This is a genomic window from Pseudoalteromonas sp. CO348, from assembly GCF_004208845.1.
GTDB lineage: Bacteria > Pseudomonadota > Gammaproteobacteria > Enterobacterales > Alteromonadaceae > Pseudoalteromonas > Pseudoalteromonas maricaloris.
In genome coordinates this window covers 1-57,671 of record NZ_SGPI01000034.1, presented here as the reverse complement: position 1 = coordinate 57,671, position 57,671 = coordinate 1, and the positions used below count along the sequence as shown (strand labels likewise).

The following is a 57,671-nucleotide window of genomic DNA, read 5'->3' as shown; positions in this document are numbered from 1 at the left end:
GTACCACTGTCTTTATAAAAACTTGCGCGAATTTGTTCTGCATAATCGCCAAGTCCCGGCCAGTTGCCATTAGTCACCGATACCGGATAGCCATCATCCGTTTTATCTAACACAGTATCGTAACGCCAGTAGCGTGCATCTTCAGAGAAAAAGTAGCTTTTAGTATTGTGCCACTGATGCGCCGCACTGAGTTTCAGCTCAGTAACTCGATAACCAACATGCACACCCTGTTGCTCAAAGCTATAGTTATTGATGCCAGATACGGGCTGCGGATCTTGCCACTGGGCAACACCTGCAGGCAAAGTTTCAATCAGTTGATTATTTCGATAAACACGTGTTTGCGCATTCGCACCATTTAGCCACGTAAATAGTTTATTGGCATAATTGAGTTTACGAATTCCTAAGTCACCGTACATCGGCGTACTTTCAAAACCCGCTTGCACATTTGTTTCAATACCCATGTAAGATAAAATGGTCGGTACAATCGCTGTTTGTGCTGGATAGCCATATAAACCAGAGAAGTCGGTATTAGCAGGATTAACATCTTTTGAGCTAAATTCTTTATTCAACACTTTGTTGGTGGCGATAAAGATGGTTTTTTCCGGCTCAGTTTGCTCACCATGATGACAACCAACAACCGGTGTACGGCCATGATCGGTCGTGACCATCACCAACCAGTTCTCACCGTTTTGCTCTCTTGCTTCAACCGCGTCGAGCAATTTACCCAGTCGCTTGTCCGCATCTTCTACCGATTTATTGTAGGCTGAACCAAAGCATAAGCTGTGGCCCACAGCGTCCGGTTCGTCTAAATGTAAAAAGACAAAATCTGGTGAGCCGTTATTTAATGTTGCCAGCGCTTTATTTAAATTATCATCATCGCTGCCTCCCTCCGATCTTCTGTCCATCAAGGCGACATCGTCACTGAAGAATTGCGTATGAATAGGTCCCCAAGTACTAAAACTTGAGATATCGGCGTCAGCATCATGTTCTGCGATGTAACGATAAAGGCTGGGATAGGCTTTGTTTGCTAGGCCTGAATCGTTGCTCGGCACATGATGCTTATTCACCCAAACCCCAGTTAAAATTGTCGCCCAACCTGGGCCACTTTTGGTTTTTTGCTGTGTTTGTGTTTTTGCGATCCCGCCAGTGTAAGCTTGAGTTAGATACAGACGATCAAAGTTCGGTGTATTATTGGCACCAATTTTTTCGTATTGCAGGCCATCGATACCAATAAGCAATACTTTGTTTTCAAGTGCATCAACACTTGCGGTAAATGAAAGTGCAAGTAATGCACTGCTAAGCACGGGTAATTTCATTATCTTTCCTTTAAATGTGAATTTCTGGACTAGTCCAAGGAAAATAATAAATACCAAACATGAATAATCGTTTACAAAAAAATTACATGGAAAAATATTTTATCGCGGATTTTGCTAACTAACCTGAGGTTTGGATAAGGAATGTTCCAACTCATTGTTGCTAAAGCACAACTTAGTTTTCTCCTTATCTAGCCAGAGAGTTTTAGGGAAAACAAGGCGAATTTACGCACCAATAGCTGGCTATTGGAAGTGAATTCAACGCAGTTAGCGCTAAAACTGGCTGCTAGAAAGGCATTAATTATCCGCAGCTCAGGTTAACTAGGTTTCGCTTCCAAACTTTCGCTTAGCTGCTCCAAGCTCTTACCTTTGGTTTCTTCCACAAACAAAAATACCAGCGCAAACGAAAGCAATGAAAACAGGCTGTACAATAAGAAGGTGGTGCTTGCTCCTAAATATTCAAGCTCCCACGGAAACACTAGTTGTACAGTAAAGCTGGCGGCATTATTAATCACACCGACAACGGAAATCGCAACGGCTCGAATTGCATTTGGAAATATCTCCGAAAACATTACCCACATGACTGGCCCCAGCGACATCGCAAACGACGCAACAAAAAGAGAAATCCCAAGCAAAACCAGTTTTGCTGGCATATTAATGCTGTGTGCGAAAATCACCGACTTGTATTGTCGGTACTCATCTGCAGTTAAACGCTGCTTTATCGCGTTATTAAATGCAACATCGGAGGTGAAAGTCTGGCCTAATATTGGCGCTAATGCATGCGCAGGAAAATCGGCTACTTCTGTCTTAATTTCAGCAATATGCGCTGTATTTAGCTGATAACTTGCTTGCTTAAAGCCCCAGCTACACAGCGCCATACTAAAGCAAATGCCCGTTAATCCAATAAGCAACAATGGCCGTCGTCCGAGTTTATCTATGGTCAATAGCGCAACGATGGTAAAAACCACATTGATAAGACCAATCCAAATCGCTTGCATAAATGCAGCATCAGTACCAATACCACTTTGTTCAAAAATGGTCGGGGCATAAAAAAACACCACATTAATCCCGGTGACTTGCTGCGCGATGGCAAGCACAACCCCTACCATCAAAGGGACACGAAGTCGCTTACTAAACAAACTGCCCATTTTGCGCGCGAGCGACAAACTACTCAGTTGCAGTTTAGGTAACGCCGCTTGAATAGCATCAAGTTGCTGTTGTGCATTGTTGCTACCAAACAATCGCGTTAATGTGCGTTTAGCCTCTTGCTGCTGATCCTTCATCAATAACCACCGAGGACTTCGCGGCAATAACAGTAACAACAAAATCCACGCCAGTGCTGGCAGCACCTCAACACCAAGCATCCAACGCCATGTTTGACTATCTATTTGCCAACCAGACACCCACATTGCTTCGCTATGACTGAGCTGAAGTAAGAAATAGTTAGTGAAATAGGAGATAAATAGGCCAACGACTATATTGAGCTGATTAACCGATACCAAACGCCCGCGCTGATCCGCTAAGCTGATCTCAGCAATATACATAGGCGCCACCATCAAGGAACAAAATGCCATTCCACCAATGAAACGCGCAATCACCAACGCTTCAAACGAAGTCGCAAAAGCCGAGCCAATCGCGGAGACAAAATACAAACACGCGGTCATCAGCAATGTTTGCTTACGGCCAATGGCATCGGCCACCGGTCCTGCGATAAGTGTTGCGACCACCCCACCTAAGGTAGGCGCACTCACGACTATCCCTTGCTGCCATGGGGTGAGCTTAAAGGCCTCACTGATAAAGCCAATTGCACCCGAAATCACCGACGCATCAAAGCCAAAAATAAACCCGCCTAACGATACAATTAAGGTGTACTTCAATGCATTAGATATCGACAGGCTGGTCATCGCTTATTACTCTGTTTTTACGGCGATAGAATCGCGCAAGATTAAGCTTGGTGGGTAGAGATTTTCGACATCGGGTTGGTGCTTCTCTTTATACACATGCTTAAGTACCCAACGCGCGGCCGCATTGCCCATTTTACGAATAGGGTTATCTATGGTGGTGAGTTTTGGGTAAAGGTATTTGGTAAATAACACATCGTCAAAGCCTACAACGGAAAGCGCTGATGGGACATCAAGTCCAGCTTCTCTGGCCGCAGTCATCGCACCTGATGCCATCTCATCGTTTGCGCAAACCAAGGCACTAAAGCGCTGCCCTGTTTGCATTAAATGATTAAATCCCGCGATGCCATCGGTTTCATGATAACCGCCTTCAAATGAGAGCTTAGGATCAAATGACACATTGTATTCAGCTAAGGCTTTTTGATGACCAGCCAAACGCGCTTTGGCGTCAAGCTTAAATAACGGTCCACTGATATACGCGATATCTCGATGTCCGCGCTGCAATAGCGCCTCAGTCGCTAAGTATCCACCCAGTTCGTTGTCAGTATAAAAGCAGCGCTCTGCCAACTCTGGAATGTGGCGGTTCACTAGCACCAGTTCTACATCTCGTCCCGCAAGCTCAATGAGATATTCATCACTGACTGCTTCTGCATGCACAATTAAGGCATCGCAGCGCCTATCCAATAAAAAATCGATGGCTTGTTGTTCCTTTTCTTCATCACTGTGGCCCGCAGCAATAATGGCATGTTTACCCGCCGTTCTTAGCGTACTCTCTATGGTGCTCATCATGTCACCAAAGAAAGAGCCGTGTAGCTCAGATACCATAAGCCCCACACTGTTACTGCGGTTAGAAGCCAAAGATTGCGCGATGGCGTTAGGTTTATAACCTAACTCTGACATTGCCGCGAGCACCTTCTCTTTGGTTTTGTCACTCACCTTTGCATTGCCATTCATCACCCGTGACACCGTGGCTAATGATACCCCTGCAGCTTTTGAGACTTCGTAAATCGTTGCCATATCTATTACTTTTATTCCATCAGTTGTATCTGCGCACTATACCAATTTTGGCTAAAAATGCGCATAGTTTTAGACACTTGATTTACGCTCAAACAGCATCGTTTGGTAGGCTTTTGCACTCGCCTTTAAGGTTCTTTGCTGCGTATGATAATCAACGTGCACAATACCAAAGCGTTGCGTATACCCCTCTGCCCATTCGAAATTATCCATTAAACTCCATGCAAAGTAGCCACGAATATCAACGCCCAACTCCATAGCTTGATTAACCGCAAGCAGATGAGATTGGAAGTACGCCAGCCTTTGCACGTCTAATACTTCGCCATTTTCCATTTTGTCGTCAAAGGCTGCACCATTTTCTGTGATAAAAAGTGGTGGCAACTGGTACTCAGCATGTAACTCCCGAAGCAATGCACAAAATGAGTCTGGCACGACTTCCCAGCCCATTGTAGTGAGCGTTTCGGCACTAGGCTCAACTTGTTCATACCATCCATTACCATCAGATTGATAAATATTTCGGGTGTAATAGTTCACGCCAAGATAATCAATGGGGGCAGCAATAATCTCTAAATCTCCAGCTAGCATATCTGGTTGTACGTCTTTGGGGAGCTGGGCAAGTAAATCTGGGTACTGCCCTTCAAGAATTGGCTTGATATACCAGTGATTACAGTAATCATCCGCGATTTTTGCCGCTTCCACGTCACAATGCGCTGTAGACACAGGATCCGCATTGGCAAAATTCAACACGACTCCATGGAGGCTATTTGGGCAGTGCGCTCTTAACACTTGCATCGCTAAACCATGAGCAAGAAGCAGGTGATGAGCAGCTTGTCTTCCCGCCGCTTGGGAGCGCAAGCCTGGTGCATGAATACCTAATTCATACCCCAAATGTGCACTACAAAATGGTTCATTTAACGTGGTGTACGCATACACTTTATCGCCTAGCGCTTTACATACCACCTCGGTATACCGTGCAAATGCCACAGCCGTTTCTCGATTCAGCCATCCGCCCTTATCCTCAAGCGCTTGTGGTAAGTCCCAGTGATATAGCGTGACAAACACTTTTAAGCCTTTAGCAACCAACGCATCGACCAATTGTTGGTAAAATGAAAGTCCTGCATCGTTAACCGTGCCATCATCATTCATTACTCGTGGCCAAGAAATAGAAAGGCGATAGGCGTCAACCCCCAAACTGGTTATAAGTTCAACATCTTGCTGCCACCTAGATATATGCTCACAGGCAATATCACCATTACTACTATCCTTTATCGCGCCATCATGTTCACAAAACCTATCCCAAATTGACTCACAACGCCCACGCCGCTCACCTTCGATTTGAAATGACGAAGTCGCAACGCCGAAAATATAGTCTGCCTTCAACATGGCCGAGTGTGTTGGCAGGATAATTTTATTCATGGTTAATCGTTCCAAGTTATGTGTTCACGCCAAGGTACGAGCGTGTTGTGTTAGTCACAGTGCAAGGCAAAAACATTTTTTATTTGAATTCGTGTTCGCTTTCTGCAATCATCATTAAAAATGTAAGCGCTTTCATTTTTATAAATGTAAGCGCTTTACCAAAAAAAATCAACTAGGAGTTTGTCGTGAGCGTACCGTCTCAACCACAGGTTTCAGCAGCAATCGCCACGGGCCATACTGGTCAGTACCGATTTGCTTTGGGGGCCCTCACCTCACTATTTTTTATGTGGGGTTTCATTACTTGCTTGAATGATATTTTAATTCCGTACCTCAAAGGCGCGTTTGAGCTTAATTACACTCAAGCGATGCTCATCCAATTTTGCTTTTTTAGTGCCTATTTTGTTGTTTCGGTGCCAGCTGGCAAATTGGTTGGAAAAATCGGCTATCAAAAAGGCATTGTAACTGGATTACTTACCGCAGGCGTTGGTTGTGTGCTTTTTTACCCAGCGGCTGAAAGTGGTATCTACGGCGTGTTTTTATTCGCGCTATTTGTACTAGCGGCAGGGATCACAGTACTACAAGTTGCTGCTAACCCGTTTGTTAGTGTACTTGGCTCTCCCGAAACTGCCCCTGCACGACTCACCATGACCCAAGCCTTTAACTCTCTTGGTACGACTGTCGCCCCATTTTTTGGCGCCATGCTCATCTTCAGTGAGGGAAGCACAGTTGAGGTGGGCAATGCCAGCGCAACCCAACTGCCTTACTTAATGTTGGCAGCCATGCTCGCGTCATTGGCTTTGATCTTTGCCTTTATCAAACTTCCCCAGCTAAGTAGTACTACTGAGGAAGTCACCACAGGTGAAATCAAAGCATGGCAGCATAAACATTTGGTGCTTGGTGCAATCGGTATTTTCGTTTATGTTGGGGCGGAAGTGGCGATCGGCTCAACACTCGTTAGCTTCTTACATCAACCGGACATTGGCAACATGACCGAAGCCCAAGCCGCAAAGCTCATCGCATATTATTGGGGTGGAGCCATGGTCGGACGCTTTATTGGCGCGTTAGTCATGCAGAAAATATCGGGTCGAACCGTGCTTGCTTTTAATGCAGCCTGTGCATTTGCATTAGTACTTATCGCAGTATTTAGCAGCGGTCAGCTCGCCCTTTGGAGCATTTTGGCGGTCGGGCTTTGTAACTCCGTGATGTTCCCGACTATCTTTAGCTTATCGTTGAATGGGCTTGGAAAACAAACGGCACAAGGCTCAGGTATTCTCTGTCTTGCTATTGTCGGCGGTGCAGTTATCCCGCTATTTCAAGGGATGCTAGCAGACGGAATCAATCTGCAGCTATCATTCTTACTGCCTGCTTTATGCTATATCTACATCGCCTACTTTGGATTAAAAGGCGCAACTCCTCAGCGTTTCAAGAGTAATTAAGACATGAAAACGAAAATAACCATGCTAAGTCTTGCAATGGCTATCGCAACCTTAACAGGATGTAGCGAAAGTCCAAATAAAACCAGTGTTGATACAGCTCGCCAAGTGGAAAACTGGCCAGCGCTGACGCCTGCTATCCAAACCGATAACAATCTAGAAGAAAGAATTCGGTCGATACTCGCTAAGATGACCCTGGAGCAAAAAATTGCGCAAATGATCCAGCCTGAGATTCGAAATATTACCGTCGCAGAAATGCGAGAGTACGGATTCGGCTCATACCTCAATGGCGGCGGTGCATTTCCTTACAACAACAAACATGCAACGCCTGCTGATTGGGTTAAACTTGCCGAAGCGCTTTATCAGGCATCGATTGACGATAGCCTAGATGGCAGCACTATTCCTACCATGTGGGGAACGGATGCGGTTCATGGCCACAATAATGTCATTGGCGCTACGCTATTTCCACATAACATTGGCCTTGGCGCGGCAAATAACCCAGATCTCATCGAGAAAATCGCCCACATTACCGCGAAAGAAGTATTAGCCACCGGGATTGATTGGATCTTTGCCCCAACGGTCGCCGTGGTACGTGATGATCGCTGGGGACGCACCTATGAAGGATACTCGGAGCATCCCGACATCGTAAAAGCGTATTCCAGCGCCATCGTTAAAGGCTTACAGGGCGACCCTAAAGCGGACTTTCTTGGTAAGAACCGCGTGATCAGCACGGTAAAGCATTTTGTCGGCGATGGTGGCACGGTTGCTGGCGACGACCAAGGCGACAACATCGCCTCTGAAAAAGCATTAATTGCACTTCACGCTCAAGGCTACGTAGGCGGACTTGAAGCCGGAGCACAATCGGTGATGGCGTCGTTTAACAGTTGGCATGGCGAAAAAGTGCATGGCAGTCATTATTTGCTTACCCAAGTGCTCAAAGAGCGAATGAATTTTGATGGTTTTGTGGTGAGCGATTGGAATGGTCACGGCCAAATAAAAGGTTGTACGAACGACAGCTGCGCAGAGGCCATTAATGCCGGCATTGATATTGTCATGGCGCCGAACGACTGGAAAGCCTTGTACAACAATACGCTAGCGCAAGCAAAAAGCGGCGCTATCGCGCAGTCTCGCATTGATGATGCAGTAAGTCGTATTTTAAGAGTTAAACTCCGTGCGGGACTTTTTGAAAAACCAAGTCCTGCAAATCGTCCATTGGCTGGCAACTCAGAAATCATTGGCGCAGAGTCGCACCGTAAAGTTGCGCGTCAAGCCGTACGTGAGTCACTGGTTTTACTCAAAAACAAAGATCAGCTATTACCACTTAAACCAAACCAACATATTTTGTTAGCAGGCGATGGTGCCGACAACATCGGCAAACAATCGGGCGGTTGGAGTATTACTTGGCAAGGTACCAACAACACCAATGCCGACTTCCCGGGCGGTACTTCTATTTATGATGGTATAAAGCAGCAAGCAGAAGCGGCTGGTGGCACCGTCACATTAAGTACTAGCGGTGATTTCGAAGATAAGCCTGACGTTGCTATTGTGGTATTTGGCGAAGATCCCTATGCAGAGGGCCACGGTGATAGAGCAACACTTGAATACAAGCCGTCTGATAAATCTGATCTCGCATTACTCAAACGTTTTAAACAAGCAGGAATTCCTACAGTGGCAGTGTTTATCAGTGGTCGCCCAATGTGGGTAAATCCTGAACTCAACGCATCCGATGCATTTGTGGCGGCATGGTTACCGGGGTCTGAAGGAATTGGGATCAGTGACGTATTACTTGCCGACAAAAACGGCCAAGTTAAGTATGATTTTACTGGCAAGCTTAGCTACTCTTGGCCAAAAACGCCGACACAAATCGTAAATTACCAAGATGAAAATTACGACCCGCTTTTACCTTATGGTTTTGGCTTACGTTATTCAGACCAAAATGTATTAGCAGATAATTTACCAGAGCAAATACAAACTCAGGCAAATCTCGCCAGCGGTGTAGACTTGCTGGTAAGATCAATCAATAAACCTTGGCAAGGCCATCTATATAGCAGTGCCGAAAATCAAGTGATAAATGCCAACACCCATACGCTTGGTGGTATTAGCTACCGCACAACGGACAGAGAAGTACAAGAAGATGCCATTCAGCTACTTTTTGACGGTAGTCGACGCAGCGGCTTTAGACTCGCTAGTGAAAGCTACTTTAGGGAAGACATTAGCCCAAGTATTCCAACCGACAGCGCCCTTACTTTTAAAGTACAAGTTGATGCAGCGCCAGATAAACCGGTTTGGGTAGCGATGAGCTGTGAAGGCGAAGCGGACGCAAACGGCTCATGCACCGCAAAAGTCGATATTGCTAAGCAACTTCAAGCTATGCCTTTAGCCAAATGGCAATCACTAAGCATTGACCTCAATTGCTTTACAGCCCAAGGCATGGACTTCACTAAAACCGTTGTCCCTTTCGAGCTTTCAACCGCTGGAATACTAGAGGTAACGCTATCTGAGATACAGATCTCTTCAGAAGCATCACCAACACTAAGCTGCAATTAGTCCCCTTAACACGATGTGGGCACGAGGCTGTGTTCACATCGTTTTTTAGTGTCTAATGAAGCAACTTTAATGTGGACTAGAATTTAAGAGATCTAAGGTAAGCCAATTGTCTGATGCGCTCGTTTATTCTTTTTACAGGGCACAAACAAGCGATTTAAAAAGTCACACCAAGAGCACACTTGCCCTCACCTGCTCAATTTAATACTCTACTTTATGAGCTAAATGAGCTAAATGAGCTAACACCAAGGAAGAGCCAGAGTGTCAAACATAGCCGAACAAGTGATTAGTACCTATCCACCTGCTGCACAAGCAAAAATCAGGGCACTGCGTAGCCTCGTTATGCAGGTTGCCAGTGAGCAAAACTTTGGCGCAGTGATTGAGGCAATAAAGTGGGGAGAGTTAAGCTTTAATGTTAAATCGGGTAGTCCTTTCCGTATGGCTTGGAAAGCCAAAACGCCTACTAACTATCACCTTTATTTTCACTGTCAAACGAAGCTAGTTGATACATTTAGAGTACTATTTTCCGACGAGTTACAGTTTGAAGGAAACCGAGCGATAGTCCTTAAACTGGAAGAAGACATGCCAGCCGCGCTACTCTACCGCTGTATCGCCATTGCAATGGACTATAAAAACCTCAAAAACTTACCTTTACTCGGACAATAACAACTAATCTGGGTAAACCTTGCCCGGAGCGAAAAACCCACCGTTACCAATTTTTACAACCGTGTACTTCTTACCTGAATAAAACGTGAAAAATTTACCCCATTAATACATGAAGATTAAAAACCAATTAAATTCAATAACTTAAACATTTAAATTTGTGGTTCGAGCCTTGCTTACTTAATGATAGATAATCAATGTAGATGCATTTCGCCATTCAGCATTGGAAACCACCAAAACCAACTAGCGCAAATAACAACATTAGGAGCATAAAACATGACACCACAACCCGAGCTGCAAGATAGTTTTATTGATTTCGTGAACAAGCAGCAATTTCCATGCATTTGTGGTGGTAATAGAGCCGAATTAGCGTTTAACCATGTTGAGGTTTTAGGTTTTGGCGATCTCACCTCAAGACACAACAACTTTAGTTTGATAACGAGCCTCTATTCTTTTGTCGAAAAGGTAGATTTTGACAGCATGAAAAGTGCCGCGTTTGTGGCGGTTTTTGAGCAGAGCCAACACTTAGATGACAGCGACTTTAATAAGTCTGTTTGGCGTAAACTGCAGGAATTGCAAAACCTAGTTTCGCAGAGCACTCCTAGAGGGCCGCATTCTCAATCGTCAGATTGCAGCAATAATTTTCATTTTAATTTGGATGGCGAGCCGCTTTATATCACTTGTTTAAGCCCTACAAGCGCATCGAGAAACAGAAAGTTTAAGTACCCAGCGATTGTTTTTAACTTAATGCCTCAGTTTGAGGTCCCACAGAGTTTCCATGTCGTCGAATCACACGTAGAAACCCACAGAATTTAATGCACATTGTACCAACGGAGAGGAACTAGATATGAGCAACATCATGGTAATCGATTTTATTATTTACGTCGTCATTGGCATATTAACAACTTTGGGTTGTTTTGGCTTAATGAGTGCTTCAAGCGCTTACTCAAATCTAAGTAGCCCAACCAGTCGCACTAAGGCGAGTAAGCCTGCTGCAGTGCGGAGCTAAGCAATGCCGAATTCAAGCTTTGCTCCCTTTAACTACTCGCGGTAAAAGGGAGTATGCTTACATTTTTAAGCCACTCAAACTACTTACCGGCAGCAACTAAACCGGCGCCAAACCCAAAAAACACGCCACCGCTCAATTTGTTCATCATCGTCATGCTCTTCGGTGACGACAATTTAGTCTTAGCAAGGCCAGAAAACACCGCATAAGAAATATGCACTATAAACACCAGCAGGCTAAAGGTAAAAACCAGCAACATAAATTGCGGCAAAAAGGCATTTTCCACATTGATAAATTGCGGAAAGATAGACATAAAGAAAATAACAGCCTTAGGGTTAGTGATCGAAACAAAAAAGCCTTCTAAAAAGCATTTTTTCATCGAACTGGCAGCAATAGACTTGCCTATTTTACTTTCACCCTTAGTTCGCCACATTTTGTAGCCTAAATAGAACAGATATGCAGCGCCAATAAATTTAACGACCGTAAATGCCAACACGGAACTGGCTAAGATCACACCTAAACTTGATGCCGATACCGCGGCGACAATCAAAATCCCGAGCGCGACACCACAAATACCAGCTAAAGACTTGGCAAAACCTCTTTGAATTGAGTTATTGATAGTCAGCATCACCGCAGGCCCTGGTAATAAAATTGTCGCCAAAGCGACACCTACAAACAGAAAATAAATATCCAAAACATCAACCCCGCAAACATGTTCTATTCACACTCACTGCATCATCACACTAAATCATGAATTTACAAAGTAATATGCGGTAAGTGGGAGCTGCGTACTGAGTTTATCAATGATATTCATATTCGAATTCAGCCTATTCATTATCTTATGCAAGATGCACTTGGATGAGCGCGACATAAAGTCGCCCCTACTGAAGTAAGTAGCTTAGAGCCAAAAAAATGCAGATTCATCGGTCTGCATTTTTATACCAGTTGTATTAAGTAAATGATCTATCTTGAAGCGGGGAAATAGCTTTAGTAGCAAGGCAAAAATTTTGCTATTTAGTTGTTCTAAATGAGAAATTTTTAACGAAGCTAATATGCTATTTCACCCTTCAAATTGATTAGAGAATTAATTCAATTGGTATTATGCCAATTTGCTTAATTAAGTGAAATTGGTATTTAGTGAACGGATACGCAAAGGATCACTCAAAAGTATACCTCACACCAACCGAGTATCTCGGGCCGTATTGACGAGCAAATAAGAATTGCTCTTCATAACGACCATATCCTTGCTCGGTTTCATTGTTTAAGTTAATACCTTCAAAGAACACCGTAAACTGCTCATCAATATCGTAATTCACACTAACGTCCCATTGACCGTAAGACTTGGCATATTGCGGTGGTGCATCTGCCGAGCCTTGCGCTTGACCTACCCCGATAAGATAAGCGTCACGCCATGCGTAGGTTAACTTCACCGATAACCCGTCTTTTTCGTAAAATGCTTGGAAGTTAGCTGAGTCACTTAATCCCGTCAGCGGTGCTTGCTGCACTAGACTTTCACTATCAAACTCAACATCGCCATCAACAAAAGTTGCGTTTACACCAAGGCCAAATCCCGTTTCACCAAATAAGTGCTGTACCGCCACTTCAAAACCATCAACCGATTTGCTATCGGTATTTTGTGGCTGGCTGATGTTCCATACCATCAAAGGATCGTCACTGCTTGGCTCAATTTTACCATCGGCATTACCGTGACCATTGGCGAGCATTTGCGCAAAAATAGCATCACTGGTTGCCTGCTCTCCACGGGCTTCAATGTCTGCAATCGCTTGTTTATACCTTGGACCATTGTAAATATCGTAAAGACCTTCAATGGTGGTTTGCGTGATTGTGGTTTGAATAAAGTTATCGACCTCTTTTTTGAAGTAACCAAGTGACGCGTAACTTCCTTCGTTGTAATAATATTCAAGTGAAAAATCTAGGTTGGTCGACTCAAACGGTAATAGATTTGTATTGCCTCGAGAGCCAGTTCTTGCTCCCGGTTTTGGGCTGCCTGACAAACTTCTGCCACCCGCAAGATTGCTAAGCGGCGCACGCGACATTGTTTTGCCCCAAGACGCTCGTGCAATTAAATCTTCGGTGATATCAAAACGCACATCGATCATCGGTAATAGAATGTCGTAATCCCCTTCCTGCGTTAAGAAATTGTCATCACCGCCCGCAGCGTATTGCATAATCCATTCAGATGGACTGTCCCAATTCACTTGCGTTTCCACACGCTGACGCACCACACTTGTCACATCCGTTTGTTCATAGCGCAGGCCTGCGTTGATCTGCACAAAGTAGTCAGAAAATTCAAACTCCCATTTGGATTGCAAGTAGATGCTGTCAGTGGTTTCATCAACTCTACTTTGGCTGTCTATGCCATCAAAATAGGCATCCGCCGAGTAGTAGTCAGCACCGATCACATCTTCTGTAAGATACGCAAGCTGCCTTGCAATAGCTTCATCAAAGTCATAGGTATAGTAATACCCCGGCTGTAAGTCACTGCCACCACCAGCGAATTGGTCTAGCAAATCGCCAGTTTCATGGCGCGTAAACATGCTATCTGGGAAAATTTCTTTAAACGAAGGATTAAAACCCGGTCCTCCTCGTAGACCACTCCACGCTTCATACCCCCCAGTTGACTGTTCAGTGCGAGCTGCACCAAACTGCACACTCACTAGGCCAATATCAAAACTGTCGTTAAACCAAGTGGTATCAAGTTGTAACTGTTCGACTGTCGCCTCTCCGGGAGAATGGATAAATTGGCTAAAGTTAGAATCAATTTCACTTGCCATGAGTTCATTCGTGCCATTTTTCCAAAGCACATTTGCATGTGGCACTTCGCCCTGCCGATAATCATAAATCTTAGTGAGCAACTGATCTGAGCCTAAGATGATTTGACCGTCACTACCCAAACCTTTATCTGCGCCATTATCGGTTTCGTTTTTCGAGTCGTGATAATCAAGCTCTACATGCCAATTATCGTTAATTTGCCAGTCCAGATTTAATCCAAGTGAACGCGCCTCGACTTCCGTCGTATTTCTATTTGCAGTGAAAGATGCATCATTACCGCCAATATCGGCATAAACCGCGGTGCCATTGGCATCTAACTCATAGGCATTTATATTACCGCCAAACTCATTCCAAATACCCCACCCCACCGTATTAGAGCCAGTTACGGCAAGGCTTGCCGTATAATCTAAGGTGGCAACAAAACCGTTAGTCGGTGCATATTGAAAGGTAACTTGACCGTTCGTTCTTTCTCGCTCTAGATCTTCAATGCCGTAGTTCATGTCTTTTGGAAAAAAGTAATTTCCGACTTTATTACCCTCGGCATCTTCAGCACGGTCATCAATGATTTTAGACGGGTCTAAATCAGGTAGATCAACATTGGCCTGCCAGCCTTGAATATTGGCTTGCTGCTTTTGAAAATCACGTTGCTGATGGGAGAAGGAAAATCCAAAACCAAAGGTTTCATCGGCAAAGGTATTACTATAAACCGCGGAAACCTCAGGTGTAACATCATCTCCCGCTTCGTTAGAGGTATCAACAATCGCCTTTGCTGTAGCGCTAAAGTGCTGCCCAGGGCGTTGTAGTGGTTTAGCCGTGACAATGTTGACCAAAGCCCCTAAACCGCCACTTGGTACATCAGCACGTCCGGTTTTGTATACCTCAAGCGCACTCACGCCTTCTGCGGCTAGGTTTTCCAAGTTATACGAGCGAGTATTACCTGTGCCCGGCATTTGGCGACCATTTAATGTCACCAAGTTAAAATCAGGCCCAAAACCACGTACGGTAATTTGGCTGCCTTCACCGTTGGCACGGCTGACCGAAACACCGGTGATCCGTTGTAAAGATTCGGCTAAGTTGGTATCTGGAAATTTCCCCATTTCCTCTGCCGAAATGGCATCCATAACCCCCGATGCGGAGCGCTTTAAATCCATTGAACGGATCAAACTTCCGCGGATCCCTTTCACTTCAATCACTTCGACTTTTTCTGCTGTTTGTTGCTCTTCTGCTTGAGCTATGCTGACCATTCCCGCATTCATCGCTATTGCTAGCGACAACTGAGCGGCAAGCTTACTTTTATTGAATTGTTTGTTATTCATGACTGCCCTGCGATTCTATTCTTGCTGCTGGATCACCGAGTTCAAAGCACTATTGGCGATCCACACTGGCTTATTGACTGATGATTTCAACATTGTCTATGCGGTAAACGGCGCCTTCGCCCATTCCCCAACTGGGGAATACCATCAAGACATCAATGGCACTAATATCGAGTCCTGCATCGTACAAAGCTTGAAGTGGAAACGTATACGTTTGCCATTTGCCAACTTCTGGAGCTTGACCTTCAGCGCTTTGATTCAGAGCAAGCTCTACCGCTGCACTGGCATCATTTGACTCAATTTTAAACAGCCATTGAGCGTCGATATTTGCAGGTGCTGAAGTCACTTTCATATCAAACTTAACTACGCCAGTTTCTAGTAAATGGGAAGCATCATAATAGACATCGTCATCCGCTAAGAACCCCATCACAGTTGGGGTTGCACCAATAACAAATTGCGCAACTTGACCATGGGCTGCATCTTCGTCCACTTCGATTGTGGGTGTAGAGCCACCACAGCAATCCCAAATTGACCACTGCTCAGCAGCTTGATCTTTGAATAAGCTTAGACCACCACTCGCCTTGTCACCGTCAGGATGAAAGATTTTTGCGTTATCAACACGATAAACCGCACCGCTACCTGAGCCCCAAGCTGGGAAAATCATCACCACATCAATTGCACTTGGATCAAGTCCTGCCTGAGCCAAAGCTTCAATTGAGAAAGTATAGGTTTGCCATTCACCGGCCTGTGGCGCTACACCCTCTTGTGATTCAGATAGTGGTAGCTCAACCGCACTCGCGGCATTGTCAGACTCAATTTTAAGTAGCCAAGGGGCATCAGGCGTTGACGGTAGGCTCATGACTTTCATCTCAAACTGTACTACGCCACCTGCTAAAATTGCAGTTGCATCAAACGGCTTTCCAGCTCCGCCCACTTCCGTTCGAGACGAAAACCCCATTACCGTTGGTGTGTCACCAATCGTAAATTCAGCAACAATACCATGCGTCGCATCGTCAGAGACTTCAGCTGGTGTCGAGCCACCACAACAATCCCAAAGCGGCCACTCAGCGTTAATGGCATTTTCAAATAAGGTCAACGAAGGTAAGTTTGTATCCTGTGCAATCTCAACCTTATCAACACGATAGATAGCACCATTTCCGGCACCCCATGCTGGGAAGATCATCACTACATCAATGGCTGACACATCAAGTCCTGCGTCAGCCAACTGCTGTAATGGGAAGGTATAAGTTTGCCACGAGCCTGCGGCTGGTGATTGTCCTTCAACGCTTGCAAAAAGATCGAGTTCAGCAGCGCTAGAAGCACCTTGGCTTTCAACTTTAAATTTCCATGCTGCGCTTGGGTCTGAAGGCATTTGTGTCACTTGCATATCGAACCGAATATAGCCCGCTTCTAGCATACTCGTTGCATCAAATGGCGAGGCTTTACCGCTTGGATCTGTGATAAATTCGGCACGGCTGGTAAAGCCATTTACGGTTGGCGTCTCACCGACCATAAACTCAACAACATTGCCACGGCTTTCGTCTGCAACCAATGCAGGCGTAGAGCCACCACAACAATCCCAAGCTGGCCAGTTAACGTTAAAATTATCATCAAAGATGGTTAGGTTTTTAGCGGTACCCGAAGAAGGTGGCGACGGAATAGGTGCTTCGCCTTCGACTAACGCATCCTCAAGGTCGTCGTAGCCTGGGCGCACCGTTTCACATCCTTTGCCCGTTTCAGGATTAGAGCCGCATTCATACACCCTGACATAGTCAACTACAAACGATTGTCCGTTCACAAAGGCGTCCGAGTCGATACCTTTATTATTAACGTTTTCTGGCCAATCACCGCCAACGGCAAGGTTTAAGATAAGATGAAACTGTTGATCAAAAGGCGCACTATCCCAATGAGTAACCAGCTCGCCAGAGCCTTGCTCGTAGTATTCAGCAAACCATCCACGGTGTTTTAAACCAACCGCTTCTTGCTTTGAGTTGTAACGAACCTCCGATTGACGTTGCGTGGCATAGAGATAACCATCAACGTACCAACGGATCTCACCCTCTTGCCACTCCACAGCATAGGTATGGAAGTCATCGGCTGGATTTACGCCATCAGGTATGGCGTATGCTTTACCGGTGTGAACATTATTAGGCCAATCACGGCCGTAATGCAGCGTGCCATGCACGTTAGATTCAACCGAGCCGTCTTCATTAGCGACCTTGAGGTTTACCGCTTCCATGATGTCTATTTCACCAGACTTGGGCCAGCCACCGTAAACCTCATCCGTAGGCAACATCCAAAACGCGGGCCAACTGCCTTGCCCGCTTGGTAGCTTGGCTCGCATTTCGAATCTGCCATACTTAAAGTCTGCTTTATATTTGGTGTTCAATCTTGCCGAGGTATACGGCAGTTGTGCGCCTGCTTGCGCAGGGGTAGCGACAATATTCAGCATGCCATCGGCAATAAACGCGTTCTGTTCACTGTCGGTGTAACACTGTTTTTCATTGTTGCCACCGCCGTCGCAATTTACCTCGTGCGTCCACTTAGATGTGTCTATCGCATCGCTATCAAATTCATCGCTCCACACTAGCGTCCAATCTGAAACCGGCGCTGTGGTATCAACGGATTTATAATTAGTTTCTGTCTCGGCGCTTCCGCCACATCCCGCTATGATAGCCACAGATATTGCGGTGCATAGCTTTGTTAATTTTCTTGCTGCAATTTTCATCAGTTACCCCGATGCAAAACGTCGTTGTCAAATGGTTGAATACTAAGAACTTTATTATTTAACCTGAGGCTTAGATAAGCCGTCGATTAACTCATCGTTTCTCAGAGCAGGTTATTTAGCTATACGCTGGAAGACTACTCAGCGCGTTCCTAGCAACAAATGTAAGCGCTTACAAATGGAGTTAAAAAAACACACGCAAAATGTAAGCGCTTTCACAAAAGTAAACTAAGTTAATTTATTCGTCAATATTAAATTGTCATAAGGTGAAAATCTGCATGCCATAAATACAGACTTAACAGATCAGTAGCATCTAATAAAACCGCAGCAGAAAAAGCTGTAAAGGGGCTTTACATGTTTACGCAATCGCTACATCAAGATAAATCATACGCTTTCGCTTGGTTGACAATACAGTTAAACTCACTGAGATTATCGAACCTGAGCTTCGGATAATTAATGCCTTTCTAGCAGCCAGTTTTAGCGCTAACTGCGTTGAATTCACTTCCAATAGCCAGCTATTGGTGCGTAAATTCGTCTTGTTATCCCCAAAACTCTCTGGCTAGACAAGGGAATAATTTTACGTGAGTTAAAAACAATGAATCAGCTCATTCCTTATCCAAACCTCAGGTTGAGAGCAAAAAATTAGGGGCACGTTATGAAATCATATTTCCTTTTAATTGCAGCGGCAGGTGTTATGAGTGGTTGCATGACCACCAACCCAAGCAGTGAGCAGCGCCTCTGTGAAACGACACTACACAATTACATAAAATATCGAGATTCGGGTTCAGCGCAAGAATATCAAAGTGTTTTTACACAGGATGCAACATTTAGTATCCCAGCACTCAATATCAATATTACTGGTGCTGAAGAAATAACAATAAGGCAGCAACAAGCCATAAAAACAACAAAGAGTATGCACATGATAACCAGTGCCGATATTCAACCTATCGAGGCAAATAAGTTTAGTGCTAAAAGCTACTTTGTTCTTTATCAGCAGCCAAAATCTCAATCCGATGCCCCAATCACCGTATTTAACGGTGTGTATGAAGACGAGCTTAAAGTAATCGATGGCCGATGTTTAATTAATCACCGCCTTGTTAACGTGATCAAAAAAGAGACTTGGCATTAGGCGTTATTAACCCGGTTATTGTTTATGGCATTGTGCAATTTTGTACAAGACTTTTTGAGTGAAGACAGATACGCTTTTCATCAATGGGGGAGAGAATTATGCAGCACTCAAAGTTTAGTTTTCACCGTGAACTCGGTGGCCTAGAAGTACTACACAACATTGATAAGCAGGAAGACTTTGGTAGACATAGCCACAGCGGCTATACGCTTGCCCTAGTAGATAGTGGTGCGCAGCGATTCTACCGCAGTGGCGGTGAACACTTAGCTAGTCAGCATAGTGTCATTTTGATTAATGCAGAGCAGGTGCACGACTGCAGAAAGGCGTCCAAAGATAAGTCTTCATACCGTTCACTCTACCCAACGCCTGAACTATTTAATCAGTTTCTTGGTGATGGCAAGGCAATGGCTCCTTTTTTCCATGATGCAGTGGTACACGACCGAGCGCTTGCGGCACTCATGAACACCACTTTTAACGTCTTAGAATGTGATACCAGCGTACTTGAAAAGCAGTCTCAACTTATTACTCTGCTATCTTATTTAAGCAATAAGCAAGGTAAAGTTACATTCGATACAAAAATCCCTTCGGTGAAGCAGCGAATTACCACAGCACGCCATTTTCTTTTGGATAATTTATTTGAAGATGTATCACTCGACTCCTTAGCGAACCTTGTCGGCATGAGTCCCTTTTACTTTATTCGCGTGTTTAAGGCCCACACTGGCCTCACTCCCCATGCCTTTCAAATACAACACCGGCTTAATCATGCCAAAGCATTATTGCGCAGTGGCAAAAGTGTTTCCCATGCAGCATTAAGCGTAGGCTTTTATGACCAAAGCCATTTCAACCGTCACTTTAAAAAGAATATGGGGATCACTCCCAGTCAATATAGCAAGGCTTGTTAATATGAAAGTCGCAGTATGCAAAGGCTTTTGGGATATGTTGCCATTAAATCTCGCCGTGCTTCCTTGGGGAATATTGTGTGGCTCCCTTGCCGTGCAAAATGGCTTTACGCCGCTCGAAGCACAGTTAATGTCGTTATTAGTTTTTGCAGGCTCAGCGCAGTTAGTGGCAATAGAGCTTATTGCCAAAGACACCGCGCTTATCACCTTGCTTGCGACTACCTTTATTATTAGCGCGAGACATTTACTCTATGGCCTTGCGATCCGCAACAAAATGATGGATAAGCCCCTTAAATGGCGTGGCCCCATTGCGTTTTTTCTCACTGACGAATTGTTTGCGTTTTCCCATCACCACCGCGCCTATCAAGGCAAACTTCGGCTCGTGTATGCGCTCATCGCAGGTGGTAGCTTTTATGTTGCATGGAATCTGTGGACGCTCATTGGTATCGTCGCAGGTCAGTTTTTACCTGACTTGACCAACCTTGGCTTAGACTTCGCGATTGCGGCAATATTTATTGCTTTAGTGGTCCCGAGTATTAACGCATTACCCGTGTTATGTGCCTGTTTAACGTCGGCAGTAACTATCTTAGTATTCAAACTGATCCATTTTGAATTTGGTTTAATCGCCTCAGCACTACTCGGGATGTCGGTGGGATATGTGCTACAAAGTAAAAAGGAGCGTGTATGATCACCACTATTTTAGCCATGGCTTGCGTCACGTTTGCAACTCGGTATTTATTTTTGGCAAAACAACTGCCTTTTACTATCGGCCCTAAATTACAGCGCTTTTTAAGTTTTAGCGCCCCTTGCGTACTGACCGCCATTTGGGTACCCATTGTATTTATTCAAGACAAGCAACTTGCCATCACGCCAAGCAATCCCTATTTGGTCGCCGCAACGGTTGCGGTAATACTGGCGTTTCGCTTTAAAAACCTCTATGTCACCACGTTTGGGAGCCTAGCTGTGTTTTACTTGCTGTACTAAATGCGAAATGGTTACAGCCGTTGGATTAAATCCCAAACACATAAGTGCCGTTTCATCGTGTGCTTTACTTACGCAAGCCAAAGCGCGCTGGTTTAGCGCTTCGAAGCGCCCCGTCACATGAGCTTCACGGCCAATCGCAGCAAGTGGAAATACCATATCGCCTTGCTCAACTTCGATATTTACGTCTAGGCCATTTGCTACTCGTAGCGTCATCCAGCAACCTAATTTTCTGCAAACATGAGTGACCACCCCTTTTACGGTCACAAGGTTTGTTGTGTAGTCATTGAGATTTGGCAATATGTGCTCTGCCTCGACTAACTTAGACATGTCTGCACCACCGGCAAATTCTAGCGGGCTAGAAAAGCTAAACCGAGAAAATACCGCCAAAGAGAGTGCTGTTAGTTTTATCGTATCCTTCATCATTGCGACTCCATAGCTTTTATCACTATTACCTCATCAATTGCTTACTCCTATAAAAAGTTATGGAGCATCAAGCATATAGCTATATAAAAGTACAATTCGCAACTAAAATCAACACAAAAGTTAATAAAAGGTAAATTTAGAAATTAAATGTTTTTGAAATTGACGCCACAAATGTAGAATCTGCATAGGAATCAATATCATTGCTTTCATAGCCCAATGAAAAAGACCAAGTGCTTATCGAGTAAGTTCCAGTTAGATGCCAGTGGGTATAGTCATCATCACCCGACTCCCATTCGTATTTATCACTATCAAAGCTCATTGAATGATCAACCCCGAGCGTCAGTGACCACCGCTCTGTGATTGGGATACTATGCGTGAGCATCACTATCCCGTGAGCAGCCCCAGTTCCAAAGTAATCCCATGCATACCAAAAGTCTAAGTTTGTCTGGCCATAATTAAACTTTGCATAGGCTTCTGCGTAGTTGTAATCAGCACTCACATCATCACCATGATAGGTATATTGAGTAAGGCCAACATCAAGTTTTAACTTTTCAATTAGCGTAAATTTGTAGCCACCATACAGATCTCCTTCTACATCCGTACCATCGCCAAAATCTACTTGAGACACCCAGCCTCCAGCATACCAACCACTTTTTCCAAACCAATCTAAACTGACTTGAAGCGCTTCGTCTTCCTTAGTTTGACTTACGCCATTAAATAAGTAATCGGAAGCCAATGTTACGGTAGAAGATGTCGCCGCATTGACAAATAGTGGAGTAAACAACAATGGCAGCAGCCAGTATTTTTTCATCTTTGAAATCACCCTTTAATTGCAGTCATTTCAAGCATAGACCGCCGTTTCCACCCTGTCACTGATACAGTTTTATCCGCTTGTTAACGTGCTTGGCATGATTATTTTCCGTTTTATAAGCGTTTGGCTGGCGGTAATAAAAAAGTACTCATTGATGCTAGAAGGCGAGTAAGCAGGTACATAAAGTGCGCTGTGAGTTATCAATAAATCACTCCGCTTGCAGGACAGCACCTAATGGTTCTGTTAGGATCCGTTTTTTGCCTGTAAAACCTTTGGAAAAGTCCTTGAAATTGTCATCTATGTTTCGCTTACTGGCGTTACCCACACTGCTATTTACACTGACAACCCATGCCGCATCTGTCTATGTACAAGCTGGGCCGGGGAGTTTTAATCATGCCGCACTTGACCTACTCGCCAGCCGCCAGTCGCAGGAGTATGAGCGTTTTTACTCGGGCACCCCGGAGCATACTTATGCCAATGCCGCGCAAACGCAGAGCTGGGCTTTCAGCGCGCTGGCCAACTCCACTATTGAAGGACAACTGGTCCCAGCCATTGTCAATGCGATGCGTAACTACAAGGTAACGGAGCTGAGTGCCGCTGTGCATATGCCCATCGAAATGTGTGTTTTTGGATTGAACAAGACAGCTAAAATTACGCATGCAGCATCCCACCCGGCAGCCCTGAACCAAATTGGTCATTGGCTCAATGCTCATCAGGTACAAACCAAGCCCGTACCCAAAGGCACCAACGAAGCGGCTCGCTTACTTGCAAATGGACAATTTGACCAAAACACCGTTGCCGTAGGTAGCTGCGCACTTAAAGTGGTTTACCCTGAGCTGACACTGCGCGAAGTAAGCGTTCAGGATAACGCGGACAACCATACGCTGTTTGGTCTGATGAAAATGGAAAAACGATCTCAGCCGATAAGCGAAGATGAAGCTCGCGCCGCGCTGGCACAGATCGTTGAAAAGGCGAATGCATTGGTCAAAACGCGAACAGACTCTGTAGAGGAGTTATTCTCACATATCAACCAACGCCTTGCTCAGATGCAGCCTGTAGCACTGTTTAAAGCACAACAACACAGGCCAATTGAAGACTTATCCCGTGAGGCCACTGTGCTCTCAAAAGCGCTAGAGCAAGCCCGCCAGCAATGTCTGGATAGTGCAAGCGTTGAGGCGTTTTTCCAAGCACAAATGGATGCTGCAAAGGCGATTCAATACAGATACCGGGCACAATGGCTAGCTGAAGGCGTACCAAACGAAGACGCCAATTTGGATCAGCTAAGAAGCACATTAAATCAGCTTGGTGCAGCCATTCTTGAAACTCTGACCCAGCATCTTGCCAAGCACGGTAACCTCACGGATGAACAGGCAGGCTTGTTTAATCAAATAATAAACACCGAACAGCTCTTTGCAAACGACAAAGCTAGGCTCTTTTCGGCACTGCAAAAGGTGCGTAGGGTGGATAACTGCACTATTACTGCTTCATAAACAAATTAGCGACTTGTTGCGATAGCAACAAGTCGAATTAGCTGATGTCTTGCCTGATTAGGACTACACCAACGACATCAGCCATAAGGCAATGGTTTTAAAAGAACCACTGCCTTGTTCTAGCAGCTTGACGGCTTTCCATTGCATTGATGGCCTGAACATCTGGGCCTGTTAAACTTTCATTTTGCTTTTCACTCTTTAATTTCAGTCACTTCACGCAAAGACCCGTTTTATTGATCTGCATCCATTTACATTCACCTTGGCAAAGATAATAATGAGAATGATTTTTAATTAAGTAGTAAAATATGAAAACCTCTCTTTCCATCACATTGCTTAGCGTCGGTACCTTTCTTTTTTCCCATGCCGCATCAGCAAATGAATGTGAGCTCAGCATCGAAGCCAACGACATGATGCAGTTTTCTAAAAAATCACTCAGTGCGCCATCTAGCTGTAAAGAGATTTCAGTCACGTTAAAGCATACGGGCAAACTGCCAGCCACCACCATGGGCCACAACTGGGTGTTGAGCAAAGCTGCAGATGTTCAAGCCGTTGCAACCGATGGTATGTCGGCAGGTGCAAATAATAGCTATGTAAAGCCAAACGACAGCCGCGTTTTAGCCGTATCAAAGGTGATTGGCGGTGGCGAGCAAACCACAGTGACCTTCTCTACTGAGCAGTTAAAGCAAGGCGACAGCTACAAGTTCTTCTGCTCCTTCCCGGGTCATTTCGCCATTATGCAAGGCACCTTTACACTTAGCTAGCCATTTTCGGAGCGGAGTTTATACTGAGCCTTTTCAAAAACCCGCTCTTACAGTTTTCCACTCGAGCTTTATCCCGCGATGAAGAAGCGGTTTTTTCAAGCACTCCGCCACCTCACTCCTGTTAGGCTATCTCTCTCACTGCAATTATTACTTTCCCCCTTGAACAACATACCTATAATCATTACAATCAATTGCAAACAATAATGATTATCACCATCATGAGCTTTTTCTCAATTATACCGTTTTGGTTTACCGCCGTGTTACTCTACTTAGCAAGTCCTAAGCAACGATTTTTGGCCTCTTCGATACATAAACCCACAGCATACAGTATGGCTTTAGTCCTTGTTTTGTCTGGGGTTATTATATTGACTCTGCAATACCCAATTATTTCTGCAATGTTAGCCAGTCTCGTTTTAATTATGTTTTCTTTGGTGTCGGTGACCCTAATAAGTGGATACTCAGTAAAGCGCCTCTATCTATGCTCAACACTGGTTTTTTTGCTATCTCTATTTTTTGGGGGAATAAGTTATGTGGCCTAAAACGTTAGTTGGATTTTTCTTAGGGCTATTACTGTCTATTTCTTTGGTGCTAAACCTAAATTTACTCCTGCCATTTTCAGAGTCCACAAAACTGATGATAGGCTTGGTGCTTGCATTTCCGATATGGGCGGGGATCTTAGTTTGGAGCTATGCATTTTCAAACGCTAAAGCCGCGTGCAAACCTTTGTTTGCTATCTTTATCCCCTCTTTGCTACTAAACACAGCATTACTGTTAATAAGATAAACAATGAAAAATCAAACACTAAAATCTTTGACCGAAGCACATGCATGGATTGGGATCATTATTTCAACGGTACTATTCATTGTGTTTATTGCGGGATCTCTGAGCCTATTCAGAGACAACATCACGGGCTGGGAGCGTGCCTCCTTAGCCGCCCAGTCTAACGAGCCACTTAGCGCCATTTCCTACGACAAGGCGATTACATCAATTGCGCAGCAATACGATGTCGATACACACCATGGCTTTTTTATGCGCGAGCCTACGCCACATAACCCTTTTATTGAAGTTTACTTTGCAACCCATTTAGACGAGCCGCACCCGCTCACGGGCGAAGATCATCAAGACCAGCACCTTCTGCTATCACCACAGACGGGAGAAGTCCTCGCTGATGCCGACAGATTTGAATTTGCCAGTTTTCTCTATGAGTTGCACTATGATTTAGGGCTTGGTCGCGCCGGACTCTATTTTGTTGGGATCATCACCCTATTTTTCTTCGTTGCTGTACTAAGCGGGATCATCATTCACTGGCGCAAAATAGCCAAAAACTTTTTCCAATATCGCGCCGAAGGTAAAAAAGACAAATGGTTAGATGCTCATAATCTAATTGGCACGATGGGCCTACCTTTTCACATAATGTATGCCTTCACGGGATTAGTATTTAATCTCGTTATCATTTATCAGATTTCATACGCCGTCTTACTTTACGGTGGCAATCAAACCGCCCTACTCCAAGCCGCTGGATTTAATGAACCAAATATCGAAGCACTGGAGCAATCACGACCAATGCGCGGCGTCGATCAACTAAGAGTAAAGGCACTAGATACGTTAGGGGATGTGTCGCTCACAACGGTGGAAATCATCCACTTTGGCGACAAAAACGCAGTAGTGAGTTTTACCGCGAAAAGTAACGATGCTTTTTCAAATTACAAAGAAGTACAATACACACTAAACGACCAATCACAAATTTATCTCACTGAAAACAACTACGACAACGCTGTTCGCGCAGGGCTCTCTACCATCGCGAGTCTTCACTTTGGAGATTTTGCTGGATATGGCATGCGACTGGCATTTTTGAGTCTTGGCCTTGCAACCGCCTATTTAATCGTTACCGGTAATTTGATGTGGATTGACAAGCGTGCCAAGCAGAAAAAGCAAAGTGCTAAAAGTCTATTATTTGTAAAACGATTAACATCAGGTGGCTTTATCGGTGTGCTATTGGCCATCGCCATTGGTTTCGCGATGACAACTTTTCTATCGACAAATCACATAGACAAACTAGAGACGGTTAAGTTTTCGATGTTTTCTGCCTTTATCTTTGCACTCATTAGCAGCCAATTCGCAAAGCACGTATTGTCGTTTAGCAAAGTATTATTAGGTTTAAGTGGCATTTGCTATTGCTTAAGCGCGGTCATGAATGCGGCGTCTTTTGTTAGCCAGTACAATACATTACCCACTCAAACGAGAGTTGACTTTGCTATTGTAACTGCACTTATGTGTTTAATGGCCTTGATTTGTTGGAAAGCAGTATCACAGATCAACGCGGCAGCACAAACTTCTGTGCCTGTTTCGCAAGATCAGCAGCCACAACAAACCATGAGTTAGCCAAACAGCGTGTAAGGTAATGAAAAAAGCGGGCTAACCCAGCCCGCTTTGTCTTACTCTCACAGGGAAACAATGTGAAATTAAAACTCTGTCTTAAATCTTAGGTAGTACTCACGACCCAAATATAAAGACGAATGAATGGGATCTGCGTTATTTCCATTACCCGTCGCAAAAGGCGGCGCTTCGTCCAATAGATTGTTAACGCCCAGCGTAATTTGAGTATCAACAGAATCTACATGGTAGGTTACTTGAGCATTATGTGTCAGCGTGCTATCAACGGTATTGGTAAAGTTAACGATTTGGTCGCCTTGTTTAACCGATACTTCTTCTAACATTGAATCGATGTAGTAACTTTGCCAACTTGCGCTAAAGTCGTCATGCTGCCAATTAAGTGCAAAGTTAACTCTGTGCTCAGGCACTGCCATCTGGCCATTAACGCGCTGTCCGGCTCTGTCTTTGGTTGCAAGGCCAGGTTCAATGACTTCATGTTTACTCACAAATGACCAGTTTAGTGCGGTACTCAAATCACCAAATGAAAACTGCCCGATTTCAAAACGAACTTCAGCGTCTACCCCTTGACGATTTAATGCATTGAGGTTTTCATTAAACACATCAACGCCGGTGATCACCCCCTGAAACTCACCAGATTGAACGCGATGAACAGAGTCGCAGTACAAACCATTATTCATACATTCACTCAATTTAGTCACCGCGCTAATGTTACCAATGGCATCTTTTAATTGGATGTCATAAAAATCTAAGGTGATTGAACCGTTAGTAAGCCAGCTCGGCTGATAAATTACCCCAAGTGTTTTGCTCGTCGCGGTTTCTGGTTCAAGTTCGGTGTTACCGCCAGTATTAGTTCTGATCTGTCCGATCGTTTCTCGGTAACTACCATCAGCGGGAACGCCTGTGCTAACACAGTTTTGGTTTGGATTTGCTACGGCACAAGGATCGTCGCCATTTTCAAAGCCAGGTAACCTTCCTTTATAAAGTTCCACCACATTAGGCGCTCTAAATGCTTGTGACCAAGTCCCTCTAAAACTCAACTGCTCATTCAACGCCCAAAATACGCCCACTTTTGAATTGGTGGTCGAGCCAAACGTATCAAAGTCTGAATATCGAGTCGCGAGATTTAACTCTAGGCTCTGCGCCCAATCGTGGTCTGATAATAGTGGCACGACAGCTTCTAGGTAGGCTTCATTGAGCGAATATTCGCCGCCTGTTGGTCTACCTAACCCATCCGTGACTAAAATATTAATAGAAACGGCATCTGTTTGATTGCGTGCCTCAACCTTTTGATTTTCGATGCCAAAAGACACACCGAGGTCGCCCGCAGGCAAACTCGCCACTACGCCACTTACATTCGCGCTGGCGATTTTAATCTGGTTATGGCCTTGTTGGATCCCTGGCCAATCACCAGAGAGATAATTTAGCATGTCCTCGGAAATCTCAGAGTCGGTACCGGGTTGACCAAAGATATTAAGCGGCACACAGCCCTCAATTAGCGTATCCGGTGTAGCACCACAGCGCAGCACGCCTTGATCATCAAAATGGGTAGGACCAACCGCATTTTTAGCCGCTGGCCAATTGAATATACCGGTTTTTAGTCGTTTGTTTGAGTTGCGACCAAAATTGTAGGCCAACTCCCAGCTCCAATCTGCATTAAAATCACCAGAGAGCGCCATCACAATACGGTATTGGCTGTTTTCTACATGGTTCATACGGCCATTGGTTTCTACCATTCTGCGACGCCAGTCATTGATGGCATAAGGATTACCATCTTTGTCTTTTGGACCAAATTGCTGGTTGTAGTAGTTATCAGGAGAGTAAGTAAAATCTAAATACCCACCCCAAACTGGAACTAATGGCTGAGGCGCACCATTGGTTGTGGATTTTCGATGTGAATAAAGCGCCTCGAAATTGAATACCACGTCATCCGAAAACTTCAAATTGCCAAGATCATACTCGCCAAACGCACTCATGCTATAGCGTTCAAAAGGCGTTTGCAGCAAGCTCGGCTCTTGGTAGTTGTATAAATCATTTTGCGCAAGTGACGCATCGGAGATAGTTTCACGCCACTCGCCGTATTCTGGGCCTCGGGTAACAAATATTTCCTTGCCGTTTTCATCCGTGACTTTTAGGTTACTCCATGGCATTGCGGAGCTACCGCCTTGGCCGTAACTGCCATCGGGATTAAGTGTTAAATCATAGCGGCTAAAGTCTCTGTCGCCAGCATACACTTCTTGTTTTTCATCGTAGCTGGCACTCACCATAAAGCGCCCTTTATCACCAACAATGCCTGTTACAAGTTCCAAAGAAGTTGTATCAGCATCGCCTTCAGCAGATTGGCCAATGGAGCCACTGACCTCAAAAATATCGCCCGTTTGGCGAGTAATAATGTTTACGACACCAGACACCGCATCAGAGCCGTAAATAGAAGAGGCACCGTCCAATAAAATTTCAACACGTTCAATAATCGCAGTAGGTATAGCACTTAGATCAACCGCAGCATCCGCGCCATTTCCCCCGTTTGGTAAGCGGCGGCCATTTAGCAAGACCAATGTGCGCTGTGCACCTAAACCGCGTAAGTCAAAGTTTGTCACGCCCGACGTATTTTCATTTTGAGAAGCATTAGGTGCACTGGCGGAAACCGTTAGATTTTGCAGCATATCACCAATATTTTTAAACCCGGTTTGCTCAATATCCGCCCTAGATATTGTGGTTACCGCACCAGGTTTGCTTAGGTTTGCCCGCGCGATACGCGACCCCGTCACCATGATCTTTTCAACAGGTTCCGACGCTGCTTCTTCAGCAAGCACAGGGGCCGTCCACACCATAGCGCCCGAACCACACAAGCTGGCGATTGCCAACGCCAAAGTCGTTTTTTGTTTTGTTATTGTCATAACGGTTTCCTTTGTAACGTTCCAAATTATAGTTAGACGCTGACGATAGAAAGTTTCTTATTATCACCACAGGGAATGAAATAGGTTATTTATTGCGCCTTTTTATACTGATAACACAATTAAAACGTTCCAACAAACAATTCTAGACGATTTTCGCAATATTTATTTACTTTTATTGAATATTCAAGCATCTAATAAAAAATCATGTAATCAGTCGGATTTGGCGTGATCACACCCCAGAAAGTCACAAATGTCACTACTATCTTGGTATTCAATATTGGACTTTAAGGCCACCGGAATCTGGTAAAAAGCACTTATCGGGACTACCTTTATCTGGTCTTTGCGATTTGATTTTTGTTCCTCTGAGCCTGTTTTGCTAGTGGCGTACAACTTGCCCGATGTACATATCAATCAAACTTCTGCAAAAACAAACTTAGAAGACAATAGACTTTAGCAATCTTCCGTCATCGAACAAACAAGGATCTCCCATGGATAAGAAGCAAAATACACCATCGATTTGTCCTTTTGCACATGGTGCAAATACGTCGTCAGAGCATAGCGAGCACCAGTGGTGGCCAAATAGCCTGAACCTAGACATATTGCATCAGCACGATACGAAGACCGATCCGATGGATGCCAATTTTGATTACAAAAGCGCATTTAACAGCCTCGATTACCCCGCCCTGAAAAAAGATCTCGAGCAGCTTATGACAGATTCGCAGCCATGGTGGCCCGCCGACTGGGGACACTATGGTGGGTTAATGATCAGAATGGCATGGCACGCTGCGGGCAGTTATCGTGTTGCGGATGGTCGCGGTGGTGCAAACACGGGTAATCAGCGCTTTGCTCCGCTAAACAGTTGGCCGGACAACGGAAACTTAGATAAAGCGCGGCGTTTACTTTGGCCGATTAAAAGAAAATATGGCAATCGTATTTCGTGGGCCGATTTAATCGTGCTGGCGGGCAATGTTGCTTATGAGTCAATGGGATTCAAAACCTTTGGCTTTGCCGGTGGCCGAGAAGATATCTGGCATCCAGAAAAAGACACCTATTGGGGCAGCGAAAAAGAGTGGCTGGCTCCCTCAAATAACCAAAACAGCCGTTATAGCGGCGAACGCGATTTAGAAAACCCGCTTGCCGCTGTGATGATGGGTCTTATCTACGTTAATCCTGAGGGCGTAGATGGTAATCCCGATCCGTTAAAAACAGCTGAAGATATGCGTGTTACCTTCGCTCGAATGGCAATGAACGATGAAGAAACGGTTGCGCTAACCGCTGGCGGACACACTGTGGGTAAAGCGCACGGAAATGGCAATGCCGATGAATTAGGCCCGGAGCCCGAAGGCGCGGACTTGCATGAACAAGGTTTTGGTTGGATGAATCACAGCTCACGTGGCATTGGCTCTGATGCGGTAACCAGTGGTATTGAAGGCGCTTGGACGACGAACCCAACTCAATGGGACAATGGCTACTTCTACTTGCTGTTCACATACGAATGGGAGCTGACCAAAAGCCCGGCGGGTGCATGGCAATGGCAGCCTATCAATATAAAAGAAGAAGATAAACCAGTTGATGCTGAAGACGCATCTAAACGCTGCATGCCGATGATGACAGATGCCGATATGGCACTGAAAATGGACCCTGCTTATCGTAAAATTTCAGAGAAGTTTTATGCCGACCCCGACTATTTTAACGATGTTTTTGCAAGAGCGTGGTTTAAGCTTACCCATCGCGACCTTGGCCCAAAAAGTCGTTATCTAGGCCCTGAAGTCCCTAACGAAGATCTACTTTGGCAAGACCCCGTCCCCAGCGTTAACTACACCCTAAACGACAGTGAAATTAGCGCACTCAAGCAACAAATTCTAGCAACCAATGTGACACTTTCAGAATTAGTAGCCACCGCGTGGGATAGTGCTAGAACGTTTAGATATTCCGATTTTAGAGGGGGTGCAAATGGTGCGAGGATCCGCCTAGCCCCGCAAAAAGATTGGCTTGGAAATGAGCCGGAGCGTCTAGCAAAAGTTCTTGCGGCCTTGGACGCCGTACAAAGTAATTTTACGCCAACCGTAAGTATGGCTGATCTAATAGTATTGGGTGGCTGCGCTGCCGTTGAACAAGCGGCTAAAAATGCCGGAGTATCAATTCAAGTGCCTTTTACCGCTGGACGAGGCGATGCCACAGACGAGCAAACCGACATTGAGTCATTTGATGTATTAGAGCCTGTACATGACGGTTTTCGCAATTGGCAAAAACAGCACTACAGCGTAAAACCAGAAGAAATGCTACTTGATAGAGCCCAACTGATGGGGCTCACTGCCAAGGAAATGACCGTACTGATCGGCGGAATGCGCGTGCTTGGCACCAATCATGGGCAAACATCGCATGGCGTATTTACCGATAACGTTGGCACTTTGAGTAATGACTTTTTCGTCAACTTGACCGATATGGCATATCGTTGGGAGCCATGTGGTGAGAACCTATATGAGATAAAAACACGCGATACGAATACGGTAAAATGGACCGCGACTCGCGTTGATCTCGTCTTTGGTTCTAATTCTATTTTGCGCGCTTACGCCGAAGTGTACGCACAAGATGATAGCAAAGAGAAGTTTGTCCGTGACTTTGTTGAGGTATGGACCAAAGTAATGAATGCAGACCGATTTGACCTAAAATAACCACTTAAAAAAACTGAGATGTGATTATCCTTTACGCTGATTTTCAGCAGCAAAGACAATCACATCCTAACCACTACATTGGTTTACACAAAACCCTAGCCATATGCTTGCCATTGTTTCCTATCGTTATATGCTAGAAATCAATAATAAAAATGAATGCAGGGAAATTATGTTTAAAAAATCACTCATTGCGTGCACCTTGCTCGCCACGCTCAGTGCATGTAACCAAACAACTCAACAAGTTGATAAGCCGCAAACTAACCAAGTTATCTCGGAATTTAAAACCTATTCAGCAGAAACTTTTTTTGATACCACAAATATTCAAGGCAGCGCGTTTCGTCCTGATGCACAGAAAATCTTGGTCACTTCTGACGAATCGGGAATATATAACCTCTATGAAGTTGACGTCAAAACCGGTGAAAGAGCACAAATAACAGATGCCACCGATTCAACCTACCCAATCGGATATTTTCCAAATGACCCTCGCATCTTATTCACACGAGACAACGGTGGCAATGAGCGCTTTCATGTTTTTGTCCGTGACGAAAATGGTCACGTCAAAGATCTCACGCCAGGAGAAAAAGTGAGAGCAGGTTTTGTTGGTTTTACTAACGATAACAACGCCTTTTACGTGTTAAGCAATCAGCGTGACGAGCGCTTTATGGATCTATACCGCTTTGATGCTGCCACCTACGAAAGTGAACTTATTTATAAAAATGACAACAATTTAAATGTCCAACAGGTGAGTGAAACCGATCGTTACCTTGCACTTATCAATGCACAAGGTAATAAAGACAGCGATCTCTTCTTACTCGACTTACATAACCCCGACGCCCCACTCGTTGAGATTTCAAACGTGGCGCACGAGGCAAACTTTTCCGCTTCAGCATTTTCTAAAGATGACAAATATTTATACTATGGCACCGATGCCCATGGTGAATTTTATCAAAATTGGCGCTATGAAATCGCGACGGGTAAACACACGCCGTACATAGAAAAAAACTGGGACGTGAGGTTCTTATATTTCTCCGATTCCAACCGCTATCGTGTTGTAGGGGTAAACGAAGACTCTAGCGTAAAAGTCACGATCACCGATCTTAAAACAGGCAAGGACATCAAACTCCCTAAGCTCCCTGCAGGTAGTATCAACAGCGTTAACTTCTCCGATGATGAAAAGCTGATGGCTTTTTATTTAAATTCGGACACCTCGCCAAATAACTTGTACGTATGGCGTGTTGGCAGTGATGAAGTTAAGCAGTTGACCTCAACCTTGAGCGACAAAATCAATACCGACCATTTGGTCGAGAGCACCATCGTTCGCTTTAACAGTTTTGATGGTTTAGAGGTGCCAGGCGTACTCTACAAGCCAAAGCTTGCTAGTTCGACAAATAAAGTGCCCGCGCTCGTATTTGTTCACGGAGGTCCCGGAGGCCAAAGCATGACTGGTTATAGTGCACTTACTCAGCATTTGGTCAATCAAGGGTATGCGATTTTCGCCGTAAACAACCGAGGCAGCTCTGGTTATGGTAAAACCTTCTTCCACTTAGACGACAAACGTCATGGTGAGGATGATTTACAAGACATCGTTTGGAGTAAAAAATATCTACAACAGCTAGACTGGGTCGATGCTGATCGTATCGGCATAATGGGCGGGAGCTACGGTGGCTATATGACTGCAGCGGCACTGGCATTTGAGCCTGAAGAGTTCAAATTAGGGATCAACATCTTTGGTGTGACTAACTGGGTAAGAACCCTTGAGTCTATTCCACCATGGTGGGAAGCATATAGGAAGTCTCTATATGATGAGTTAGGCGATCCGGCTACCGATAAGGAACGTTTGCATCGTATCTCACCACTTTTCCATGCCAAAAATATCACTAAGCCATTGATGGTTGTGCAAGGTGCAAACGATCCTCGTGTACTTCAAGTAGAGAGTGATGAATTGGTCGAAGCCGTTCGCTCAAACAATGTGCCTGTCAAATACGTGTTATTTGACGATGAAGGGCATGGATTCTCTAAAAAGGAAAACCGTATTGAGGCCTCTCAAGCCTATCTCGACTTTCTTAAAAAGCACCTTTAGCAAATAGGCTGCCGGATCCGAGTATCTAACTTCAGGTTATTTAGCTCGGATCCGAGCTAGGTAACCTGAGGTTTGGATAAGGAATGTTCCAACTCATTGCTTCTAAAGAACAACTTAGTTTTTCCTTTTCTAGCCAGAGAATTTTAGGGAAAACAAGGCGAATTTACGCACCAATAGCTGGCTATTGGAAGTGAATTCAACGCAGTTAGCGCTAAAACTGGCTGCTAGAAAGGCATTAATTATCCGCAGCTCAGGTTATTTACTTATGACTATACTTTGACCAAAATCACACCGTGAGAAAGCTAAATTGCCTGAGCTTCGGAGAATTCAGCACGCGCTAAGCTCGGCAACTATCCAATCCCGAAACGCCTTTAATTTAGGCCACTCAAAGTGACGCTCAGGTGCGACCAAGAAATAGCGATATTCACACAACCATGCAAAGTCGGGGTAGATTTCTAACTGGCCAAGCTCTAAAGATTGATTCACTAAACGTCGACGTAACAAAGAAAACCCCTGCCCAGCCACCGTTGCCTGCTGCACCAATGCCGCATTATCAATTTTAAGATTACTGAATGTATGACCACTTAAACCCAGTTGCTTGTTTAGCTCAAGCCATGCATGTTCATTATCTCGACCTTCGTCATAGATAAAATTGAGCTTTGATAGCTGCTCTCGCAGCGGTTTGTTTGGGTCAATTAATCCAGGGCGGTAGGCAAGAACTAACTCATCCTCCGCGATGAGTTCGCTTTTCAATCCCGGATAGTTACCAAATCCAAAGCGGATCCCAATATCGATATCGTCGTGGTTAAAATCGGCGAGCTGCTCGGTTGGATCAATACGCAGCTGGAAGTCTGGCAATGCTTTGTTGAAGCTCGCCAATCTAGGCAAAAGCCAACAAGTAGCAAATGAAGGCAAAACCGACAGGTTAATGGTGTTTGGGTTAGGATCTGACTTTAACGTCGATAGACCCATTTCCATTTGCCCAAAGGCCTTGTGTAAGTAAGGCAACAAGTCTTGTCCTTGCTGAGTTAGTAATACCTTTCTTGTTTGTCGTTCAAATAACATACAACCAAGCTGTTGCTCAAGGGTTCTTATTTGTTGACTCACGGCAGCTTGTGTCACAAATAAGGCTTCCGCCGCCTGCTTAAAACTGCCTAATTCCGCCGCCGTTTTAAAATACCAAAGTCCTTTGAGTGGAGGTGATTTCATTCGCCATCTTACTTAATTAAAACTTAACTATAGGTCAGAATTTCTAGTTTGTCAGTTTTATGAATGCACACAATACTTAGCAGTGAAATCAGAGACGGAAGGAGTCTTTATCATGAAATATGCAATTATTCTTGCATTTCCTCTAGCAGCACTCGCATCAACATCCGAGCAGGTACAAACTGAAAAAGTATTTACCGATGCAGGATACCCCTATAAAAACTTAATCATGAAGGCCGAAAAAGTGGAGCTTGTTTATTCAGAAGAGCGAAACAAAACGACCTGTCGAGTTAAAGTCTATAGCGGTGATGTACTTCATGAAGGGGAGCCTATGGAGATATCGGCTAAAACATTTTCAACCGATCCCGTCAAGGGCTGTCTTGCCCGACAAAACGCCAAACACATTTTAAGTTTGCTTTAATATAAGCTAACCCGAAATCAGAATAACAACTTGTGCGCTAGCAGTTGTTATTCTTCAGTTAGTTTCAGTTAAGCAACCTGATTGATAAGTTGCTGCCGCTTGAACCAAAAAGGCGCGTCACACCAACGTTTTTCCTTATTATAAAACTGTTGCTTTAGCGCTAAATACTGATCAAACTGATCCGCCAAGTCTTGTTGATATACTCTGCTGCTATGCATAAATGCATGAGATGTTTTGGTATTGCCGATAATGGCTGCCGCTTGGCACCCCGATGTCATGGCAAACCCTAATCCCATAGAAGAAATAGGGTCAAACGCACAAGCCGCATCCCCCACAGGTAAATAATTTTTGAGATGAGCAAAACTACTAAAATGACTCCCGGCAGGTCGGATCCATAGGTTTTCATCGACCATCTTTGCATCCTCTACCCGCCGTGACATATATTTACTGCTACCTAAGTGCGCTTGCCACTGTGCCAAACGGTTTAAGCGCTGCTTTGAGAGTAATTCAAAATCACTGAAATACGTTACAACTAACATATCGTTAGAAAGCGCCGCACTATACCACCAGCCAAATTCATCACTTTCAATTAGTTGAAGTTGCTCAAGCGCTCCCCGCTTTACTTTAAAGAAGGCACCAACCCCTGTTAGTCTGTCATATTGCTGAACAGCCGCTCCTAGAGATTTGCTAATAGACGAATTACGCCCTGACGCATCAACTAGATACTTGCAAACAATGGTAAACTGACCATAGTCAGGATGACTCACCACCACTGAGTAACAACCGTCTTGTAACTGAGTAATTGCTTTGCTTTTAGTGCGCGGGAATACCGTACCACCGCGCTGGATAGTGCTTTCGAGCAAGGTTAGATCAAATATCTCGCGATTAATTTGATAGGTTGCTCTGTCTGGTGCAAAAATCGCGTGACGATTAGCGGATTGCTCACTTCCCCAAAATGCACTATTACCTTGAGTTGGAGTAAAACAGTGCGGACCGAAATCCGCTCTGTCTATCTGCAAATAGTCCAATACCGAAAACACACTTGCAGATACACTTTCGCCAATTCTTAATTTTTGTAAATCAGACTGCTCGATTAAAATGACTGATAGGTCTGTGTGATTGAGCAAGTTTAATGCGGTGCTAGCCCCGGCAGGGCCAGCACCAATTACTAGCACATCACATTCGTGAGTACCATTCATATCCATTACCGTCTTGTTCGAGTACCGCTGCGAGGCACTTTTTTCGCAGCTCGTTTTTGCGTAATTGGCTTCGCCATTTTTTCTTCAAGCCCTTTTAATATTGCTTTGGCCTTAGAACACCCGCAAGACAGGTGATCTTTAAGGTCATCAGGAATATAAAACACCGGAATATCGGTTCCGTCGTCTTGGCAATTCCCAGTAATATCAGAGACAGGCACATCCTTATACGCAAACAGTTGGTGATTACGTTCGATTTCCGTAAAGTAAGGGAAATTCGGTTCATCACTATTTTGATTGCGGATAAAACCAAGTGCAGACCAATGCTCAACCATTTGCACAAAACTATTGATACCACGTGCATAGTTGACTTGCTGGCCTGCTGGCAGATGGGTAAGTGATTGATCATCAAATTGATTCGTCAATACATCCCAAGGGCTTTGTGGTGGCCACCAGTAACTATAGTAAGTTGGGGCAGCTGGCACCATTTGCGGATCGTCTTCCGTGCCAACGTTCACTTTATTCACCGTTGGCTCGGTAAAGTTCACATTTTGAATGGTACAATTGAAAAAGTCTGCTTGCCACGGGCATGCCATGCGCTTGGTTAAATCTCCAGGCTGACATCCACCGCCTTCGCACTCATCACGCTCAGCATCCAAACCGCTCGGAAAGCCATTACCCATGCTTTGATCTTTGATGATATACGGCGCCGCGTACACTGCTGGATTTTGTAAACTCCACGTTACCTCAATCCCTGGACACATAGGTAAGCCAACGCAATTACCCACGCTACCTTGATCCGCATAAAATACGCCAAACTCATCGACTGCGCTCTGTGGCGCTGAAGGTTTAGCACTTGAAAAGTTACCAGCGGCCCACTGACTCAGTAAGAAGTATTGAGTCTGCGTTAACGTCAGAAACTTATCGACAATATTGTCTTCAGCGTTGCTCACCGAGTTACTACCAGAATTCATTGGCATCAGTGGTAAATTACCCTCAATACCATACTCGAAGAGTTGCTGATTGGTTTGCTCGTTTGGCGGAGTTTGCTGCACTGTGGCTGGGTCAACTGGCTGCCTAAAGTACTTAAAGTAAGCCTGACGATTGGCTTTGTTATCTTCAGAATTGTCTTTAAAATCAAAAATATTGGAAACAAATGCCGACATAGATTGGACATTTGATACCCACTGATAACGGCTAATACGCTGGATAATCGGCTCAATATCTTGGTAATAATTTGCCTGATAAGAAGACTGATATTCACCATTGCTGTATAGCTCAGGACATAAGTTTTGTTCACGCACCGCAACGTCAAACATAGTATCACTGAGGTTGGAGATATTAACGATTTCCGGTGCAAAATCCGGAGAGCCAACAATTACCCAAGCAGAGAGTTGCAAAGTTTTACCATCGTCAAACGTAACCGTGCAATACACAGTCCCGTCCGCAATATCATCATGCCATGTGTCCGCACCACCGTAAGATTCAAGAGGCAGGTTACCACCCGCATTCCCTTTACCGCCAAGTACCACTAGGCGGCCTTCGTTATCGGTTAAAATATCTCCGAGCGACTTTATTTCAGTGCCTTGGCACGGTTTGGGAGGGAAACTAACCGGATATCCTACAGGCGCACTGGCGGCGTCAAATTCAGCTTTTGCATTTGCGCCAGATATCGTTCTTGGACCTGGATCAATAATTAAGCTTCGGCGATCCGTTGCATCCGCATTACGCCAAGGCGTGTTGCGATTGCTATAACTATTATCTTGACCATAGAGTAAGTTGCCTTGTAATTCATTAAACTCATACCATGCCGCCTTTTTATTCGCGACGTGTACGGTCCAACTAATTGATTTAACGTTATCGCTCGATAACGTTAGCTCATTGTTATTTTCGTCAATGATTTTAAAGGGTTGGCCCTGTCTGCGGATCCGGCCTTCTGCATCTTTAAACTGACTGACAGGGCTGTCTATCTTATTGCCCCATTCATCGGATTCAAATGGTAAACCGCCTATTTTGTCTGGTGCTAAATAAAACTGACCATCGCTATTACCGAGTCTTGCGACACCGACAGAGGGGTGAAGTGAATAGTTCATATTTATATCCTTTAGATATAGTAACCACGGCACAAAACAACACACTTGTTAACAAAAAATACTTAAGTGTGCGCTAACTTTCGCTTAAATTGAGTCCCAGCTAAGTAGAGTAACTGTAGCACCAGCAAGAAAATGTGCATATTTCACTTCATTACAGAACATATAACATGAACATAACAACACTCAACCACATGATATTAAATGAAAAATATTTTCATCATTTTTAAACCATGTAAGAACCTAACGCTCAAAAAAACAAATCAGGTGATTAGAAAACTTATTCGTTACAAACAAAAATTAATTGAAACATTTATTTCACAAACTATAATCTTTGTCCCTCAGTTGAGTAAAAACATTATTTTTTGCTTTTAGTTTTCAAGGAGTAGATATGAAAATAAAGCCTCTCACATTTGCACTAGGACTTGCATTAAGCAGCACAGTTCAAGCGTTCACCCAATTTGGTGGACAAGGGATCATGCCCATGGGACATGAATGGTTAACCCGCACCGCAGCACTTGAAGTGCTGGATGCCGAACATATTATCGAACCAGATCCTAACGACCCTAGACACGCTTGGCGCTATGGTCTGGCAAAGAACACCGCGCTACATACCGCACAAGATGAAATTACTCGACTCCAGTCCCAGTTAAACAACAACCCACTCTATGAACCAAGATACGACAGTGTGAATTCCGCCATTGTCGGTGAGCGTTGGGTTGATATTGCTGGATTTAACGTCACCAACGCCAGTACCGATCCTACCGGTCCAAACTGTTTTAGCGCAGTCTCGCAAGAACCGGCTGACATTCAGCTAGATCACTTTATGCGCCGCTATGATGATATTGCAGGCCAAGGTGGTGTAGATGCAGCTTATCGCGCGCAACAACGCTTTGTTCAACATTTTATTGATGCAGCCATGGCTGAGGAAAAGCGCCTCAAAGTATGGGATGGTGGTGGCCACGCCGCACTTGCGGAAGTAGATCATAATTACTTCTTGTTTGGCCGTGCCGTTCACCTATTTCAAGACTCATTTAGTCCAGAACATACGGTAAGGCTCCCACAAGATAACTACGAAAAGGTTTGGCAAGTAAAAGCTTATCTTTGCTCAGAGGGTGCCGAGCAGCATTCGCACGACACCAAAGATGTGCTTAACTTCACCAGTGGCGATGTGATTTGGCATGCGAATACACGCTTAGAGTCTGGCTGGCAGTCTTATCGTATTAGTAGCATGAAACCGGTTGCGATTGTCGCGCTGGAGGCCAGTAAAGATCTCTGGGCTGCGTTTATTCGCACAATGGCAACACCAAAGGCACAAAGACGTAGCGTAGCCGAGCAAGAAGCACAGCAACTAGTTCAAAACTGGTTGTCGTTTGACGAGGCCGCAATGCTGGCTTGGTATGAGGACGAGAGTAAACGTGACCATACTTATGTACTGGCCCCTAATGAGCCAGGAAAAGGGAAGTCACTTGAAGCCTGTATGGCAGAGCTAAATGTAGGCACAACTAGCCAAGCCGAGCGTGTTGCACAGCTAGATGCAGAGCGAAACCAATGTCTTTTTAATATTGAAGCCGAACCTGGTTTTGAAGATCTTAACGACCCACACTTAGATATTCCCTACAACTGGCGCTGGAAATCTCTAACCTGGCAAACGCCACCAAGCGGCTGGACATATCCGCAGTTAAGTGCAGATACGGGCACACAAATCACGATAAAGTCGCCAGTAAATAACCAGTATTTAGCAGCACAGACCCTGAGCAATAACACCCGAATTACCTTTAGCCCAACTGAGCCTCTCGATTTAATTCAGGTAACCAATACTGAGGGTCAGCACTATTTTAGAGCCACTCATGCCCCTTCACTCTTTTTGAGTTACAGCAGCAAAAGCGCAGGCTATCTCAAACTCGTAGACTCCCCTAAACAAGCACTCTACTCGTTGATTTATCAAGGTGGTGTGTGGAATATCAAAAATCAATTTTGGCAGCAATATATTTGGTTTAACCAAGCGCAAAACCAACCTGAGTTAAATCGCCATGGCGAGCCGGACCAGTTATCCGCTAAGTGGATGATTGAGCCTTTTTAAAACGATTTGACCCACACTAAGCTTGATACCAATGCATCAACAGTCTTATTCAACCTAGATATAAGTACTCTTGACGCATTGGTTTATCATATTAAGGTCTGTTGCTATTTCAAGCTTATTGCATCAGTTTACTTGGCTGTTGCGCCTCGTTAATCTATCTCAGTATGACGATAAAATATTGAAAATAAAGAATTCATCTTATCGTTCTTTGCAGCTCAATCTTTGCGTCTAGCCTACTCAGTCACTTTGTCGGCTACGAGTAAAATTTGTCTCTCATAGTCTTCTAAGCCAAAGGTAGACGCTAAACTTCCACCATTTAAGTCCATATACATCACCCCAGCTTCAGACGCTAAAGGCGTAGCTGACCAAACATATGCATACCCGCCTTCAGCTTCAGCGATAGCAAAAATATTAGGAAAAACCGTTTGGTTTACTGCAGGGTTAACACAGGCAACTTCACGGATTGAGTTAAGCTCCTTGATATTAGGCAAACGCCAATTCTTAATACCCGCGTATTGATAAATTGCATGACCTGGAGAAGTCCGGATCTTTTCTGCTGTTTTAAGGGCATCTTGCCAGTACATAGCGGTTGGCATTCCATCACAACTTGAAGTTTGTGCATTAAAAGTTTGCCCAATACTACAGCGCATCCAAGTAAGCTGTGTTGCTCTATCAGTTACTGTACCATCTTTATTATCGATAAAACCTACGCTAGGTGAAGAGCGCTCGATAGTTTGTGAACACGCTTGCTCAATAGCCTGTACAGTAAAGCACATTGATAAAGACAAAGTGACTAATAAATATCTCATTTTTCTGCTCCTAAAGTTACAAGCCTCACAGGTAATACACTTGGATATTCGCATTCTTGTGCACTATCACAGTATTCATAAGAAGTCGTTGCACCAATATAACCACCGTTAAACCCAAGCGCCCACATGTGAGGGGCATAGTACATAGAAGTGTGCCATTCTATCGATGGCGTTGCTGTCCATATGTCTCCGGCATGTGTTTCTGGGAAGTAATTAACGTCTATTCCAAGTAAAACATCGCCGTCATTCTTATCTGTACTCGCAAAGTGCACTAAGCTATACAGCTCGTTGAATTTAGGTAACTTCCAGCCAGAGTGCCCACACAACCCGACACCGTTGTTTAGATTGTTTATGTAACTTTCATATTGCGATACTGTGCATACACCTTCTGCATTATCACAACTGGCTTCAGCCACTTCAGCAGGAAAAATCGATTCGCGGTCGCTAGGTTTAAATGCAAACAACGTGTCTTTGTGGCGAATACCTGCGTTTGCATCTTTTACTTCCCAAATTAGCCCTGTTTGTAAGTCTTTTACACAGCTCCATTGTTCAGCATCAGCTGCAAGCATTTCACCTGTACCACTGAGTTTTACATAACTAAAACCCGCAGCACCATCCGCATCATTATTTTGTGTAAGGTCAAGGCCATAATCTGCGTCTTGACCTGGAAAGTCCGCAACAGAAGCGGTATTGTAAAAGCCATCTAGGTTAGCGAATGCAGTGACCCCAGTGTCAGTCATAGGGAACCCTACGGACCAGTTTAATGCATTCGCAACAAAACTATCTAGCTGATTAAAATGACTATTGTTTTTTATCGCGGTAATAATATCTGCAAGTTGAATCGCAAAGCCTGCAAGAATAGCCCCCTTATTTTCACTTTGTTGTTGCGCAGCCTGCCACAATTTTACAAATTCAGTATTGAAGTTTGCTAAGTCTGCGCTTTGCGCTGTCAATAAAGTATCCGCTGACAAAGACAGTGATAAGCCATCGTTAAGTGTAGAAACAACAGCCTCAATTGCTCGCTCTCTACTTATGCCTTGTATCATATTCGCGTAAACCAGAGTCGTTGCAGGTGTCATTACGATACTAGCGTCATTCGCAACTGCAGCTGGCGCACTGAGTATCATCACATTGCCTTCTGTCACAATGTAGCTCTGGTTAAGGATTGCAACATCTTCACTTGTTAATGTTGCGGTTCCATCTGTAATTGAAGTTTGCACCTCGACACTGTCACACACTAAGTTTTCGTTGCTATCTGCGCATAAAGTACCGGTTACTGCGTTATCAACGCTGATCGAAACCGAATAACTAATTGGGTCTACCGTTGTCTCATTTTCAGTATTTGCTTTAGTGTCACCACTCCCCCCACCGCAGGCACTGAGACCTACAACCGAAAGCGCAAGCGCAAGCGGTTTCAATTTAAATGTCATGTTTACTCCTAGTGTGTATTTTGAGTCGCCTAAGCCCAATTAAAATTAAACCAATATTTAGCCAATACAGGCTGCCACTCGTGTTGTCATTTATTTTTTCTAGATGATTATCTTGGTCATCTGTATGTTCTTTATCGTCAGATGCAGAATGACAGTGATAATCGGTAACTTGTGAAAGCTGCCAAGCTTTAAGCGTAGGCGTATTAATTAGTTCGGAGAAATCAGGCTTGTGGTCTACAACCTGAAGCTGCCACTGGCCGTTGAATGACTGGCCTTCAAGTGGCGAGAAATCTACGTTTGCAACATCAGAAGGCAAACTAAATTCAAATTTTGAATGTGGGTAGTAGCTTTGATCCCAAATGACTACGGCAACACCCGCAGGGCTAATTAACTTTATACTTACTTGGCTCAAGTCATTGTGTTCAAGCTGTAATTCAAATTTAAGGTCATCGCTAACCTGCAGAGATTGCTGCTCTACATCAAGGTAAAAGTTGGTGATCCCCTTACTGTGCACAACTCCACTAGGTTCTCCGGTTGCGTCTTTAAGTATGCCTCCCTCACCTTTTACAACAAATAGATTTGGCTGGCCTAAGGTAACTTCTAGTTGCTGTAGGCTTTGATTCAATACTGGGATCCCTGTCGAATACTTCTCCAATACCGGAACAAAAGCACTCATCCCACAACTCAATTCAAACGCATCATCGAAGGTGATGGAAAAAGTGTGTGTTATCGAATCTCCAGCCTTAATATCGCCAACCTGTTGAGTTGCGATTTTTATTGTTGAGTCCTCAGTTGACGCGAACTGGACATCTTTAAGCGAGTAAGGGCTGATATTTTTGATATTCACGACCACAGAGGGATCTGAAGTGAGAGTATCAATGACCTTGGCTTGTTCAATTACCAATAATTTTGGCAACAAGTTATGATGACTAAAATGCCGTTGTAAAATGTCGGCATAGTGTTCATTGGGGTACAGGCGCTTTGCCATATCGAGTGTAGACAGCGCTAAATTGGGCATAGTGATCCCCGCCCCTAGGCCAAACATAGCTTCAATAACAATCTTCTCCATGTCATTCATGCCTTTCACACCATAATGCGCTTCAGCTTCTTTGAAGGATTGAAATAATGGTGTGGACCAAAGCTGATCACCTAGGGAACCTGCAACATGAATATGGGCTGGGTAGTGATAATTTGGATTATACCTAGCTTTACTATCATTTAACGTTCTTGGTCTACGTTGTCCAAAACGAGCATCCCAGTTAAACATAACATCCGGCTCAAACTCGTAGCCTTGCGGATCTCGGTAACTATGACTTGCGGCGAGAAAATCGGCATACCCTTCCCCAATTGCACCGCTATCCGCACCGTCGTCATAGGGATTGATGAAGTTAGTAACACTGTGTCCATATTCATGCCATATTACATCAGCATCCTGCGCGTCCGCATGCCCCCCAACTCCTAGTAAAATCCGTTTTTGGTGAAATGAATATGCCGACTGGTCATTATAAGAACCTTGTGCATCTATGGTGATCGGCGCATAGTGGATCAACTTATCGCCAGTAAAACCCAATTCCTGCAAATGACGCTGAGCAGAATCGACGTGAAAATAGGCCATTTGTTGTAAAAAGCTGGCAGAACTATGATGATTTTTTGCGACACCAGCTACAGGCAACATTTCCACAACTTCGTGTGGTTCTGCAAAGTCAGTTACTCGAGCATAAGGCCCCGTCAGTGCTAGCTGGTTGCCAATTAGCGTTAAATCTTTAAGCTCAACAAGTCTAAATGCTGCATCCGCAAATTCAGTCTGCGGTGTAAACTGTTGCTCAATGTCTTCACTCATTAAGCTCGTTTTTGGGTCTGGATCAAATAACCATGACTGCTTGATTCGACCTGAGTATTCAGGCTCAACTTCACTTCGGTAGGCAGGAATAGCGCCGCGTTGACCAAGGATTTTAGTGGCATCAGCATCAATAAAATAATGCTGAGTAACGACTTGACCTTGCAAGGTTTCACTTACTAATACGTTCCAAACAAATCTTAAACCTTGCTGCTCAAGCCACCACCCTCGCTTAATTTCTTCTATCGAAAAATGGTCAACTTGTTTATCAATTAATGCACCAACCTGCTCAATAGAAGGAGCAACAGAGACCGTGCCTTCATCCACGTTTAACGTCGAAAAATGAGAAACATACAATCGAAATGCTAGTCCTTGTTGATCCGTTGCAACACTATCCACGATATTAAATATTGGCAAAGCGTCATAAGTAGGCATAAAGCTATAATAATTACCAAACTGACCTTTACGACGGTAAGAAAATTGATATTTTCTTGCTAACTTGGTTTCAAGTAACTGTTCAGCTTGTTGTGAGTTTATAGCACGACCAGTAACAAACTGAAGCTCTGCCGCGGTCGCACCTAGGTGCCACAGTAGCAATAGTAATAATGTTTTTTTCAAGATGGTCACCCTTTAAAATTTATACTGGATAGATGCTCTAAAGTTTCTACCTGGTTGTGAATAGTCGAAGTCGGAATTGGATTGACCAGCAACATCTTGATATCGGGTATAATGCTTATCTAGCACATTGTTTATCGCGGTATTGAATTTCCAATTTTTTGATAGTGTGTAACTCACTGATAAATCTAGGCTGTGCCAACTTCCTGTTGACTGACAAGGTATTTCTACATTTAAAAATGGGTCTTGGCACGTAGGTAAGTCAGTCATCTGGCTTTGTCCATACCATTGCAGGTTGATTAAAAAGTCACTGAACTCATAATTGGCATAAAACGTATATTCAAGCGGAATAAGATTTCTTAGGTATTCTTGCTTGTCTTTATTCTTTCCGTTCATCCAGCCAATATTTGCGCCAAACATTAGTGACTCTAATTGATAAGTTACCTCGGCTTCTGCACCGAACGTATACGCTTCATCGATATTGACAAACTGGCGCTCCATTACTCCATCGTTTAATCTTAAACGGATGTTCACCCAATCGATAAAATCGTCGTAGCGGGTGTAATAAATACTGCTGGCAAAATGCAATTTATCAATTGTTTGCGAAAACCCTAGTTCCAAGCTATCACTGGTTTCTGCTCTCAACTGAGTATTGGCAACAATTTCAAACGGAGGAAAGGCAAATAAATGAGGAATATTGCCATATACTTTATCGTATGGTGCAGCTCGGTAGCCCTGTGCATATGCTCCGTAAGCATTAAAACCATAACTATTTTCATATCTGATTTGTGCGCTAGCTGTGACTTCATTTGAACTCGTGTCTTCGTCACCTTCAGCAGATAGTGCATTATGGTCGTAACGCAAACCAATTAACGCCCTAAAATTACTATTAATCTGCCAATCGTCACCAACGTAAGCACCAAGTATCACTGTTTTAGCTGCATTAAACGGTGCGTCAATCGTCACTTTCCGCGTACCATTCTCAATCACGGTATCGACTTTAGGACGCTCATGCTCAACCTGTTCTGCACTAATGCCATACATCAGTTCATGATTGCCAAAAGACTTAGCAAAATCTAATACGCCACCAAAACTGGTCTGAGAAAAACGGTCTTCCGAAAGCAGCTGCCTATATCGAGTCTGAACCTCAAAAAATTGACGGCTGATTAGTTGCTCAGTATCGTTTTCGTGCTGTGTTTTGCGCCAGAACATTTGTCCAAGCGCATCATCAAAGATGAGAGATGAATTCACAGATTGCCATTTAACGCTGTGGCTATGAGTTTGTTGGAGTTCACGTTGTTTTTGAGATTCAACCTGCCACGCACCGTCATGTTGGGGCACGGTTTCCGGTTTGATTTTGTTTTCTGTCTGCTGTATCAACCAGCTAAAATCATATGTAAAAAGGCCTAAACCTGATTCGTACTGACTACTAAATTTTGCGCTTTGACCTTTAACGTCTAGCGGAGCGCGTGACTCGGGAAAGTTTTGCTGCTCTTCAGCACGCCAGTCACTGACTTTTAGTAAAACAGGTAACCCAAGAAATCCAGTTGCACCAGTGAGTGTGTTTTTAACCTCCGAGTTGGTACCGTTGTACAAGCTTTTAATTGCTAAATAGTTATCTTCACTTCTTAGATAATCACTTGCTTGTTTGGTATTCACTTTAACCACACCAGCTAGTGCACCAGCCCCAAAAAATGTTGAGGCTGGTCCCTTTGCCACTTCAATAGATTTGACGTCTTCCAAATCAAAATTAAATCGCCCAACCAGATCGTTGATGTCACTTGCGCCATAACCATCCGCAGCTCTACTACCATTTTGCAACACCAGTACGCGATTACCTGACATACCGCGAATGGTAATATTTTGAGGACGACCGCTATAACCTGTGATCGCCACACCTGGCTCCGTTTTAAACAAATCGCTCAACTGTGTTGCTACAAGCTGTTCAATATCATCATCACTTAGTACAGCCGCACTACCGGAAAGCTCTAACAAAGATTTTTCAGCTTTGTTTGCAACAATTTCTATCACTTCAATGGATTTAGAGTCCGCGTTGGCTGCATAACCGGGGAAGATAATTACTGAAGAAACAAAAGGAACAATAAAGCGAATCATTTTTACTTACACCCAAAATAACGAGATTGCGAATGATAATGATTTTTATTATTTTATCAACTATAAAATATAACTAATTTTTATAGCTCTAGTAATAAACTTTCGGAATAGAATGTAAGAGCGAGGAATAGTATTTACAACACATTGTTTTTAATGGAATTTAAAATTTATTTTGTTTTTACAGTTTTTTACATTTGAGAATAACTCACATTTATTAGCCCACAAGGCCAATCAAAACAAGTAAGTTTATTGCAAATAGGTAAAGTACAGTGAGAACACAACAAGCCTATCTCGACTTGCTGTGTTTCTACTGGTGTTTACAAATATTGCCTTATTTGTAGCGCTATCAAGTGTATGTTTTAGAAGTCAACATAGGTCGAACCAAGGGCTGCAGCATACCCGCAAAGAAAATTCCTGCCAGTAGCCACCACAAGGTATAATCAGTTTCAACTTCCTTGCCTTGAGCGACTTGTTCTAACTTTTGACCAGTCACTTGCTCCATATTGGCTTTACTTGCTGTCATATCAACGTTAGGCACAGCTTGCCCAGGCATCAAGGGTACTAAACCAAACCCCGCATTTTGTTGTTCAACATACTCAGTGAACTTTTTATTATCGGTCACTACATCATGTTGATTTGCAATTTCGGTGTAAGTATCTAGCATCTTTTTCAATGTCTCAGGAGAGGCTTTCCAATACCCTTTTCTAACCGCTTCAAGCATACGCTCAAGGATCTGTGCTAATGCTTCGGCATTATGCTGCTCAAAGAACTCTCGCATCCTCATGTCATACTTATCATCAACATACACGTCAAAGAACTCTTGCCATTGATCGTCCCTGACCGCTTCGGGTGTCATCACTTCCCAACCCCACATGTTGTTCATTCGATCAAGTATTGCCGTTGCCCCAGCATACCCCGCGTCTTGCATTGCCTGTATCCAGCGAGGATGGAAATACCGACTGCGCATTTCATTACTCACAAACTGATCTAATGTTTGGGTTTTCTCATGTCCTTTTCGACGTAAGTTCGCTACATACATCTTTGGAGTTTTACCATCCAGACTGCGAACGGCTAAACCAATTCCACCAAAGTATTGAAATGGATCATCATTAGTCATCAAAGCATATAGATTAGTCGAACGAGAAAATACAACGCCATCTGTACCCGATAACACCTTAGCATAGAGTCCTGTTTCTGAAAGATTCTCACTCCAACGAGATTCATCTTTGCCATAACCGAACCCCATCCGGTCTAAGTAAAGATTCGCAAGCTTACTGTCATCGTCCCACGTATCTGAAGCAAGGCTCATTCCCGCCAAGCCAGTACCGTAAGCACCTGTTTCATTCGAAAAGATCCGCACCGATGAAAGGTAATCAGCATCATCCTCAGATTTTCCTTCCTCTATAAGCTGCTGTTTTAAATTGCTAGCGTGGCGATAAACAAAGTTGTTTTCTTCTTTCATCTTCGCCACTTTATCAATGGCTTCAGCCAACCACAGCATTACGTTAGGAAATGCGTCGCGATAAAGACCTGTTGCCGATATCACCACATCAATTCGCGGACGCCCCAATTCAGAATATGGGATCACTTCCGTACCAATAATATTACCCTGTGGGTTCCATTTAGGCTTTATACCCATCGCGTGTAAAATTTGTGCTTCTAACGCCCCTTGATGGCGCATAGTCTCTAGGGACCAAAGAGAAAATGCGAGCTTTTGAGGATATCGCCCATGTTTTGCCTGATAATCAGCAACAGTTTGCTCTAGCATGTTAACTCCCGCTTCATAGGCTTCTTTTGATGGTACTTTTGCGGGATTAAAACCAAGCAGATTACGACCTGTGGGCACAGCTGCAGGATTGCGAATAGGATCACCACCGTGACTTACAGGTATGTATTGTCCTGATAATCCATTCAGTAAGCCCTCTAGTTCAGCGATTTGATGGAAGTTATCCCAATAGGTTTTTGCTAAGTCAATTGGTCCTTTAAGGGTGTCAGGTAACTCTAGTTGTTGTTGCCCACCCAACACGCTCTGCAATAACTGAAAACCCTCAAGTGCTTCAAGCTTTACAACGTTACGCTCATCAATTTGTTGCTCTTTTGCGAAAGCTAAACCATGCTCACGTTCATACTCACCCGCAAGGTGAGTAAAGTCGTCCCCAAGCATTTGTAAGATTGTGCTGTATAGATGCGCCTCTTCCGGTAGTTCGCCAAAAATATGGATCCCTAAAGGTTGGCTCATCTGCGCTAAGGTATTAAGATGATCTTGCAACTTACTAATATGTGCATCGAACGCTTGAGATAAAGCCTTTTCGTCAAGTCCTAAGTCTTTCAGCATATTCAACTTAGTTGCGAGGGTAATGATTTCTGCCCGTGTATTCTCACGCGTCAAGCCTTCAGCAAGCATCAGATAATTTGTAATAAGCTCACTAAGTTCAGCAACGTCCGTATAAAGCCCTGCTTTGGCAAACCCTGGAGTAAGATGACTTATCATAGTCGCTCGGCCTCGACGCTTAGCTTGCATCGCTTCACCAACATTATCAATAATATATGGATAGAACACCGGAATGTTCCCAATTGCCAAATTCGGCGCATCATACACAGATAATCCGCGCTCTTTACCACTTAACCACTCTTGTGAGCCGTGCGTGCCTAAGTGAATTACCGCGTCCGCACCAAACGTCTCTCTAGCATACAAATACATTGCCAAATAACCATGGTTAATAACGGACTTTGTGCTGTGATAGGCTGCTGAATGCTCTTTTGCGTTACTGCCGCGAACCCCTTGAGGCAAAATTATCATGTTGCCTAAGTCCATCCGTGGAATAACAAACATAGGTTCACCATTGTGTTCACGCACCATGGTACTTTCGCTTGGCTTGCCAAACTTTTCCACAATTGGCGATGTAACGTGTTGTGGCAAAGAGTCAAACCAACGCTGATAAGTGGATAAAGGCATATAATCAGCAAGACCAACATCAACCAGTGCTTCAGCATCTTCTCCACGATAATAAGGACGTAAAAGTTTGCCAGCTTGCTCAATAATTTGCTCTGGATGAGCTTGCTTCACATCGTAACCCTTGGCTTTCATTGCATCGGCAATATTCACAATTGAGCTTGGAACATCTAAAAATGCAGCACCTATATTTTTTTCTCCGGGAGGGTAATTCCAGATAAATGTAGCGATTTTTTTCTCACGATTTTTAATATGCGCTAAATTCGCGTGATTAAATGCCCGCTCAACCAGCGCATCAAGCTGCGCCTGCATTACCACCTTCACACCTTTATCATTCGCAGCGATGATGCTCGGATCTACACTCCCTGTATCCTCAGGCATTACTAAGAAAAATGGCGTTAACGAAGGAGAAATGCCAGCATGATCTTGGTTAAAAGCAGCTTCATTACCTTCGGTGTAATTCATTGCATGAATAACTGGCACCCCAATTTGAGCAAACTCAGCACGACGCTTTTCTACGTAGTGAAGTGAGCGGTAATTAATGAGCAAATCAACTCTCGCCCCATTCTCATCCGTTAATAGCTCCGGGTAAGTCAATGACTCGTCATTACCTTCAAAGAAAAAGGCGAGCGCCTTTGCTCCTTTCTTTTGTAATCCATGGATTAAGGCATCCACGACTTGCTGTTGCTCGTAGTCAATTACAGAGCGGTGAATAGCAATCGCGATAACCGGCTGATTGTCTTTAACATCCAACCAGTTAAAGAATTCGCTTTGATTAGCTGTAACGCTAGATTTAAAATCAGGATGATATAGACCTACATTTGGCACTACCTTTACCGGCTCTGGCGCTTCACTCGATAACCCAAATACCTTAGTCGATATGTACAACATCATGTTACGGTAGTTTTGGCTACCTGCATTATTGTAGTATGCGCCCAATGTTGTATGCTGCGATAGGGATAACCCTTGATTCATTTTCATGTTTTCAAGATCCCCTAAAGAGATCACAGGAACCTCTGGATAATCTGTCAAATATGATGTGTAATCTGCAAACATATACTGTGACAGCATAGGATTAATACCATCCAGTAAAATCAACTTAGCATTTTGCCAAGCGGCTCGGATCTCATCTTCTGATTTGCCACGAGTGCTAAAGTTAGTCAGTTTAAAAGGCTGATCTTCAGCCAACGAGAGCAGTAACTCTCCTTTTGATTTAGAAGCATGTCCTGACATCATAATCAACACTTCAGGCTGTTGCTGTGCAAAACTTTGGAAAGAAGACAAAGCTAAAATGAGCAGCGCGAATAGTCGGGTCATCTGTTTGTCTCCTTCGCATTGTTTTCAGTTTTCTTTTCATTCTCTGGAATATAGACAAAACTACCGTCTGCCATTTTATATGCGACCCCGGCTCTCATGCCTTCTCCAGAGCCTATTTCTCCATTAGATTTATATTGCTTAATTTCCTTGCCTTCTTTCACAATCACTTCCATGTTGGGTTCACCTGCGTTTTTTACCACAGTGACATTTTCTGATGTAAATGGACTGAGCGGATTTTGCGCAATAGAAATCAGTAACGCAGCGATAATCACCAAAAAAACATCAACCAAATTTACGGCACTCACAATAGGGTTTAATTCTTCGTCTTCATCTAAAAAGCGCATGGAAATTATTCCCCTCTCAGTTTTCGAATGTTGATCAACTCCTGAGCGCACCAACGTTTCTTAACCGAAGCGGGCCAAAAAGTAAGTGTAGAAATAACAAGTCCCCATATTACCGCAGCAAACGCAATAATTAAGTTTTCGCTGATCCCCTGAATGTTACCGTCTGCGAGCGCCTTTAACGCCGGCCCCATTGGGATCATTGTCGCGATAAGACCTAGCATTGGAGCAACCCGCGTAACAATTCGAAGCGTTTCGAGCTGCTTTAACGCAAACACCTCTAACTCATCTTCAGATGCGCTTGGATTCGCAATAAAATAGTTATGAACATGAAAGCCGTTGTAGCTTTGTAACGACTTATTATCTATTCCACGTTGGTATGACAAACGACTTTTCCTACGAATTAAAAATTCGGATACAAAGCGTCCAAGTGCAAAAAATGCGTAAACAAAAAGTACTGATATTACAATAATAACTGGCGTCATTAGCAGCTCAGATACATTGGCCATTAGCATTTCTATTGCTTGTATATTCACAATAATTCCCCTCTATAAATTATCGCGACAATGTACTTGAAAATGTAATAACTTACAACAACACAAATAGAAATTATTATTATTTAGATTGATCTTTTTAATAATAGAGGTATGATCTTCGCAAATTTTAGTAGCAGCTCAGCAATAAAATATTCATAGGAATCTCATCATGCGCTTTGCAAAAACACACTATTTGCGACTACTTATCGCCTCAATTATTGCTTCTGGATCAACGGTTGCGTTAGCCGATAACGCGGTTTCCGCAGATGATTTAGAAGTTATCGTTGTTAGTGGATCTCGTAGTGAGAAGCCACTTAAAGACGTAGCAGCTAGTATCTCCGTAATGTCTAGCCAAGACATCGAAGAACAAGTAATCACCGATGTAAATCAGCTTTTTCAGTATGATCCAAGTATAAAGATTACGGGTCGTATAGGTGGTGCACAAAATATTCAGGTTCGAGCTATGGGCGGCGATAGAGTATTGATCATAAAAGACGGTATGCGCATGAATGAAGGCTATGGCGCGGATGGACTCAACGATATAGTGGGCCGAGGTTTTATTGATACTGATACGATAAAACAAGTTGAAGTTGCGAAAGGAGCCAGCTCATCTCTCTATGGTTCCGATGCGTTGGGGGGTATTGTGGTATTTACCACCAAAGATGCCAGTGATTATCTTAGCGACAATGAGCATCTTGGCGCACGTGTAAGGATAGGCTATAGCGACCTCAGTGAACAAACTAATCTAAGTGCAACGCTAGCAGGCCAGCATGGCAATTTTGACCACTTACTGAGCCTAACAGCCAGAGATGGTAAAGAGGAACAAAATAAGCACAACACCCGCGCTCCCTTTGATATAGACTCTCAAAGCTTACTTTACAAATTAAAATACAACTTCAACGACAAAGATTATGTCAATGTTTCTGCTGATCTGTGGCGCCAAGATGTAAGTGGCGACCTTGCCGATGGTCTATTGGCATATTTCCGTGGTCTAGCTAAATATGGCTACAACATCGCGACGGAAAGTACAGAGACCGAAAAGCACACAGATTCGTTCCGCCTGAGTTATCACAACGATACAGGCAATAGCGTTTGGGACACAGCACAGTTTAATTTGTATTACACAAACAGTGTTCAAGACGATCAAGAGTACGCTTTACTCGATATTAACGCGCCTATGTTTGGTGTTATCGAAAAACGCGACATGTGGAAAACCGGTACTTATGAGCAAACTACGTATGGTTTTATTTCTCACGCGAGTAAAGCACTCGATAAGCAACATACTCTTGGTTACGGTGTTGATATAGAAACCACTGAGAGCCTACGCACAGTGCGTGAATACCGAGAAGTGGAAGGCGAAGTCACCAAAGATGACATTACTAATAAATTCCCGAAAAATGATACACTTCGCGCTGGCCTATTCATCAATGACGAAATAAAGCTACTAGATGACAAACTTATAATTACACCAGGCCTACGTTTCGATTATTACAACATGGACCCAAGCGGTACCTTAAAGACTGACGGTACAAAATTTGCGAAAATAGACGATCAACATTTATCGTTTAATTTAGGTGGTTTGTATTATCTAAACAACATGCTTTCTGTTTTTGCTCAGTACGGCCAAGGGTTCAAAGTACCGCCTTATGATCTAGCCTATATTGAACACTACAATCAGGCTTCTGCAGAATATTTATATGAAATCTTACCAGCAGAGGATTTAAGTCCAGAAGAAAGTGACACCTTGGAACTCGGATTACGTGGCCATATCGGTGACTTTACTATTTCAACTGCACTGTTCCACAATAAGTTTGACAACTTCTTGTCCACAGAGCTTATAAGCCGTGACACCATATTGGATGATGAAGGAAACTTTGCCTATAACCATGACAAATTCCAATACCAGAACATTGATTCAGTTACGATCAAAGGAGCTGAGTTCTCCACCACTTACTATGCTACCGATACATTGTCTGTTTCATTTAGCGCAACATATCAAGATGGTAAAAATGATGAGACAGATGAATATATCAGTTCCATTAATCCGCTGTCAGGGAACCTAGGCTTCAAGTATCAAAATGATATGGTGAGTTCAGATCTTATCCTTAATTTTGCTAAAAAAATGACCAAAGTGAACACTGGTAAATACCAAACTCCTGGATACGGCACGATTGACTGGTTAGCACAAGTTAAATTGGGTGATAATACTGCCGTAAATTTAGCTATCCGTAATCTATTTGATAAAACTTACTACCAACACGGCAATCTTGCAGGCCACGGTATGACAGAAAGCCTAGATGGACTTGAAAGTGCGGGACGAAGCTTTGCAGCCTCTATCCGATATGACTTCTAATACTAATTCGCTTAATTAAGTGAACTATTTCGAGGCGAGAAAACCTTGTCGATAACCCCGGTGAAGGTCAACTTCACCGGTGAACAGTTCTTAGCTTTGCATCTCTACTTGCTTAATTTATCCAAAGTCCGCTATGATTTTTTACGCAGCCAAAAGAGGCTTCCTTCAACGCTTAACCAGGCTTTTTTGCCACCACAATCTATATAACTTAAGACTTCTTCTTTTGAACCCAATGTGTAGCCATATATCTCTTTTTGCTTAGTCTTCTCTTGACCTGTAAGCATCTTGATAAAGTGCTTATTGTACCCTTTGATTGTCGCTTTTAGCTCATTTAAGGCTTTGCTCTCGCCATCCTGCGCAAAACGCATCAACGCCTCTGCAGATAGCATAAAAATACTCTCTTCTTCATATTCATCAAGGCAAGCTTGCAGTTTATCCCACTGCTTTAAGATAACTAAACCGTTCACATACAGGTATCGACAGGCCTGATTATCGTTTGGATTAAGTCGCAGCAGCACGTCTAGTTCATCAACTGCCTCTTGTACTCTGTCTGCCCAAAAGTAAATCCACGCTTTATGGTAACGAATAAACATATAAGGTCTGGTTTCGTGGATAAGCCAAAAATCACCTTGATTTTCCTCAATATAATCAGGCGTAATAAAGTCTTGTTCTTCATTATGAATAAACTGGTCAAGTAAAGGGATTGAATCGATGTGAGTCAATTTGAGTAAGTTCTCAATCAGTGAGTTTCTTATTTCTTCTTGTTCTTCATCAAAATCTTCTTCAAATTCAAACGTTCCGAACTCGTTGTCTAATTCAGGATCCCAAATTAAAGTATCCCCTAACTCCATAATCGCGCCTGCCAAATAACGCTTTACGTCATGAGCCTCTCGCTCAAAAGGCACCATAGGCTCAGCGTTTGAAAATGCCGCCTTTGCTGCATCTATGCTAGTAAATCCGGTGAGCTGTTGTTGTAATTCACTTACCGCACCTTTCTGCTCTAGTGATAAGTTCTCAAAAGATACTTTATCCAAAGCTTTGAGCAGACCAAGGCAAAAGCTCGGTAACGGAGCCCCTTCTACTAATGATGCTGCAAAGTCTTGCTTAGAGAGCGCACACTCTTTTGGCAACTTATAAGTTTTTCCATCCAAGCTTGAAACGCACTGCTCATGCAAATCCATTAAGGCCTCTAATTGAGCACGGTAAATAGCCGTGTAATCACCAAAGAGCTCAGGCAACCACTCGTGTATTTCAGCAATATCATTAATGGCAACTTTGCCAATCAAATAGCCTTCAACAAAATAATAATCCGGTTGATGCTGAGTATCATTAGAAAAGGCATTAACAGCTTTGCGTAACGCACTTGGAGTCATATAGAACATTCCTTTAATAATTGGGTAGGTAGGGGCAGCTTTACGCAGCGAACTCTACAAAAAACATCGCGGAATAAATCCGCTCCTACCATACTAGATCCCACTGGTAAAAACCACTTCACGCAGGTGGGGTCGCTTTACGCAGCGAACTCTACATAAAACATTGCGGAGCCAATCCGCTCCCACCACACTAGCCACCACTGATAGGAGCCGCGTCACGCGGCGATCTCTTCATAAAACATCGCGGAATAAATCCGCTTATATGGACTCCTCCAATTGTACAAGCCATTTTTAGCATTATTGGTGTGATTGCGTGCTTATATCCGGGCTCTTGATGA

39 protein-coding genes (1 of these 39 running past the window's edge) are annotated in these 57,671 nt (G+C 43.8%); 18 read left to right on the top strand and 21 right to left on the bottom strand.

Going from position 1 to position 57,671, the window contains the following annotated elements; all coding sequences use genetic code 11:
• From EXT48_RS18350 to EXT48_RS18335, 4 genes are all read right to left on the bottom strand, one after another.
• Positions 1-1,316: the 5' portion of a hemopexin repeat-containing protein gene (locus tag EXT48_RS18350; RefSeq protein WP_130165301.1), read on the bottom strand. The gene continues 433 nt to the left of window position 1, outside the view; 1,316 of the gene's 1,749 nt are visible here — the first part of the coding sequence; it begins with the start codon at positions 1,314-1,316; its stop codon lies off the left edge, out of view.
• Positions 1,317-1,630: 314 nt separating this feature from the next.
• Positions 1,631-3,217: a sugar porter family MFS transporter gene (locus EXT48_RS18345; protein ID WP_130165300.1), complete on the bottom strand. Its 1,587-nt coding sequence runs from the start codon at positions 3,215-3,217 to the stop codon at positions 1,631-1,633.
• A 6-nt stretch (positions 3,218-3,223) separates the two neighbouring features.
• Complete coding sequence (locus EXT48_RS18340; RefSeq protein WP_130165299.1) at positions 3,224-4,231, bottom strand: LacI family DNA-binding transcriptional regulator; 1,008 nt, start codon at positions 4,229-4,231, stop codon at positions 3,224-3,226.
• Between the two features lie 69 nt (positions 4,232-4,300).
• On the bottom strand, positions 4,301-5,644 hold the full coding sequence (locus EXT48_RS18335) for a GH1 family beta-glucosidase (RefSeq protein WP_130165298.1): 1,344 nt from the start codon (positions 5,642-5,644) through the stop codon (positions 4,301-4,303).
• 185 nt (positions 5,645-5,829) lie between these two features.
• Here EXT48_RS18335 and EXT48_RS18330 point away from each other — a divergent pair, with 185 nt between their 5' ends.
• The 5 genes from EXT48_RS18330 to EXT48_RS23750 all read left to right on the top strand — a co-directional run bounded on the left by EXT48_RS18330 (position 5,830) and on the right by EXT48_RS23750 (position 11,293).
• The gene (locus tag EXT48_RS18330) at positions 5,830-7,080 is read left to right on the top strand and encodes a sugar MFS transporter (protein WP_095729219.1); all 1,251 of its coding nucleotides are present in this window, start codon (positions 5,830-5,832) and stop codon (positions 7,078-7,080) included.
• Positions 7,081-7,083: 3 nt separating this feature from the next.
• Positions 7,084-9,624, top strand: coding sequence for an exo 1,3/1,4-beta-D-glucan glucohydrolase (locus EXT48_RS18325; RefSeq protein WP_130165297.1), 2,541 nt, complete (start codon positions 7,084-7,086; stop codon positions 9,622-9,624).
• Between the two features lie 258 nt (positions 9,625-9,882).
• Positions 9,883-10,287, top strand: a complete 405-nt coding sequence (locus EXT48_RS18320; protein WP_130165296.1) for a DUF1801 domain-containing protein — start codon at positions 9,883-9,885, stop codon at positions 10,285-10,287.
• A 273-nt stretch (positions 10,288-10,560) separates the two neighbouring features.
• The gene (locus EXT48_RS18315; protein ID WP_130165295.1) at positions 10,561-11,100 is read left to right on the top strand and encodes a YqcI/YcgG family protein; all 540 of its coding nucleotides are present in this window, start codon (positions 10,561-10,563) and stop codon (positions 11,098-11,100) included.
• A gap of 31 nt (positions 11,101-11,131) precedes the next feature.
• On the top strand, positions 11,132-11,293 hold the full coding sequence (locus EXT48_RS23750; protein ID WP_162836402.1) for a hypothetical protein: 162 nt from the start codon (positions 11,132-11,134) through the stop codon (positions 11,291-11,293).
• A 79-nt stretch (positions 11,294-11,372) separates the two neighbouring features.
• Here EXT48_RS23750 and EXT48_RS18310 read toward each other — a convergent pair whose 3' ends face one another.
• The 3 genes from EXT48_RS18310 to EXT48_RS18300 all read right to left on the bottom strand — a co-directional run bounded on the left by EXT48_RS18310 (position 11,373) and on the right by EXT48_RS18300 (position 18,124).
• Positions 11,373-11,951, bottom strand: a complete 579-nt coding sequence (locus tag EXT48_RS18310; RefSeq protein WP_239360068.1) for a LysE family translocator — start codon at positions 11,949-11,951, stop codon at positions 11,373-11,375.
• Between the two features lie 496 nt (positions 11,952-12,447).
• Positions 12,448-15,399 (bottom strand): TonB-dependent receptor, encoded by a 2,952-nt coding sequence (locus tag EXT48_RS18305; protein ID WP_130165293.1) that lies wholly within the window; start codon positions 15,397-15,399, stop codon positions 12,448-12,450.
• Positions 15,400-15,469: 70 nt separating this feature from the next.
• Positions 15,470-18,124 carry a glycoside hydrolase family 16 protein gene (locus EXT48_RS18300; RefSeq protein WP_130165292.1) on the bottom strand — a complete coding sequence of 885 codons (2,655 nt, stop codon included), beginning with the start codon at positions 18,122-18,124 and terminating at the stop codon, positions 15,470-15,472.
• Between the two features lie 652 nt (positions 18,125-18,776).
• Here EXT48_RS18300 and EXT48_RS18295 point away from each other — a divergent pair.
• The 4 genes from EXT48_RS18295 (at position 18,777) to EXT48_RS18280 (ending at position 21,130) form a co-directional block, all read left to right on the top strand.
• A complete protein-coding gene (locus EXT48_RS18295; protein ID WP_130165291.1) occupies positions 18,777-19,250 on the top strand; it encodes a nuclear transport factor 2 family protein in 474 nt (157 codons plus the stop codon).
• Positions 19,251-19,348: 98 nt separating this feature from the next.
• Positions 19,349-20,149 carry an AraC family transcriptional regulator gene (locus EXT48_RS18290; protein WP_130165290.1) on the top strand — a complete coding sequence of 267 codons (801 nt, stop codon included), beginning with the start codon at positions 19,349-19,351 and terminating at the stop codon, positions 20,147-20,149.
• Position 20,150: 1 nt separating this feature from the next.
• Entirely contained in the window at positions 20,151-20,834 is a 684-nt protein-coding gene (locus EXT48_RS18285) for an AzlC family ABC transporter permease (RefSeq protein WP_045989382.1), read from the top strand.
• The gene (locus EXT48_RS18280) at positions 20,831-21,130 is read left to right on the top strand and encodes an AzlD domain-containing protein (RefSeq protein ID WP_039491726.1); all 300 of its coding nucleotides are present in this window, start codon (positions 20,831-20,833) and stop codon (positions 21,128-21,130) included. The genes EXT48_RS18285 and EXT48_RS18280 overlap by 4 nt, the downstream gene beginning before the upstream one ends.
• On the opposite strand, the gene EXT48_RS18275 is transcribed toward EXT48_RS18280, so the two are convergent.
• Both EXT48_RS18275 and EXT48_RS18270 read right to left on the bottom strand, forming a co-directional pair.
• Positions 21,104-21,553, bottom strand: coding sequence for a DUF4920 domain-containing protein (locus tag EXT48_RS18275; protein WP_130165289.1), 450 nt, complete (start codon positions 21,551-21,553; stop codon positions 21,104-21,106). The genes EXT48_RS18280 and EXT48_RS18275 overlap by 27 nt on opposite strands.
• Positions 21,554-21,689: 136 nt before the next feature.
• On the bottom strand, positions 21,690-22,364 hold the full coding sequence (locus EXT48_RS18270) for a TorF family putative porin (RefSeq protein WP_130165288.1): 675 nt from the start codon (positions 22,362-22,364) through the stop codon (positions 21,690-21,692).
• Positions 22,365-22,648: 284 nt separating this feature from the next.
• Here EXT48_RS18270 and aroQ point away from each other — a divergent pair, with 284 nt between their 5' ends.
• The 4 genes from aroQ (at position 22,649) to EXT48_RS18250 (ending at position 26,997) form a co-directional block, all read left to right on the top strand.
• The gene (gene aroQ / locus EXT48_RS18265) at positions 22,649-23,854 is read left to right on the top strand and encodes a gamma subclass chorismate mutase AroQ (RefSeq protein ID WP_239360073.1); all 1,206 of its coding nucleotides are present in this window, start codon (positions 22,649-22,651) and stop codon (positions 23,852-23,854) included.
• Positions 23,855-24,159: 305 nt separating this feature from the next.
• A complete protein-coding gene (gene azu / locus EXT48_RS18260) occupies positions 24,160-24,615 on the top strand; it encodes an azurin (RefSeq protein ID WP_130165287.1) in 456 nt (151 codons plus the stop codon).
• Positions 24,616-25,143: 528 nt separating this feature from the next.
• Positions 25,144-25,398 (top strand): hypothetical protein, encoded by a 255-nt coding sequence (locus tag EXT48_RS18255; protein WP_130165286.1) that lies wholly within the window; start codon positions 25,144-25,146, stop codon positions 25,396-25,398.
• A gap of 3 nt (positions 25,399-25,401) precedes the next feature.
• Entirely contained in the window at positions 25,402-26,997 is a 1,596-nt protein-coding gene (locus tag EXT48_RS18250; protein ID WP_130165285.1) for a PepSY domain-containing protein, read from the top strand.
• An 80-nt stretch (positions 26,998-27,077) separates the two neighbouring features.
• Here the strand turns inward: EXT48_RS18250 and EXT48_RS18245 are convergent, their stop codons facing one another.
• Positions 27,078-29,903, bottom strand: coding sequence for a TonB-dependent siderophore receptor (locus tag EXT48_RS18245; RefSeq protein ID WP_130165284.1), 2,826 nt, complete (start codon positions 29,901-29,903; stop codon positions 27,078-27,080).
• A 488-nt stretch (positions 29,904-30,391) separates the two neighbouring features.
• Between EXT48_RS18245 and katG the strand changes: the two genes are divergently transcribed.
• Positions 30,392-32,578 carry a catalase/peroxidase HPI gene (gene katG / locus EXT48_RS18240; RefSeq protein WP_130165283.1) on the top strand — a complete coding sequence of 729 codons (2,187 nt, stop codon included), beginning with the start codon at positions 30,392-30,394 and terminating at the stop codon, positions 32,576-32,578.
• A 169-nt stretch (positions 32,579-32,747) separates the two neighbouring features.
• Positions 32,748-34,658, top strand: a complete 1,911-nt coding sequence (locus tag EXT48_RS18235) for a S9 family peptidase (RefSeq protein WP_130165282.1) — start codon at positions 32,748-32,750, stop codon at positions 34,656-34,658.
• Between the two features lie 327 nt (positions 34,659-34,985).
• Here EXT48_RS18235 and EXT48_RS18230 read toward each other — a convergent pair whose 3' ends face one another.
• Positions 34,986-35,867: a LysR substrate-binding domain-containing protein gene (locus EXT48_RS18230; protein WP_130165281.1), complete on the bottom strand. Its 882-nt coding sequence runs from the start codon at positions 35,865-35,867 to the stop codon at positions 34,986-34,988.
• Positions 35,868-35,979: 112 nt separating this feature from the next.
• Between EXT48_RS18230 and EXT48_RS18225 the strand changes: the two genes are divergently transcribed.
• Positions 35,980-36,285, top strand: coding sequence for a hypothetical protein (locus tag EXT48_RS18225; RefSeq protein ID WP_130165280.1), 306 nt, complete (start codon positions 35,980-35,982; stop codon positions 36,283-36,285).
• A 68-nt stretch (positions 36,286-36,353) separates the two neighbouring features.
• On the opposite strand, the gene lodB is transcribed toward EXT48_RS18225, so the two are convergent.
• Together lodB and lodA are read right to left on the bottom strand one after the other, a co-directional pair.
• Positions 36,354-37,484, bottom strand: coding sequence for a lysine-epsilon-oxidase maturase LodB (gene lodB / locus EXT48_RS18220; RefSeq protein WP_240703403.1), 1,131 nt, complete (start codon positions 37,482-37,484; stop codon positions 36,354-36,356).
• A gap of 5 nt (positions 37,485-37,489) precedes the next feature.
• On the bottom strand, positions 37,490-39,574 hold the full coding sequence (lodA, locus tag EXT48_RS18215; RefSeq protein WP_130165278.1) for a CTQ-dependent lysine 6-oxidase LodA: 2,085 nt from the start codon (positions 39,572-39,574) through the stop codon (positions 37,490-37,492).
• A 388-nt stretch (positions 39,575-39,962) separates the two neighbouring features.
• Here lodA and EXT48_RS18210 point away from each other — a divergent pair, with 388 nt between their 5' ends.
• Positions 39,963-41,654, top strand: coding sequence for a hemolysin D (locus tag EXT48_RS18210; RefSeq protein ID WP_130165277.1), 1,692 nt, complete (start codon positions 39,963-39,965; stop codon positions 41,652-41,654).
• Positions 41,655-41,887: 233 nt separating this feature from the next.
• Here the strand turns inward: EXT48_RS18210 and EXT48_RS18205 are convergent, their stop codons facing one another.
• The 7 genes from EXT48_RS18205 to EXT48_RS18175 form a co-directional block, all read right to left on the bottom strand.
• Positions 41,888-42,463 carry a DUF1566 domain-containing protein gene (locus tag EXT48_RS18205; RefSeq protein WP_010607462.1) on the bottom strand — a complete coding sequence of 192 codons (576 nt, stop codon included), beginning with the start codon at positions 42,461-42,463 and terminating at the stop codon, positions 41,888-41,890.
• Entirely contained in the window at positions 42,460-43,893 is a 1,434-nt protein-coding gene (locus EXT48_RS18200) for a DUF1566 domain-containing protein (protein WP_130165276.1), read from the bottom strand. Before EXT48_RS18200 ends, EXT48_RS18205 begins: the two co-directional genes overlap by 4 nt.
• Positions 43,883-46,348, bottom strand: coding sequence for a proprotein convertase P-domain-containing protein (locus tag EXT48_RS18195; RefSeq protein WP_130165275.1), 2,466 nt, complete (start codon positions 46,346-46,348; stop codon positions 43,883-43,885). Before EXT48_RS18195 ends, EXT48_RS18200 begins: the two co-directional genes overlap by 11 nt.
• Positions 46,349-46,360: 12 nt before the next feature.
• Entirely contained in the window at positions 46,361-48,460 is a 2,100-nt protein-coding gene (locus tag EXT48_RS18190) for a TonB-dependent receptor (protein ID WP_130165274.1), read from the bottom strand.
• A gap of 346 nt (positions 48,461-48,806) precedes the next feature.
• Positions 48,807-52,730, bottom strand: a complete 3,924-nt coding sequence (cobN, locus tag EXT48_RS18185) for a cobaltochelatase subunit CobN (protein WP_130165273.1) — start codon at positions 52,728-52,730, stop codon at positions 48,807-48,809.
• The gene (locus EXT48_RS18180; protein ID WP_010607457.1) at positions 52,727-53,074 is read right to left on the bottom strand and encodes a DUF2149 domain-containing protein; all 348 of its coding nucleotides are present in this window, start codon (positions 53,072-53,074) and stop codon (positions 52,727-52,729) included. The genes cobN and EXT48_RS18180 overlap by 4 nt, the downstream gene beginning before the upstream one ends.
• 5 nt (positions 53,075-53,079) lie before the next feature.
• The gene (locus EXT48_RS18175; protein ID WP_130165272.1) at positions 53,080-53,607 is read right to left on the bottom strand and encodes a MotA/TolQ/ExbB proton channel family protein; all 528 of its coding nucleotides are present in this window, start codon (positions 53,605-53,607) and stop codon (positions 53,080-53,082) included.
• A 169-nt stretch (positions 53,608-53,776) separates the two neighbouring features.
• Here EXT48_RS18175 and EXT48_RS18170 point away from each other — a divergent pair, with 169 nt between their 5' ends.
• Entirely contained in the window at positions 53,777-55,960 is a 2,184-nt protein-coding gene (locus EXT48_RS18170) for a TonB-dependent hemoglobin/transferrin/lactoferrin family receptor (RefSeq protein ID WP_130165271.1), read from the top strand.
• A gap of 131 nt (positions 55,961-56,091) precedes the next feature.
• On the opposite strand, the gene EXT48_RS18165 is transcribed toward EXT48_RS18170, so the two are convergent.
• Positions 56,092-57,333 carry a UPF0149 family protein gene (locus EXT48_RS18165; RefSeq protein ID WP_130165270.1) on the bottom strand — a complete coding sequence of 414 codons (1,242 nt, stop codon included), beginning with the start codon at positions 57,331-57,333 and terminating at the stop codon, positions 56,092-56,094.
• Positions 57,334-57,671 lie beyond the last annotated feature (338 nt).

What these genes read in the sequence shown, in the direction of transcription:
- EXT48_RS18345 (WP_130165300.1), bottom strand. Translation starts at nt 3,217, where the DNA reads ATGACCAGCCTGTCGATATCTAATGCATTGAAGTACACCTTAATTGTA.
- EXT48_RS18340 (WP_130165299.1), bottom strand. Translation starts at nt 4,231, where the DNA reads ATGGCAACGATTTACGAAGTCTCAAAAGCTGCAGGGGTATCATTAGCC.
- EXT48_RS18335 (WP_130165298.1), bottom strand. Translation starts at nt 5,644, where the DNA reads ATGAATAAAATTATCCTGCCAACACACTCGGCCATGTTGAAGGCAGAC.
- EXT48_RS18325 (WP_130165297.1), top strand. Translation starts at nt 7,084, where the DNA reads ATGAAAACGAAAATAACCATGCTAAGTCTTGCAATGGCTATCGCAACC.
- EXT48_RS18315 (WP_130165295.1), top strand. Translation starts at nt 10,561, where the DNA reads ATGACACCACAACCCGAGCTGCAAGATAGTTTTATTGATTTCGTGAAC.
- EXT48_RS23750 (WP_162836402.1), top strand. Translation starts at nt 11,132, where the DNA reads ATGAGCAACATCATGGTAATCGATTTTATTATTTACGTCGTCATTGGC.
- EXT48_RS18305 (WP_130165293.1), bottom strand. Translation starts at nt 15,399, where the DNA reads ATGAATAACAAACAATTCAATAAAAGTAAGCTTGCCGCTCAGTTGTCG.
- EXT48_RS18300 (WP_130165292.1), bottom strand. Translation starts at nt 18,124, where the DNA reads ATGAAAATTGCAGCAAGAAAATTAACAAAGCTATGCACCGCAATATCT.
- EXT48_RS18295 (WP_130165291.1), top strand. Translation starts at nt 18,777, where the DNA reads ATGAAATCATATTTCCTTTTAATTGCAGCGGCAGGTGTTATGAGTGGT.
- EXT48_RS18290 (WP_130165290.1), top strand. Translation starts at nt 19,349, where the DNA reads ATGCAGCACTCAAAGTTTAGTTTTCACCGTGAACTCGGTGGCCTAGAA.
- EXT48_RS18285 (WP_045989382.1), top strand. Translation starts at nt 20,151, where the DNA reads ATGAAAGTCGCAGTATGCAAAGGCTTTTGGGATATGTTGCCATTAAAT.
- EXT48_RS18280 (WP_039491726.1), top strand. Translation starts at nt 20,831, where the DNA reads ATGATCACCACTATTTTAGCCATGGCTTGCGTCACGTTTGCAACTCGG.
- EXT48_RS18275 (WP_130165289.1), bottom strand. Translation starts at nt 21,553, where the DNA reads ATGATGAAGGATACGATAAAACTAACAGCACTCTCTTTGGCGGTATTT.
- EXT48_RS18270 (WP_130165288.1), bottom strand. Translation starts at nt 22,364, where the DNA reads ATGAAAAAATACTGGCTGCTGCCATTGTTGTTTACTCCACTATTTGTC.
- azu (WP_130165287.1), top strand. Translation starts at nt 24,160, where the DNA reads ATGAAAACCTCTCTTTCCATCACATTGCTTAGCGTCGGTACCTTTCTT.
- EXT48_RS18255 (WP_130165286.1), top strand. Translation starts at nt 25,144, where the DNA reads ATGTGGCCTAAAACGTTAGTTGGATTTTTCTTAGGGCTATTACTGTCT.
- EXT48_RS18250 (WP_130165285.1), top strand. Translation starts at nt 25,402, where the DNA reads ATGAAAAATCAAACACTAAAATCTTTGACCGAAGCACATGCATGGATT.
- EXT48_RS18245 (WP_130165284.1), bottom strand. Translation starts at nt 29,903, where the DNA reads ATGACAATAACAAAACAAAAAACGACTTTGGCGTTGGCAATCGCCAGC.
- katG (WP_130165283.1), top strand. Translation starts at nt 30,392, where the DNA reads ATGGATAAGAAGCAAAATACACCATCGATTTGTCCTTTTGCACATGGT.
- EXT48_RS18235 (WP_130165282.1), top strand. Translation starts at nt 32,748, where the DNA reads ATGTTTAAAAAATCACTCATTGCGTGCACCTTGCTCGCCACGCTCAGT.
- EXT48_RS18230 (WP_130165281.1), bottom strand. Translation starts at nt 35,867, where the DNA reads ATGAAATCACCTCCACTCAAAGGACTTTGGTATTTTAAAACGGCGGCG.
- EXT48_RS18225 (WP_130165280.1), top strand. Translation starts at nt 35,980, where the DNA reads ATGAAATATGCAATTATTCTTGCATTTCCTCTAGCAGCACTCGCATCA.
- lodB (WP_240703403.1), bottom strand. Translation starts at nt 37,484, where the DNA reads ATGAATGGTACTCACGAATGTGATGTGCTAGTAATTGGTGCTGGCCCT.
- lodA (WP_130165278.1), bottom strand. Translation starts at nt 39,574, where the DNA reads ATGAACTATTCACTTCACCCCTCTGTCGGTGTCGCAAGACTCGGTAAT.
- EXT48_RS18210 (WP_130165277.1), top strand. Translation starts at nt 39,963, where the DNA reads ATGAAAATAAAGCCTCTCACATTTGCACTAGGACTTGCATTAAGCAGC.
- EXT48_RS18205 (WP_010607462.1), bottom strand. Translation starts at nt 42,463, where the DNA reads ATGAGATATTTATTAGTCACTTTGTCTTTATCAATGTGCTTTACTGTA.
- EXT48_RS18200 (WP_130165276.1), bottom strand. Translation starts at nt 43,893, where the DNA reads ATGACATTTAAATTGAAACCGCTTGCGCTTGCGCTTTCGGTTGTAGGT.
- EXT48_RS18190 (WP_130165274.1), bottom strand. Translation starts at nt 48,460, where the DNA reads ATGATTCGCTTTATTGTTCCTTTTGTTTCTTCAGTAATTATCTTCCCC.
- cobN (WP_130165273.1), bottom strand. Translation starts at nt 52,730, where the DNA reads ATGACCCGACTATTCGCGCTGCTCATTTTAGCTTTGTCTTCTTTCCAA.
- EXT48_RS18180 (WP_010607457.1), bottom strand. Translation starts at nt 53,074, where the DNA reads ATGCGCTTTTTAGATGAAGACGAAGAATTAAACCCTATTGTGAGTGCC.
- EXT48_RS18170 (WP_130165271.1), top strand. Translation starts at nt 53,777, where the DNA reads ATGCGCTTTGCAAAAACACACTATTTGCGACTACTTATCGCCTCAATT.
- EXT48_RS18165 (WP_130165270.1), bottom strand. Translation starts at nt 57,333, where the DNA reads ATGACTCCAAGTGCGTTACGCAAAGCTGTTAATGCCTTTTCTAATGAT.